Source organism: Streptomyces sp. CRN 30 (genome assembly GCF_034105845.1).
In genome coordinates this window covers 1-54596 of record NZ_JAVRHI010000477.1, presented here as the reverse complement: position 1 = coordinate 54596, position 54596 = coordinate 1, and the positions used below count along the sequence as shown (strand labels likewise).

Genomic DNA, 54596 nt, shown 5'->3' with positions numbered 1-54596 from the left:
CCCGCGCGATGTCGCGCGGGCCGCCCCCATGTGTGCCGTCATACGCTGAGCGCCGCCCGGACCGTTCCCTCGGCCGCCGTGCCGCCCTCCCCCGTCGAGGTCACCCGGCCGGCCTCCAGGACGTGGTAGTGGCCGGCCGCGCGCATCGCGAAGCCGACGTGCTGTTCCACGAGGAGCACGGAGAGCCCGCCGCGCCGGGTCAGGGCGAGGATCGTCTCCTCGATCTCGGCGACGACGGACGGCTGGATGCCTTCGGTCGGCTCGTCGAGGAGGAGCAGCCGGGGGCGGGTGATCAGGGCGCGCGCGAGCGCCAGTTGCTGGCGCTGGCCGCCCGAGAGCAGTCCCGCACGGCGCCCGGACAGTTCACGCAGGACCGGGAAGAGGTCGAGTGCCTCGGCGGTGGCGGCGGCGCCGTCCCGGCGGCCGTCGGCGACGAGGCGGAGGTTCTCGGCGGTGGTGAGGTGCGGGAAGGACTGCTGGCCCTGCGGTACGTAGGCCATGCCGCGGGCGACCCGCTGGTGCGGGGCGAGCCGGGTGATGTCCTCGCCGTCCAGGACGACGGTCCCGGCGGTGGGCCGGATCAGGCCCATCGCGGTGCGCAGCAGGGTGCTCTTGCCCGCGCCGTTGTGGCCGAGGACGGCCGCGACGCCGTCGCGGGGCACGGTGACGGTGACGCCGTGCAGCACGGTGGTGCGGTCGTAGCCGGCCCGTACGCCGTTGATCTTCAGCACGGGTCTCACGCCTCCTCGGGGACGGGAACGGCGGCGGCCGGTTCCGCCGCACGTCCGAGATAGACCTCCTGGACCCGCGGGTCGGCCTGTACCTCGGCGACCGTGCCCTCGCTGAGGACCCGGCCGGCGTGCAGGACGGTGACGCTGCGGGCGTAGGACCGCATGAAGTCCATGTCGTGCTCGATGACGACGACGGTGCGCTCCTCGCCGACCCGGCGGAGCAGTTCGCCGGTGGCCTCGCGCTCCTCGTGGCTCATGCCCGCGACCGGTTCGTCGAGCAGCAGCAGCCGTACGTCCTGGACGAGCAGCATGCCGATCTCCAGCCACTGTTTCTGGCCGTGGGCGAGGGTGCCCGCCTGGCGGTCGGCGAGCGCGGTGAGGCCGGTGGTGGCGAGGGCCCGGGTCACCTCCTCGGGTGTGTGCTTGCGGCGGCGCAGCAGGGTGAGGGGGCCGCGGCCGGCGCCCGCCGCGATGTCCAGGTTCTGCAGGACGGTGAGTTCCTCGAAGACGGTGGCCGTCTGGAAGGTCCGGCCGATGCCGAGGCGGGCGATGCGGTGGACGGGCCTGCCGAGGATCTCCCGGTCGCCGAAGCGGACCGATCCGGTGGCTCGGGCCAGGCCGGTGACGGCGTCGACGAGGGTGGTCTTGCCGGCGCCGTTGGGTCCGATGAGGAAGCGCAGGTCGCCGGGGCGGACGTCGAGGTCGACGCCGTCGACGGCGGTGAAGGAGTCGAAGGCGACCCGCAGGCCGCGGATGGTCAGTGCCTCGCCGCTCATGCTGTTGCCTCCCGGGTGTCACGGCGTCTGCGGATCAGGGCGGGTACGGAGGCGAGGCCCCCGGGCAGGAAGCCGACCGCGACGACGAAGAGCAGGCCCTGGAAGTAGGTCCAGGCGGCGGGCACGGCGTCGGAGAGGCTGCTCTGCGTCCAGGCGACGGCGATCGCGCCGAGCACCGCGCCCACCAGGGAGGCACGGCCGCCGACGGCCGCGCCGATGACGAAGCCGATGGACGGCACGATGCCGATGAGGGCCGGTGAGATGATGCCGACGGCGGGGACGAACAGCGCTCCGGCGAGGCCCGCGGTGCCGGCGGCGAGGACGTAGGCGACGAGTTTGACGGTGGCGGGGTCGTAGCCGAGGAAGCGGACGCGTTCCTCGGAGTCCCGTACGGCGACGAGGAGTTCGCCGTAGCGGCTGACGAAGAGCTGCCGGGCGGCGGCCATGACCACCAGCAGGGCGGCGGCGATGACGAAGTACACGGTGCGCTGGTTGACCGGGTCGCGCAGGTCGTAGCCGAAGAAGCCCTGGATGTCGGTGAGGCCGTTGGTGCCGCCGGTGGTGGCCTGCTGGCCGACGAGCCAGATGGCCAGGGCGGCGGCCAGGGCCTGGCTGAGGATGGCGAAGTAGGCGCCCTTGACCCGGCGGCGGAAGACGAAGAAGCCGAGGAGGGCGGCGACGGCCATCGGCAGCAGGACGGTCATGGCGAGCGCGAACACCGGGCTGGTGAACGGCTGCCACCACCAGGGCAGCGTGTCGGAGGTGCCGTAGAGCCGCATGAAGTCGGGGAGGGTCTCGCCGGTGGCGGCGGCGTCGGCGAGTTTGAGGTGCATGGCCATGGCGTAGCCGCCGAGGCCGAAGAAGACGCCCTGGCCGAGGACGAGGAGTCCGCCGCGGCCCCAGGCGAGGCTGACGCCGACGGCCACGATGGCGTAACACAGGTATTTGGCGAGGAGGTTGAGCCGGAAGTCGGTCAGGGCGAGCGGGGCGGCGCCGAACAGCAGGACGGCGCCGAGGAGGAACGCGCCGGGGACGCGGAACCGGCGGGATCGTGGGAGCGGTGTCGCGGAAGTCGTCATGCCAGGCTCCGGGTGCGCAGGGTGTACAGGCCCTGGGGCCGCCATTGCAGGAAGGCGACGATCGCCACGAGGACGATCACCTTGGCGACGCTGACGGTGGTCGAGTACTCCAGCACGGACTGGAGGACGCCGAGGACGAAGGCGGTGATGAGGCTGCCCCTGAGCCGGGCGATCCCGCCGACGACGACCACCAGGAAGGCGTCGACGATGTAGTTGGTGCCGGTGGTGGGGCCGATCGGGCCGACGAGGGTGAGGGCGACGCCGGCCACGCCCGCGAGTCCGGAGCCGATGAAGAAGGTGGTCCGGTCGACGCGGCCGGTGGCGATGCCGGACACCTCGGCGAGGTCGCGGTTCTGCACGACCGCGCGGATGCGGCGGCCCAGCGGGGTGAGCCGCAGGGTCAGGGTGAGCGCGGCGACGCAGAGCAGCGCGAGGCCGAGGATGAACAGCCGGCTGTTGGCGAGGGTGACCCCGCCCACCGAGAGGTGCCCGGTGAGCAGGTCGGGGGCGCGGGTCTGCACGTTGGGGGCGCCGAAGACGTCCCGGGCGAGCTGCTGGAGCATGAGGGAGACACCCCAGGTGACGAGGAGGGTGTCCAGCGGGCGGGTGTACAGGCGCCGGATCAGCAGCCACTCCAGCAGGGCGCCGAGGGCGCCGGCGACGAGGAAGGCCACGGGCAGGGCGAGGAGCAGCGGGAGTCCGGCGCCGCCGAGGGCCTGCTGGAGGACGTACGTGGTGTAGGCGCCGGTCATGATGAACTCGCCGTGCGCCATGTTGATGACGCCCATCTGCCCGAAGGTGAGGGTCAGTCCGAGGGCGATGAGGAGGAGGACGGCGCCGATGCTGATGCCGGTGAAGGTCTGGTTGAGGATGACCGTCATGGGGTGCGCTCCCCTTCAGGAGAGCCCGGAGGCCCAGTCGTAGCCCTTCAGGTACGGGTCGGGTTCGATGGGCCTGCCCGAGTTCCACACCTCGGTGATGAGGCCGTCGGCGCCGACCTTGCCGATGCGGGCGGTCTTGGCGACGTGCTGGGTGGCGCCGTCGACGGTGACGGTGCCCTCGGGGGCGTCGTAGGTGATGCCGTCGGCCGCCTTCTTGACGTCGGCGACGTCGAAGGAGCCGGCCTTCTCCACCATCTCCTTCCAGAGATGGACGGAGAGGTAGGCGGCCTCCATCGGGTCGCTGGTCGGCTTGTCCTCGCCGTAGGCGGCGCGGTACGCCTTCACGAAGGCGGTGTTCTCGGCGCCGGGCGTGGTCTGGTAGTAGTTCCACGCCGTGAGCTGGCCCTCCAGGTACTGCGTCCCGATGCTCTTCACCTCCTCCTCGGCGATGGAGACGGAGAGTACGGGCATGCTCTTCGCGGTCATCCCGGAGGACTTGTACTCCTTGAAGAAGGCCACGTTGCTGTCGCCGTTGAGGGTGTTGAAGACCGCGTCGGCGCCGGAGTCCTTGACCTTGTTGACGATGGTGCTGAACTCGGTGGAGCCCAGCGGCGCGTAGTCCTCGCCCATCACCTTCATGCCGGCCGCCTCGGCGTACGCCTTGATCACCTTGTTGGCGGTGCGCGGGAAGACGTAGTCGCTGCCGACCAGGTAGAGCCGGGTCAGGCCCTGCTTCCTCAGGTAGTCGAGGGCGGGCACGATCTGCTGGTTGGTGGTGGCACCGACGTAGAAGATGTACGGGGACTGTTCCAGGCCCTCGTACTGGACCGGGTAGAACAGCAGTGACCTGTACCGCTCGAAGACCGGCTTGACCGCCTTGCGGCTGGCGGAGGTCCAGCAGCCGAAGGTGGCGGCGACCTTGTCGTCGGTGATGAGCGCCTCGGCCTTCTCGGCGAAGGTCGGCCAGTCGGAGGCGCCGTCCTGGCTGACGGCCTGGAGTTTCTTGCCGAGGACGCCGCCGGCGGCGTTGATCTCCTCGACGGCGAGCAGCAGCGCGTTGTGGACGGTGACCTCGCTGATGGCCATGGTGCCCGACAGGGAGTTCAGCAGGCCCACCTTGACGGTGGAGCCCGAGGTGTCCGCCTTGGCGCCGGCGGCGGACGCGGTGCCGTCCTCGCCGGTCTTGGCGCCGCAGGCGCTGAGGGCGGCGGACGCGCCGAGGGCGGACGCGGTGGCCAACAGGCCGCGTCTGGAGATGCGGGAACCGGACATGCACAACCTCCCGGGCTGGTCTCTGGAGAGCGTGCACAGCCTGCGAGGGAAGTGTTTCGACCGCGTTTCCCGGCAATTGAAGAACAGTTTCCGTTGAAAGTATCGAGGTCAGCCAACCTGCCGCCTCACCACGGGGGTTGACCAACAGTCACCTGCCGAATGCACCCAAAGATACTTTCCCCGGAAAGGGTCTGGAACGTACCCGTTGATTGTCATGCCCGTCCCCCCGCCCCTAGGATCCGCCCGCGGAGGTGACGTATGCGCCCGGGATCGACCCTGCGGACCCTGGATTCCCCGGACCCCCTCGTGGTGGCGCTGGTCATCCCGTTGCAGGGGCCCGCGGGCATCTTCGGCCCGGCGTGCGAACTCGCCGCCCGGCTGGCCGCCGAGGAGATCAACGCGGCGGGCGGCATCCTCGGCCGCGAGGTGCGGCTCTTCGTCGTCGACGGCGGCGCTCCCCCGCGGCAGGTGGTGGACACCGTGGAGACGCTGGTGGCGCTGGGCGCGGTCGGCGCGGTGGTGGGCTGGCACATCTCCGCGGTGCGGCGCGCGCTGGCGCCGCGCATCGCCCACCGGGTGCCGTACGTGTACACCGCGCAGTACGAGGGCGGCGAGAACACCCCCGGGGTGTTCCTCACCGGTGAGCGCGACCCGCAGCAGCTGCTGCCCGCGATGCGGCTGCTCGCGGCGGCCGAGGGGGTACGGCGGTGGTGTGTCGTCGGCAACGACTACGTGTGGCCGCGGGTGACCGCCCGGCGGGCGAGGTGGCTCGCCCGGCGGTGCCGCGGCCGGGTGGTCGACGAGGTGTTCGTGCCGCTGGACACCGAGGAGTTCGGCCCGGTGGTGCGCCGGGTGGAGGCGAGCGGCGCGGACGCGGTGCTGATGCTGCTGGTCGGTGACGACGCGGTGCGGTTCAACCGGGCGTTCGCCGGGGCGGGGCTGCACGCGCGCTGTCTGCGGCTGAGCACGCACATGGACGAGAACATGCTCTTCGCCACCGGTGCCGAGGCCACCGAGGGGCTCTGGGCGACGGCCGGTTACTTCGACTCGCTGACGACGGCGGAGAACCTGTCCTTCGGGCTGCGCTACGCCCGCCGGTTCGGCGGCGAGGCACCGCTGCCGGGCAGCCTCGGCGAGTCGTGCTTCGAGGGCCTGTCGCTGCTGGCCGCGCTCGCCGCGCACCACGGGACGCTGGCGGTGGCTACCGGCGGCCGGGCCGACGGCGTCCGCTACGAGGGGCCGCGCGGTGCTCTGCGGCTGCGCGGCAACCATCTGGAGCAGCGGCTCTACCTGGCGCGGGCGGACGCGCTCGACTTCGAGATCGTCTCCCGGCTCTGAGCGTCGCCGTCCGGGTCGAGGTGGTCCGCCAGCCGGGCCAGTGACGCGGCCAGTTCGCCGGTCCACTCCTGTCCGTCGAGGAGTTGGGCCTGCCCCTCCTCGACCAGCGCGGCGACGCGCTGGTGGGTGGCGCGGCCGCGCGGGGAGAGGTAGGCGAGGATCCGGCGGCCGTCCCCCGGGTCCTTGCGGCGGTGGACCAGGTTGGCCGACACCATGCGGTCGACGAGCTTGCTCAGGCTGGGCGCGGGCATCAGGGCGTGTTCGGCGACGTCGGACATGGTGTGCCCGCGGCCGTCCGCGAGCAGGGACATCACCCGCCACTCCTCGACCGTGCACCCCTGCGCCGCGAGTACCTCGGCGAGCCATCTGGTCAGGAGCCGTTCGGCGCTGCTGAGCAGCCTCGGCAGGTCCCTCGGCAACCCCTTCGCCACGCCGGCCCCTCCCCCTTCGCACCCGCCGTGCACCGGACACACGTCGTACGGGACTGGCGTCGACAGTACCCGGAGCGGGCGGGGGTGCCCAGGTGCCCGGGTCCTCACCTCGGCCCGCGGGGCGGCGCGGGCGCCGAGAACACCGCCACCGCGCCGACCGCCGCGACCACCGCGAAGAGCGCGAAGCTCCAGCCGATGCCGGCGTCCGAGCCGAGCAGCAGGCCGCCGATGGACGGGCCGAGGATGCCGCCGAGCCGGCCGACGCCGAGCGACCAGCCGATGCCGGTGGCGCGGACGGCCGCCGGGTAGGAGCGGGTGACATGGGCGTTGAGCAGGTTCATCGTGCCGATCGCCCCGAACCCGCTGACGGCGACGAGGACGTAGGTCAGGGCGACGGGCCCGCGCACGCTCAGCAGGGCCACGCAGAGCGCGCCCAGCACGAAGGAGCCGACGACCACGTACTTCGATCCGACGGCGTCGGCGAGCCGGCCGGCCGGCAGCGAGCCCGCGATCGAGCCGAGATTGAACACCAGCAGGAAGGAGAGGGCCGAGCCGAGCGGGTAACCGGCCTCGCGCATCAGCTCCGGGAGCCAGGTGTTCATCCCGTAGACCAGGAGCAGCGCGGCGAACGCGGCGGTCCAGAAGAGCAGGGTGCGACGGGTCAGGCCGCCGGTGAACAGGGCCCTCGCACCGGCGTGTCCGATGGGCTCGGGGGCCGCGGGCGCGGGGGCCGCGGGCACGGGCCGGCCGAGCCGCGCGGCCAGGGCACGGGCCTCGTCGAGCCGGCCGCGGGCCACCAGGTGTTCGACGGACTCGGGGAGGTAGCGCAGGGCGAGCGGCACGACGAGGACGAGCGGGGCGGCGCCGATGAGGTACATCACGCGCCAGCCCGTGTCCTCCACCAGCCGGATGGCGAGCGCCGCGGCGAGGATGCCGCCGACGGCGTAACCGGACTGCATCGTCATGTAGGTGAGGTTGCGCCGGCGCGCGGGGGCGTACTCGATGGTCAGCGCGGTCGCGGCGGGCAGGACGGCGCCCAGTCCGAGGCCGGTGAGGAAACGCAGCGCCATGAAGGTGCCGGGGTCCTGGGCGGCGGCGCAGGCGGCGGTGAGCAGGGAGAAGGCGGTGAGTCCGCCGATCAGGGTACGGCGGCGGCCGAGCCGGCCGGCGAGCGAACCGGCGAGCAGCGAGCCCAGCAGCATGCCGACGAGCGCGCTGGAGGCGAGTCTTCCGGCCTCGGCCGGGCCGATCCCCCACTCGTCCATGAGCGCGGAGACGGTGGTGCCGTACACCCCGAGGTCGTAGCCGTCGAACGCGACCGCGGCCCCGCACAGACCGATGACGAGCGGTGTACGCAGTCGGCGTGCGACCAGCATGCTGGTTCTTCCCCTTCCGGGCGGGTGGGTACGGACATGCCGGAGGGGCGGCTCAGGGCCGCCGCTCCGATCAGGTGAAGTAAGGCTAACCTAAGTTACTGGCGGGACAGGGTGAGGGCGAGGGAATGTCACAACGAGGTGACCTCCGGCGGCTCAGGGCCGGGCTGGAGAGCGAGTGGTCGCGGCTGGTGCCGCGGCTGAACGACGCCGGGTCCGTGCGGAGCGGCGCGGCGACGCCGGAGGACACGTCGGCGAAACCGGATGACACTTCGGCGGGAAGTGTCATCGTGCCGCCGGATGACAGTTCGGGTGGAAGTGTCATCGCGCTGGCGGACGATACTTCCGGGGAAAGTGTCACCACCCTGCGGGACGACACTTCGGCGACGGGTGCGACCCCGACACCGGGCGGCTCGCCGGCACCGGGTCGCTCGGGGACGGCGGGTCGCTGGCCGGCATCGGGTCACTGGCCGGCATCGGGTCACTCGTCGGCATCGGGTGACGCGGCGGGAGTGGGTGACGCGGCGGCATCGGGTGACGCGGCGGGAGTGGGTGATCCGGCGGCAGCGGGCGGCGTCCCGGCGCCCGCCGGATCTCTCACGCTCCGGCGTGAAGTGGTGCGCTCCTGGGCGCGTTCCCTCGGCAGCGTGGACCCCGCACGGGACAGCGCACCGGTCACCGACGGCGGTGCGGTGGACGGCCGTTGGAGGCGGTCACCGCTGCGCCGCCCGGTCCAGGACCTCGGCGACGAGCTGCGCGCCATCGCCGAGGACGCCGGGTTCGTCACGGCCGTCACCGACGAGTCCGGGACCATCCTGTGGACGTGCGGCGGCCGGACCATGCGGCGCCGGGCGGAGCGCGTCAACTTCGCGCCCGGCGGACGCTGGGACGAGCGGGCCATGGGGACCAACGCCCTCTCCCTCGCGCTGCGCACCGGCCGCCCGTGTTCCGTCTTCTCGGCCGAACACCTGGTGTCGGCGCTGCACGGCTGGGTCTGCTACTGCGCCCCCGTGCGCGCCCCGGACGGACGCGTCCTCGGCGTACTGGACATGTCCACCACCTGGGACCGGTGCAACCCCCTGGCCATGTCCACGGTGCGCTCGCTGGCGTCGGCCGTCGAGGCCCGCATCCGCGCGGAATTGCCGCTCCCGGCGCCGGGCGCGGGCCCGGTCCACGTCAACTGCCTCGGCACGGAGCACGCCGCGCTCGACGGCCGCACCCTCGTCCTGCGCCCCCGCCAGCTGGAGATCCTCACCCTGCTCGCCCTGGAACCGGGCGGTTTCCCGGCGGGACGGCTGCGCGAGGCGCTCTACGGCGCCCGGCCCGTCAACGCCTCCACGCTCAAGGCCGAGGTCTCCCACCTGCGGCGGGCGCTCGGCGGCGGGATCGCCGCCCGCCGCTACGCGCTGACCGTGCCCGTCGTCTGCGACGCCGCCGAGGTGCTGCGGGCCCTGTCCGACGGCGACACGGAGAGGGCCCTCGGGCTGTACGGCGGCCCGCTGCTCCCCCGTTCCACCGCGCCCGGCATCGAGGAGTGGCGCACCCACCTGGAAGCGGCCGTCCGCGAGGCGGTGCTGTCCGGCGTCCGGCCCGAACACGCCCTGCGCTACGGCGAACACGCCCCCTACGACACCGAGGTGCACCGGCACGCCCTGGCGCTGCTCCCCCGGGACGACCCGCGCCGGGCACTCGCGGCCGGACGGCTCACCACGGCCCTGCGGGACTGACCGCCCGGCGCCGCGGCGACGACGCCAACCTTGCGCCAACCCCGGCGGCCCACAGTGGACGGTGGCGCGACGGCCCCGGCCCCCGCGCCCGCCCGCACCATCGAGCCGCACCATCGAGTCGCACCATCGAGCCGCACCATCGAGCCGCACTTTCGAGGAGAGCCGCCATGGCGTACGCGCACCCCGGGACAGAGGGCAGCATCGTCGAGTTCGCCCGCCGCTACGACAACTTCATCGGCGGGGACTGGGTCGCCCCGGTGGAGGGGCGCTACTTCGACAACCCCTCGCCGGTCGACGGCAAGGTCTTCTGCGAGGTCGCCCGTTCCTCCGCCGCCGACATCGACCTCGCGCTGGACGCCGCGCACGCCGCGGCCGACCGCTGGGGCCGCACCTCCGTGGCCGAGCGGGCGGGCCTCCTCAACCGGATCGCCGACCGCGTCGAGGAGAACCTGGAGCGGATCGCGGTCGCCGAGACCTGGGAGAACGGCAAGCCGGTCCGGGAGACCCTGGGCGTCGACATCCCCCTCGCCGTCGACCACTTCCGCTACTTCGCGGGCGTGGTGCGCGCGCAGGAGGGCTCGGTCGGGGAGATCGACGGGGACACCGTCGCGTACCACTTCCGCGAGCCGCTCGGTGTGGTCGGCCAGATCATTCCGTGGAACTTCCCGGTCCTGATGGCCGCGTGGAAGCTCGCGCCGGCCCTCGCGGCGGGCAACTGCGTCGTCCTCAAGCCGGCCGAGCAGACCCCGGCGAGCCTCCTGAAGGTGGTCGAGCTGATCGCCGACCTGCTGCCGCCGGGCGTGCTCAACGTGGTCAACGGCTTCGGTGTCGAGGCGGGCAAGCCGCTGGCGTCCAGTCCGCGCATCGCGAAGATCGCGTTCACCGGTGAGACCACCACCGGCCGGCTGATCATGGAGTACGCGTCCCGGAACATCACCCCGGTCACCCTCGAACTGGGCGGCAAGAGCCCGAACATCTTCCTGCCGGACGTCCTGGACGCCGACGACGCCTACCTCGACAAGGCCGTCGAGGGTTTCGTGATGTTCGCGGTCAACCAGGGCGAGGTGTGCACCTGCCCGTCCCGGGCGCTCGTCGCGTCCTCGATCTACGACGAGTTCATGTCCCGCGCCCTGGAGCGCACCCGGGCGATCAAGGGCGGTGACCCGCTCGACCCGGAGACGATGATCGGCGCCCAGGCGAGCGACGACCAGTTCGAGAAGATCCTGTCCTACATCGAGATCGGCAAGAAGGAGGGGGCCGAACTCCTCACCGGCGGCACGCGCCGCCCCGTGGACGGCCTCGACGACGGCTACTACATCGAGCCGACCGTCTTCAAGGGCACCAACGACATGCGGGTCTTCCAGGAGGAGATCTTCGGCCCGGTCGTGTCGGTCGCGACGTTCGACTCTCCGGAGGAGGCCGTGAAACTCGCCAACGACACACCGTACGGCCTCGGCGCGGGCGTGTGGACCCGCAACGGCAACCTCGCCTACCGCCTCGGCCGCGAGATCAAGGCCGGCCGCGTGTGGACCAACTGCTACCACGCGTACCCGGCCGGCGCGGCGTTCGGCGGCTACAAGAACAGCGGCATCGGCCGGGAGAACCACGCGATGATGCTGGACCACTACCAGCAGACCAAGAACCTCCTCGTGAGCTACTCGGAGCAGAAGCTCGGTCTGTTCTAGGGCCGAGTGCCCCGGGCGTCGGTCCTGGACCGGGCCCGGGGCACCGTGACGGTGCGGACGCCGGTCAGAACGGGAGGCGGCCACGCGCCCGCCGGCCGGCGGAACCGCTGCGGCCGACCGCGCGCGAGCTGGAGCTGAAGGGCTTGCTCAGCAGCCGGCCCAGCGGTCCGGGCGCCTTGGACCCGGCCCTGGAACCGGCTCCCAGACCGCGCTGGGCGCCGTTCTGAGGGTGCCGGGACAGTCGCGGCAGCAGGAAGGCCAGGACGGCCAGGGCGACACAGGCGGCGATGACGACGGCGATGACCATGACGGACTCCTGGGGCGTTCTCCGACGGATTCGGTTTCCTGCCGATCCGGTTGCCCGCTCGCCGGACGGACACGCCGCTCGATCGGCCGTCGAGGGGGACGAGTCGGCGGTCCGTCCGGCTTCTCGGGTCGGACAACGGGCCGTCGGCGGCGTCCGGCAGCGACCGGCGGTGACGGAAGTGTCCAGGTGCGGGGCTGGACAAGGGCGCCTGTTCGCCCACTGTTCCGTGCCCCGTCGCTCCCCCGCACGCGCACCGCTCCGCATGCGAGTTGGGATGTGCCCCATGACGCACAGACACATCAGGCGCACCGGGCGGACACGCGTTCTCCTGAGCGCCGCGGCCGCGCTCACCGTGGTCACCACGGGCGGGACCGCGCAGACGGCGCAGGCGTCCGCGCCCGGCCGCACCTCCGCCACCCACGCCGTCGACTTCTCCACGTGGGAGAGCCGGACGGTCGCACCGGGCGTACGGGTGCTCAGCGCCTCGCTCGTCGACCCCGCCGCCGAACCGGTCTGGACGGTCACCGTCCAGGCCCCGGCCACCGGGCGTCTCAGCGGCGCGGCGACGTGGGCGGCGGTGGGGTCACGGTCCTGGGCCGGCACCACCCGGGAGGAGCTGCGCGCCAGTGGCTTCGAGCCGCGCGCGGAGACGGTGCGCTGGCCCGGTTACGCCGACACCCCGCGGGGTGTCATGGGCGTGCGGGTCAGGATCGGTTCGTACGCGACGCAGGCGGAGGCCCGGAGCACCGCCGAGGCGGTGACGGCCGCGGGCTTCCACCCGGCCGTCGACTGGACGGGCTACGACGCGCAGCAGCCCGCCGACCGGCAGAACCTGAACGTCGCGGTCATCGACCCGCGCACCTTCGAGGGCACCGTCGAGGGCACGCACGGCGGTGACGTCACCGACCGGGAGACCACGTCGTCGGTCGCCGCGGGACTCGGCTCGCTGGTCGGCGTCAACGCCGGGTTCTTCGTCACCTCCGACGCCGACGGCTACCAGGGCACGCAGGCGGGCATCGGCGCCTACGACGGTGAACTGCAGTCGATGGCCGCCGGATCGCGGGCAGCGCTGATCATGCGGGACGGCGGCCGTCACGTACGGGTGGCGGATCTGACGACGACCGTCACCGTACGCGCGGGCCGCTCCCGCTACGCGGCCCAGGGCATCAACCGCAGGCCCGGTGTCATCCGCAACTGCGGACGGCCCGGAGCGGCGCCCAGCGCGCGGCCCTGGCAGGACGTCACGTGCCACGCGGCGGACGATCTGGTGGTGTTCACCGACCGGTTCGGCGCGGCGCTCCCCACCGGCTCCGGCTCGCAGGCCGTACTGGACGGGACCGGGCGGGTGGTGTCGGTGGGCGAGCGCGGCGGCACGGTCCCCGCGGGCTCCGCGGTGCTCCAGGGCATCGGTACCGCCGACGCCTGGCTGACCGCCCACGCCCGCGCCGGACAGCGGATGGACGTGTCCGAGGACATCCGCGACACGGACGGCCGGCGCGTGCGGCTCAGCCGCGACGACAGCATCGTCAGCGCCGCCCCCACCCTCGTACGCGACGGCCGGATCGCCATCGACGCGGCGGCCGAGGGCGTCGTCGACCCCGCCGACCTGTCCTACGGCTATGCCTGGGCCAACACCCGCCAGCCCCGCACCATGGCGGGCGTCGACGCCAGGGGCCGGATCGTCCTGGCCACGGTCGACGGGCGCCGGTCCGGCGGCAGCGAGGGCTTTACCCTCCAGGAAGCCGCCGCCTTCATGCGCTCGCTCGGCGTCGTCGACGCCGTCAACCTCGACGGGGGCGGGTCGACCGCCATGGCCGTGGACGGCGCTCTGGTCAACAGGCCCTCGGACGGCGCGGGCGAGCGCGCGGTCGGCGACACCGTGCAGGTACTGCCCGACCGGGCCCGCTGACGCGGTCCGTTCATTCATTTCAATGACTTCGATTGAAATCGTTCAATTCACGCACGAGCGAAATCAGACCCGCGAATCACCAGCTCAAGGGCGTATTGAGCGATAGATTACGGGAATTCCCGCGCATCATTGACGCATCACCTGAGGCTGGAGCAGCACCGAGCAGCTCACTCACCTGCTAAACGTCGACCCCTCCACCGTGCGCCGCCGACGCACCGCCCGCCCGCCGCAGTGGCCGCCCTTCATACGTCTCTCCGCACGTGTCGTCCTCTACGGCGACCGCAGGTAGGGGGAGGGCCGGTCGGGGCGGTGTTCGATGTCCACCTCACCATGGTCCGCGCCCCCAAGACCCTGCCCACCGTCCCCGCCGGTCCCCGCCGCGCCCGCTAGACCCCCTGGTCCCCAAACGGTCCCCAAGCCATACGGCAGAGGGCCCGTCGGATTGCTCCGACGGGCCCTCTGACCTGCGACCGTCTCCAGTCGGGACGACAGGATTTGAACCTGCGACCCCTTGACCCCCAGTCAAGTGCGCTACCAAGCTGCGCCACGTCCCGGTTGCCGTGTCACCGGGTGGGACCGGTGAACGTGCAGGTCAAGCCTACCGCATCGGGAGAGTGGGGGGTCGTCGGCCGTCCCCCGGGGTGTGCGGCCGGCGACGTTCGGGGGTGGGGTCACACGGCGTCGGGCGGTGTGACGCCGAAGCGGGCCGCGGCCTCCGTCAGGTCGCGCCACACCTTCGGGGCCACCGGCACGCCGTGCTCGCCGCGTTCCGCCGCGACGGCGGCGCTGCGCTCGCCGGGGTAGTGCACGCCGGTGGCGTCGTCGGCGGCGGGGAGGGACTTCAGGGTGGTGAGGGTGGTGTCCACGGCGGCGGTGAACTCCGCCGCCGTGGTGCCGAAGGCCGTCGGGTCGACGGCGATCAGCAGGGCGTTCTGGCGGTGCTTGCGGCCGGCCGGGTCGTCCGAGTGGAAGGACGAGAAGATCGGCGCGCCGACCAGGACGCTGGTGAGGAGTTCGAAGGCGAGGGACATGCCCGAGCCCTTTGCGCCGCCCAGCGGGAGGGGCATGACCGCCAGCGCCGGGTCGGTGGTGGGGGTGCCGTCCTCCGTCGCGGCGGCGTTCTCCGGGAGCGGGGTGCCGTTCACCTTCGCCTGGCGGATCTTGCCCAGGGCGATGGTCGCCGTCGCCATGTCGAGGAGGAGCGGGGCGTGGTCCGCGGCCGGGACCGCGATGGCCAGGGGGCTGGTCGCGACGGCCGCTCCCTTCACTCCGGTGTAGCCCATGTTGGGCATTCCGGCGACGAACCCGAGGCCCACCAGGCCCTGTTCGGCGATCTTCGAGACGTAGTAGCCGATGGCGCCGGTGTGCACGGTGCGGCGTACGCCCACGGAGGCGATGCCGAAGGCGCGGGCCCGTTCGACGGCCTCCTCGGCGGCTGCGGTCAGGGCGACCGGGCCGGGGGCGCGGTCGGCGTCGATGACGGCGGCGGCCGGGGTGGTCGACTCGACCCTGAGGTCGGCCTTCGCGTTGGCGACGCCCTTGGCGAGCAGGTCGAGGTAGGCGGGGACACGGGCCGTGCCGTGGGAGTCGACGCCACGCTGTGCCGCCCACACGAACACGTCGGCGGTGGTCGCGGCGTGCTCGGGGCTCAGGCCCCCCTTCTCCAGGAGGGCGGCGGCGAAGGCGCGCAGGGCGTCGGCGGGGACGCGGACCTTGCCCGGCTTCGGAGCCGGGGTCGGGGTCGGGGTCGGGGTGTCGGTCATGGGACGTGGGTCTCCTGGATTTCCTGGGTCAGCGGGTGACCAGAACGTCGACGACGGCGGTGGTGCCCTCCGCCACGGCCTTCAGCGCGCGCTCCAGGGCGGGCGCGAGGGCGTCGGTGGTGTCGACGGTCTCGGTGTGCAGGCCGAAGGGCTCGGCGAAGGCCGCGAGCCGGGGCAGGCGGCGCAGGTCGGTGCCGAGCCACTCGCCGGTGCCGGCCGCCGCGCCGTCGGGGTAGAAGCGCCGGTGGTTGAGGTTCATCGACTTGTAGACACGGTTGTTGAAGATCACGATCAGCACCGGCAGGTCGTAGGCCGCCGACGCGTCGTACGACGGGATCACCGGGTTGTAGGTGAAGGCGCCGTCGCCGACGGTGAGGACCACCGGACGGTCCCGCGCGGCGAGTTTGACGCCGAGCGCGACCGCGATGCCCTGGCCGAGGCCGCCCTGCACGTAGAAGTAGGAGTCGGGGGCGTCGGTCAGCAGGTGGCGTTTGACGGTCCTGCTGTGCGTGATGGTCTCGTCGACCACGATGCCGTCCCGGTCGGCCAGCAGACCGCGCAGGGTGGCGGCCACGTGGACCGGGTCGACGCCCTCGGGACGCTTCTCCGCGGCTGCTTTCGTCTCCGTGGCGGCCTTCGTCTCCGCCGCCGCGATCGCCCGCTCCTGGGCCGCGTGCCGTGCCTCCTGCGCGGCGCGCCGCGCGGTGACGGCCGCCCCGTCGAGGTCCTTGGCCCGCTTGGCGAGCTGGCGCAGGGTGTTGGTGACGTTCCCCTCCAGGTACACGTCGGCGAAGAGCACCTGGTAGGCGATGTGCGGGCGCTGCGGGACCTGGTCGATGACGACGATCCTGGCCTTGGCGGGCCTGCGGCTCGGCGGGTAGAACGGGGCCCGGCAGTTGACCAGGAGGATGAGGTCGGCCTCGTCCATCCACGGGCCGATGTCGCTGCCGGCGTGGAGCGGGTGGGTGCGCGGGAAGTTCGCGCACACCGCCGAGTCCGGTTCGACGACGGGGATGTCCCACGCCTCGGCGAAGGCGAGGAGGGACTCGAAGCCGCCTGCCTCGCGGCCCGCCGTCTCCGTGACGATTACGGGGTTGTGCGCCTCGCGGATCAGCTGGGCGACCGGGTCGACCTCCTCGGGTGAGGAGTGGGTCGAGCCGGGTGGCACGACGGGCTTCGCCTCGCGGCCGTCCCACTCCTCAAGGAGGATCTCCAGGGGGATGTTGAGGTAGGCGGGGCCCGCCGGGGCCCGCCACGCCAGCTCCGCCGCCCGCGTGATCATGGTGGGCAGGGTGGAGATGTGGGCGGCCTCGTTGGCCCACTTGGTGAACGGCTGGGCCACGTGGTGGGGACCGCCGACCACCGACAGGTTGCGGTACCACTGGCCGCCGGGGTCCTGCCCCTGGCCGTCGCCGTACGTGGTCGACTCGGAGGAGGCGACCACCATGGGGACGCCGGCCAGCAGGGCGCCGTGCACGGCCATGGAGCCCTGGAGCAGGCCGGGGGCGGCGTGCAGGAGCACCCCCTGGGGGCGGCGTTCGACCAGGCCGTAGCCCGTGGCCATGCCGACCGCCACCGTCTCGTGGGTGAGGTCCAGGTACTGGGGTGCCGGCTCGCCGTCGCGGTGGCGGCGGGCCAGGGACTCCCACACCGGGGCCCACTCGGACCCGGACGAGCAGAAGAGGTACGCGGCGCCGACGGCGTCGAGGGCGGAGACGACGGCGTCACCGCCGTCGGCGCCCGGCTTGTTCTCGGGGGTGTCCGTCATCTCGGTCGTGTTCCTCAGCCCTCGTACGGCCAGTTCAGGACCTCGGAGATACCGCGGCCCATGATCCACTCAAGCTCCTCGGGTGTGAAGTCCCAGTGCTTGGTGAACTGCTCGATGGTGTCGGTGTACGTGATGCCGTGGCCGAGGAGGCGGGTGATGTCGGTGCCGTAGAAGCAGCGCCGCGGCCCCATCCTGTCGACCATCTCGCGGACGTACTTCTGGATGTTGTTGTTGGGGAAGGGCTGCGTGGAGTAGCCGGGCAGCGCCGAGACCTTCACGTAGATGTTGGGGTGGGCGGCGAGGTCGGCGGTCTCCGACACCCAGTAGCCGATGGCGTCGTCGACGCAGCGGGCCATGATGCCCATGTGGTCGATGATGATCTTCAGCTCGGGGTGCTTGGCGGCGATCTCGCCGAGTTCGCGCTTCCAGATCGGCGCGTGGACCATGGTGGGGACGCGCAGTTCCTCGGCGACCGGCCAGTACCAGTCGTTGGTGCCGTCGATCATCCAGTTGCGGTCCTGCGGGCGGTGGAAGGTGAGCCGGGTGCCCTTGATGTGCGGGTTCTGCGCGAAGTCCTTCAGCATGGCCGTGCCCTCGGCCTCGTTGTCCTGCGGGACGCGGGCCATGATGCCGAAGCGGTCCGGGTGCGCCTCGCACGCCTCCAGTGCGTAGTCGATGCGGTTGCCCTCCCAGGACGGCGGGAGGATCAGCGCCCGGTTGACGCCGGCCTCGTCCATCAGCTCCAGGGCCTCCTCGTAGGAGAAGGGCTCCTCGCGGTGGCCGTTGAGGCGGATGCGCTCGCGGGCGCCCGGGACCCAGGGGCGGTCCGGGGTCTCTTCCTTCCAGATGTGGATCTGGGTGTCGACGACGAACATGTCGGGGGCTCGCTCTCTGCTGGGATTCGGTGGTGCGGAAGGAACGCTAGGCGGGTGCGGGGGCCTTGCCGAGAGCCCGGGGCGCAAGCTGTTGTTGCACGGAAGCGCGCAGTACAGACGGCGTGCCGAGGGTGGGTCAGGCGCCGTCGTAGACGGTGTCCGCGAGGTGTTCGGCGATCGCCATGGAGGCGGTGGCGGCGGGTGAGGGCGCGTTGCGCACGGCGGTGACGCGGCCCGCGCGGTGGACGCGGAAGTCGTCGACGAGGGTGCCGTCGCGGTCCAGTGCCTGCGCGCGGACGCCGGCGCCGCCGCGGACCACGTCGGCCGCGCCGACACCGGGTACGTAGAGTCCCGCGTCCCGCATGAAGGCGGCCCTGGACAGGGCGGAGCGGTACTCCTTGACGCCGGTGCGCCAGTGCTGGGCCGCCATCCTCCAGGAGCCGGGGTAGGCGGCGAGGCCGAGGAGGTCCCGGGGGGAGATCCTCCCGAGGGTGTAGCCCTCCCGGGCCAGGGCCAGGACGGCGTTGGGGCCGACCTCCACCGTGCCGTCGACGCGCGGGGTGAAGTGCACGCCGAGGAACGGGTAGCGGGGGTCGGGCACCGGGTAGACCAGGCCGCGTACGAGGTGGGTGCGGTCGGGCTTGAGCAGCATGTACTCGCCGCGGAAGGGGACGATACGGGGTTCCCGCCGGTCCCGGGCGAGCCGGGCGACGGAGTCGGACTGGAGCCCGGCGCAGAGGACGAGACGGTGGACCGCGACGCGTTCCCGCCCGGAGGCCACCTCGACGGCTCCGGGCACCTCGGTGACGCCGGTGACGGGGAAACCGAGCCGCACCTCGCCGCCGGAGCCGGTGATGTCCTTGGCGAACTCCCGGGCGATCGCCGGGTAGTCGGTGATGGCGGTGCGCGGGGAGTGCAGCGCGGCGAGGCCGCCGGCGTGCGGTTCCAGCTCCCTGATCTCCTCCCGGGACACCTGGCGCAGGTCGGGTACGTGGTTGTTCCTGGCCCGCTCGTAGAGGTCCGCCATGCGGCCCAGTTCGTCCCGGCGGACGGCCATGACCAGCTTGCCGGTCTCCCGGTAGGGCACGCCGCGGTCCTGGCAGTACTCGCGGAGCAGGGCCACCCCCCGTACGGTCAGCGCCGCCTTGAGGCTGCCCGGGGCGTAGTAGATGCCGGCGTGGACGACACCGGAGTTGTGGCCGGTCTGGTGGAGCGCGACCTGCCGCTCCTTCTCGAAGACCACGACACGGGTGCCGGGGCGGCGGAGCGCGATCTCACGTCCGAGGGCCAGGCCCACGATGCCGGCGCCGACGATGCCGACCGTCTCGTCAGCCACGTCCGACCTCCTTCTCACCGCTCACGCGGCTCATGCGCCGAAGTGGACGGCGACGGTCTTGACCCGGGTGGAGAAGCGCAGGACCTCGTCGCCCTGCTCCTTGTAGCCGGTTCCGGAGGCGTGGAAGCCGCCGAAGGGGAGGTGCACGTCCCAGCCGGGGGTGGGGTGGTTGACGGCGACCTGGCCGCACTCGGCCTCGTCGGCGAAGCGGTAGGCGGCGCCGATGTCGCGGGTGAAGACGGCGGCGGCCAGCCCGTAGACGGAGTCGTTGACCGCGGCGACGGCCTCCTCGAAGCCGGGGACGGCGCGGACGGCGAGGACGGGGCCGAACACCTCGTCGCGCCAGACGGCCATGTCGGGGGTGACGTCGCCGAGCACGGTGGGCCGGACCCAGCAGCCGTGGGCGCGGTCGCCGGCGGTGTCGGCGGCGCCGCCGGTGAGAACCCTCGCGCCCTCCTTCACCGCCCGGTCCAGGTCGGCGAGGACGCCGTCGCGCTGCCGGGGTCCGGCGAGCGGGCCGAGGGTGGTGGCGGGGTCGCCGCCGGGGCCGACGACCAGCTTCTCGACCTCGGTGACCAGCAGCCGTGTGAACTTCTCGCGCACCGGCTCCTCGACGATCACCCGGCTGGTGGCGGTGCAGCGCTGCCCGGCCTGGCCGAAGGCGGCGGCGACGACGGTGCGGGCGGCGGCGGGCAGGTCGGCGTCGCGCAGGACGACGGAGGCGTTCTTGCCGCCGAGTTCGCCCTGGAAGCGGACGTTGCGGGCGGCGATGCGGCGGCGGACGGTGTCGCCGACCTCGTTGGAGCCGGTGAAGGTGATGCCGGTGATCCGCGGGTCGTCGAGGAGCGCCGCCTCGATCTCCCGGGTGCGGCCGGTGACCACGTTGAGCACACCGGCGGGCAGGCCCGCGTCGTGCAGGGCGCGGGCGAAGTGCAGTCCGGCCAGCGGGGTGTCGGTGGCGGGCTTGAACACGGCGGCGTTGCCGGTGGCGAGCAGCGGGGCGAGCTTGCGGGCCGGGGTGATCAGCGGGTCGTTCCAGGGGCTGATGACCAGGATGACGCCGATGGGTTCGCGCTGGGTGTGGGTACGGGTGTCCGGGCGGGCGTCGTGCAGGAGGGTGCCGTAGCCCTGGCGGGCGAGGGAGGCGTAGTAGTCGAGGAAGTCGGCGGCCTTGCCGGCCTCGCCGCGGGCCTCGGTGAGCGTCTTGCCGTTCTCGGCGGTGACGTCGGCGGCGATGGTGTCGAGGCGTTCGCGGAGCAGCCGGGCGGCGTCGGTCAGGACGCGGGCCCGCTCGAACGGGCTGGTGCGCTTCCAGAGGGCGAAACCCCGCTCGGCGTGGTCGTAGGCCCGGGTGACGTCCTCGGCGGTGAGGGCCGGGACGCGGGCCACGGGGGTGCGGACGTCGGCCGGGTCGTGGACGTCGATCCACTCGCCGGTCGTCACCCACTCTCCGCCCAGGAGCGTTTCCAGGTCGCGCATCAGATCACTTCCTTCGTCGACCGCGGCGCGGGTGACCGCGGTCCCAGCGGGCCGGCCCTGCGGGGGGCCGGATGTGACAACACACCATCGCGGGCACCGCCCACCAGCCCCGCGCCGGAAGGCATTGGTTGCGCCGCGCGCAGCTCGCACGGGGCCGGTTCCGTGCTGGAATCGCCCGGCCGGACGGTGTGTCCGGGAGCCGGGAAGACACCGAGGAGAGACAGACCATGGCCTACGCAGTCGTCGCCCACTACCGCTGCGCGCCGGGGGACGCGGAGACCGTCCGCGCGGCGCTGCTCCAGGCACGGGAGGCGACCCGCGCCGAGCCCGCGAACCTCGCGTACGACGTGCACGCGGTGGCGGACGAACCCGGCGGCTTCCTGCTGTACGAGCGGTACGCGGACGCCGCGGGGTTCGAGGCGCACAAGGCGGCCCCGCACTTCGAGAAGTGGGTCGTGCGGACCGTGTGGCCGCTGCTGACGGACCGGTCGGTGACGTTCGCCGAGGTGCTGTGAGGAACGGCGGGAGGGGCCGGGAAGCGTGAGCTTCCCGGCCCCTTTCCGCCGCCGTCTAGAACTCGTTGCCCCAGCAGTACCGGGCGATCGTCTCGACGAGGACGAGCTTCCTGCGCTGGTCCTCGGCGGTGAGCAGCGGGCGGGTGGCGACGTCCGCGAAGCCGCGGGACGGTGCCACCGCCATGTCCTCGATGTCCTTGAGTTCGGCCGCCGCGTCGATCCGGGCCATCACCGTGTCGATGTCCTCCGGCTCCGGCACGGCGGCGTCGACCACGCCGAGGCACAGGTCGCGTTCCTCGGGCAGCGCGCGGACCAGGTCGAGTTCGGCGCCGGTGCCCTGGTGGAACGGGAGCACCCAGCGGTCGGCGAGGACGGTGCCGTAGAGGCGTTCCAGGCGGGCCGTGTCGATGTCGGCGGGGGCCGTCCAGCCGGGGCAGACGCCGATGCGGACGCCCTCGGGGCGCTCGTCCGGGCGGACCGCCGCGGCCTCGACGGCGAGGGCGTCGTCGTAGGAGAGCGGGCCGTTCTCGGGCCAGTCGAGGAGGAGGGGGTTGTTCAGCTGGATCAGGCGGATGCCGCGCGAGACCAGCTGGGCGATCTCCGTGCGGAGGATCTCGGCGAGGGCCTCGCCGAGTTCGCGGGCGGAGGAGGGGCCGAGGCCCGCCTCGTAGGTGGTGGCGGCGAGGTACGCCGGGGAGGGCAGCGACACCTTCGGCGCGATCACCGTGAGAGCGGCGAGGGTGGCCGCCCGGTCGGCGACGAGCGGGCCGTCGGCCTTCGGGAGGGACTCGGCGACCCAGCGGACCAGGCCGTCGGGGTCCGTGTCACCGGTGCGGCGGAAGCCCGTGGTGCCGTCGAGGACGGCGCCGCGGAAGTCCTCGCGGGGGTAGTCGCCGTCGGTGACGACGGTGGAGCGCAGGGAGCGCTGGAGGACCACCGCGTCCTTGACCGCCTGTTCGACGCCGGTGGCGGCGAGGTCGGGGGGCCGGACCAGGCTGCCGTGGTGGTCGATGCGGTAGTTGAACGTGTCGGCCATGGTCAGCGGTCCTTCCCGGCGGGGGTGCCCGCGACGCCCCAGGCGGCGAACTCCAGTTCGTAGCCGAGGGAGGCGAGTACCTCGTCGGCGATGTGCTGGTCCTCGTCGGCGGTGCCGCCGGCGATGCCGAGGCCGCCGATGACCTCACCGTCCTTCTTGATGGTGACGCTTCCGTCGGCGGCCATGATGGGCATGGCGGCGCCGGGCAGCTGGGAGAGCTGGGAGAAGAAGACGGGCTGGCTCTCCTGCCACTTCTTCAGCATCCTCCCCGGGCGCTGCATCACGGCGGCGGTGTACGCCTTGGCGCGGGCGATGTCGGGGGTGAGCGGGCGGGCGCCGTCGGGGCGGCGGATGGCGACGACGAAGCCGCCGGCGTCGACGACGGCGACGCTGACCGCCTTGCCGACGGCCTGTGCGCGCTTGTGCGCGGCGGCGATGATCTCCTCGGCTGCGTCGAGGCTGATGGTGCTCATACGGCTTCCTCCGGAGCGGGACGGGCGGTGAGGGTGCGGCGCAGCCGGGCGACGGCGGCGTTGTACGGCTCGGGTGTCTCCCAGTACATGGAGTGCGGGGCGCCGGGGACGATCTCCAGGTGGGAGCCGGGCAGCAGTTCGTGGGCGCGGGTGACGGTCTGCACGCCGAGCACCGCGTCCTTCTCGCCGGCGAGGAAGGCGACCTCGACGCCGGACGCCCGGATCTCGTCCAGGGTCGGGCCGTCGGTGTCGAGGTTGCGCAGGTCCTGCATACGGGCCACGTTGAAGGTGCCCATCTGCTGGAACAGGAAGGTGAGGTCGGGCCGGCCGGTCTGGAACGCCTTGGTGAGCAGCCGGTCGATGACCGGGAGTTTCACGGCCTCGGCGCGGTCGGCGGCGGCCAGTTCGCGCAGTTCGGGGTGGTCGATGCCGCCGAGGGAGTGGCCGAGGACGACGGAGGAGACCCGGTCGGGGCGCATCAGTCCGGCGCGCAGGGCGGCGACGGAGCCGATGGACTGGCCGACGAGCATGACGTCGGTGAGGTCCTCGGCCTCCAGGACGGCCACGACGTCGCCGGGGAAGTCCTGGCCGTCGAACTCGGGCATGGAGGAGTCGGACCTGCCGAAGCCGCGGAGGTCGACGGTGACGACGGTGAACTCCTCGCGCAGGGCGGCCACCTGCTGCCACCAGGCGGCGTGGTGGCCGCCGCTGCCGTGCACGAAGAGGATCGCCGGGCCGCTGCCGTGGCGCTCGTAGTAGAGGGAGGTGCCGTCGGAGTCGGCGTAGGGCATGAGTGGGTACTCCTGTGCGGCTGCGGTCAGTTGGGGCGCTTGGCGTGGTACACGAGCTCGATCATGGTGTGGTCGGGGTCGTGGATGTAGCAGAACTTCGACTGGTTCTCGGGGCGCTGGACGGGCCGGGTGTGCCGGATGCCCAGTTCCTTGAGATGGGCGAGGAACTCGTCCCAGTCGTCGACCTCGACGGCGAAGTGGTAGGGCGCCATGCGCTCCATCTCCTCGACCGGGGTGAAGTGCAGGTCGAAGGTGCCGCGGGTCATCAGCACCACGCGGGTGTTGGACTTGGGCATGATCCGCTTCATGCCGAAGACCTTGGCGTACCACTCGGCGGTGCGGTCGGGGTCGGTGGTGGGGAAGTTGACGTGGTGGATGTAGCGGGGTGCTGCGCTCATGACTCGTTCCCTTCCAGGTGTACGGGGTTGGTGAGCGTGCCGATGCCGCTGATCTCGATCTCGACGGTGTCGCCGGGTTCGAGCCGGCAGACGGACTCGGCGCCCATCCAGAGCACGTCACCGGGGTGCATGGTGATGTGCTCGGTGATCGCGACGATGTGGTCGAAGGGGTCGAAGACCATGTCGCCGGTCGGGAAGGACGCCCGCTCGGCGCCGTTGACCCGGAGCGTGGTCGTCTGGGCGAGGGCGTCGACGTCGGTCTCGATCCACGGACCCATGGGTTTGAAGGTGTCGCTGTTCTTGCTGCGCCAGAAGGTGCGGTCCTGGTGCTGCCAGGTGCGGGCGCTGACGTCGTTGCCGATCGTCCAGCCGAAGACCGCGGCGCGCGCCTCGTCGCGGGTGGCGTGGCGCAGGGTGCGGCCGATGACGGCGACGAGTTCGGGTTCGGCCTCGAAGCGGCCGGTGACCGCGCGCGGCTTGACGATCGGGGTGCGGTGGCCGGTGAGGGCGTTGTTGGCGCGGTATCCGGCCTCGGGGCGTTCGGGGGTGGCGGCTCCCGCGTGGGCGATGTGCCTGGGGTAGTTCATGCCGACGGCGTAGAAGACGGGCGGGACGACGGGTGGCAGCCACCGCGCGTGCGCCAGGGGGACGGTGCCGATGACGTCGGGGGCGGTGTGTTCCAGGGGTGAGCCGGAGAGCAGTTCGACGTCCCGCTCCCCCACCCGGCCCCACACCGCCCGGCCGCCGGCCGAGACGCGCGCGTACCTCATGGCACCAGCAGGTGGGAGACGCGCTTGGTGACCAGGTAGGCGTCCAGGGCCTCGGGTCCGCCCTCGCGGCCGTAGCCGCTGTCCTTGACACCGCCGGAGGGTGCCTCGTGGACGGAGCCGCCGCAGTGGTTGAGGGAGAGGATGCCGGCCTGGAGGGAGTCGGCGAGCCTCTCGGCGGTGGCGGCGGAGTCGGTGAAGCCGTAGGCGGCCAGTCCGTAGGGCAGGGAGTTGGCGATCGCGAGTGCCTCGTCGAGGTCGCGGAAGGGAACGACCGGCGCGAGCGGCCCGAAGGGTTCCTCGCTCATCAGCTCCGCCTCCTCGGGTACGTCGGTGAGGACGGTCGGGGCGAAGAAGTACCCGGGGCGGTCGAGGCGTTCGCCGCCGGTACGGATCTTGGCGCCGCGTGCGACGGCGTCGGCGGTCAGCCGCCGCACGGCCTCGACGCGGCGTTCGTTGGCGAGCGGGCCCATGCGGGTGCCCGCGTCGAGTCCGTTGCCGACGGTGACCGCTTCGGCGGCCTCGACGAAGGCGGCGGTGAACTCCTCGGCGACCGACTCGTGGACGAGGAAGCGGCTGGGCGAGGTGCAGACCTGCCCGGCGTTGGCCCACTTGGCTCCGGCCGCCCGGCGGGCCGCCCGCACGGGGTCGGCGTCCGCGCAGACGATGACGGGGGCGTGGCCGCCGAGTTCCATCAGGGAGGGCTTCATGACCTGCCCGGCCCGGCCGGCCAGGAGCTTGCCGACGGGGACGGAGCCGGTGAAGGCGACCAGGCGGGTCACCGGGGAGGAGATGAGGTGCTCGGAGACCTCGGCGGGCTCGCCGAAGACCAGGTTGAGGACGCCGGGCGGGAGGCCCGCGTCGGCGTAGCAGCGGACCAGTTCCATGGCGGTGGCCGGGGTCTCCTCGGACGCCTTGATGACGATCGAGCAGCCCGCGGCGAGCGCCGAGGAGATTTTGCGGTTGGGTCCGCCGACGGGGAAGTTCCAGGGCGTGAACGCGGCGACGGGGCCGAGGGGTTCGCGGCGCACCGTCAGTACGGTGCCGGGTGCGGAGGGGATGACGCGGCCGTAGGCGCGGCGGGCGTCGTCGGCGTGCCAGCGCAGGGTGTCGGCGGTGCGGCGGGCCTCGCCGGTGGACTCGGCGAGCGGCTTGCCCTGCTCCAGGGTGGCGATACGGCCGATGGCGTCGGCGCGCTCGGCGATCAGGTCGGCGGCGGCGTGCAGGACGCGGGTGCGTTCGGCGACGGGGGTGGCGCGCCACACCTCGAAGCCGGTGGCGGCGGCGTCGAGGGCGCGGTCCAGGTCGGCGGGGGTGGCCAGCGGTACGTCGCCGATCACCTCTTCGGTGGCGGGGTCGACGACCGGGGCGGTGCGGCCGGTCTCGCCCTGGCACCAGGCGCCCGCGACGTACATGCGGACGGCGGGGTAGCCGTGGTCGGTGGTCATGGGTGGGTGCCCTCTCGAAGGGGTTCAGGACGCGGGGGCGTCCTGGTCGCGGTTGGTGCGCAGGGCCCAGATGTGGTGGGGCGGGGTGGTGGTGTGCACGCGGGTGCCGTAGGTGTCGTCGACCCGGTCCATGTCGGCGGCGTACTCGACACGTCCGCCGCAGGGGGCGTGCAGGAACCGGAAGACGTTGGAGCCGACAGTGTGGCGGCCGAGCCGGCGGGCCTCCCGCCAGCCCCGTTCGATCATGTGGTTGCCGCCCTCGACGACGTCGTCGAAGCCGGGGACCTCGTAGGCGACGTGGTTCACGGAGACGCGGTCGGGGCGGTGGCAGAGCAGCATGGTGTGCTGGTCGTCGTCGCCGGGGGCCTGCATGAAGACGCCCATGGGTTCGACGACGTCGGTGGGGCGGAAGCCGAGGAGGCCGGTGTAGAAGGCGACGGCCTCGTCCTTGCCGTCCTTGGCGATGTTCAGCGCGACGTGGCACATGCGCAGGGGGTGGACCCGGGTGATCGGGGTCAGTGCCTCGTTCCAGCGGTGCACGCTGCCGGAGGTGTTGGCGCGGCGGGGTACGACGGTCGTCTCCTTGGGCCGGGCGAGGGTGAGTCCCACGCCGAAGCCGCTGAGGTCGGTGGTGCGGTGGACGCCGTCGGCGCTCGCGCGCACCGGGTGGTCGCGGGCGACGGCGGTCACCAGGCGGTCCAGTTCCTCCTCGGTGTCGACGCCCCAGACGACCTCCCGCAGGGTGGGGCCGTCCTCCACCGGGGGCGGCAGCGTCCCGGAGGGTTCGGTGTCGAGGTGGAGGGTCTGTCCGGTGAGCGTCTCGAACACGGCGTGCTCGTCGGTGCGCTCCACCAGGAACAGCCCGAAGTCCTCGAAGAACCGGACGCAGGTGCCGAGATCGTCGATGCTGTAGGTGACCGACTCGATGCGCTGGATTCCCATGGCTTCCTCGTTTCCGTCTCGCCTGGTGAGCGTAGGTATGCGGGCGCGGGCGCCTCAATGGCCCGAGGGCCGCCGGGTGCGCAACCCTTTCTTGCGCCGGCGGCTCAGTCCCCGGTTCCGACGGCCCCGACAGCTCCGCCGGCCCCGATGGCGGGGATCGGGTTCTGCGAGAACCACTCGGCCAGGAAGTCCAGGAAGACGCTGACCTTGCGCGGGGTGTCCTGGCCGGGGCCGTAGATCGCGTAGAGCGGTCGGTCGGGCACCGCCAGCTCGGGCAGCAGCACTTGCAGGGCGCCGGCGGCGATGTCGTCGTGGACCGGGCGCTGGGGCAGCAGGGCGATGCCCCGGCCGTGCACGGCGGCCTTCTGCAGGGCGATGTAGGAGTTGGACGAGAAGGCGATGTTGCGGATCTTGTGCAGGGTGCTGGCATGGCCGTGGCCGATCCGCCAGACCGGGTCGTTGACGTGCACGAGGCAGTCGTGGTGGGCGAGGTCGTTGGGGTGCGCGAGCGACCCGTGCCGCTCGATGTACGCCTCGGACGCGCACAGCACGAAGGGCAGCGAGGAGATCTTCTTCAGCCGGACGCTGGAGTCGCGCAGGTCCCGGGTGTGGAAGGCGACGTCGAAGCCGCTGTCCAGGAAGTCGTACGTACGGTCCGACATCCCGCCCAGCTCGAACCGTATGTGGATCTTGGGGTGGGCGGCGGAGAAGGCGGCGATGGCGTCGCCGAGGTCCAGACTGCCGATCCACTTGGGGCAGATGACGCTGAGGGTGCCTTCGGCGCGGTCGTGGAGCCGGGCGATGCCCGCGTCCTCGGCCTCGATCTCGTCCAGGATGCGGGCGGCGAACTCCGCGTAGCGCTGGCCCGGTTCGGTCAGGCTGACCGAGCGGGCGGTGCGGTTCACCAGCCGGACCCCCACCTGGCGTTCCAGTTCGGCCACGTGGCGGGAGACCAGGGAACCCGACGATCCGAGTTTCTTGGCGGCCCCGCTGAAACTGCCGACCTGGGCGACGGTCACGAAGCTGTGCATGAGGAGCAGACGGTCCATGTTTTCCTCCGAAGGCGCACCCCGCCCGCCGGCGTCGCGGTGCGGGGTGCAAAGGCCCGTCGCGGGCGCCGGCCCGCCCCCGGTGGTGGCTCCACGGGGGCAGGCCGGACGTACGGCGGGACGTGCGCGGCTCAGAAACGGCTCGAATACGGATGAGACTCGAATACGGATGAGAGGGGCGCCGGTTCCCGGTGGGGGCCTACTTCGGGCAGTACTGCGGAGCCTCGCTCACGTTGTCCTTCGTGACCAAGACAAGAGGAATGTCGGAGATCTTGTCAACACCTTGTCGCTCATCGAGCAGTCCGACGGTGCTCTTCACGGCGGTCTGTCCGATCGTCATCGCCGAGTTGGCGACGGTGGCGGAGAGGCGGCCGTCCTCGACGGCGGCGATGCCGTCCTCGGTGCCGTTGACGGACACGATCTTGACGTCCTTCGCGCCGGCGGCGTCGAACGCCTTGCGCACCGCGAAGGCCATCTCCTCGTTGGCGACGAACGCGTAGTCCAGGTCGGAGTGGGCCTGGATCATGTTCTCGGCGACGTCCTGCGCCTTCGCCGGGTTGAACATGCCGGGCTGCTCGGCGACGACCTTCACGTTCTTCGGCAGGGCGTCCTTGAAGCCGCCCACCAGCAGGTCGGAGGCGGCACCGGGGGCACCGGCCACGATGCCCACCGACGCGGCCTTCCCCGCGGCGTCCTTCTCGATCCACCCGGCGTCCAGGGCGCCGACCTTCTTCAGGTCGACCACCGCGGCGCCGAGGACGTCGGCCATGTCGTCGGTGGCCACGGAGGTGAGGTAGATGGGAATGCCCGCGTTCTTCGCTTTGGCTATGTCCCCTTCGAGGGCGTCGACGTTGACCGTCTGGACGATGAGGGCGTCCACGTTCCGGGAGATCATGTCCTCGATGTTGGACAGCTCGGTCCCGGCGTCCTGCTTGGAGTTGGCCGAGTACACCTCGGCGTCCTGGGTTTCGGCCTCCTGCTCGACGGCCTTGAGCAGACAGGAGTGGAAGTGGGTGTTGGAGCCGTTGACGAATCCGAGGGTGACGGAGCCGCCGGCGGCGCCCGCGCCGTCGTCCTCGGAACCGCATCCGGCGAGCACCAGGGCGGCGGCGCCGGCGAGCGAGACCGCGACGGTGCGGCGTGACCGGTGGGTGGGCTTCATGGTGGGTGGGGCCTTTCCTGCGTCGTCGGAGAGAAGGTGCGTGCCGGGCGGCGGGGCGCCGCGGAGGTCCGTCGGAAGCGCCCTAGTGCCCGGGTGAGGACTTGCGCTGGAACTCGTTGATGACGGCGGCGATCAGCAGCACGCCGCCGGTGACGACGAGTTGGTAGTTGCTGTCGACCTGGAGCAGGTTGAGCGCGTTGCCGACGAAGCCCAGCAGGACGACACCGAAGACGGTGCCGACGACGGTGCCGTGGCCGCCGGCGAGCGAGGTGCCGCCGATGACCACCGCGGCGACGGCGGTGAGCTGGGTCTGGAGTCCGGCGGTGTTGGGCGCCGCGGCACCGAGCCGGGAGAGCAGCATCAGCCCGGCGAGTCCGGCGAGCACCCCGGCGAGCGCGTACAGGGCGAGTTTGCGGGCATTGACGTTGATGCCGCTGAGCCGGGCCACGTGTTCGTTGCCGCCCATGGCGAAGGCGTCGCGGCCGAAGGTGGTGAAGCGCATGGTGACACCGGTGAGCGCCAGCACCAGGACGGCGACGACCGTCAGGTAGGGCACACCGAGCACCTCGTCGTTGCCGAGGGCGGACATCTTGTCGCCGATGGTGACGCTCATGCCGTCCAGGACCAGCAGGGCGACACCGTCGAGGAGCATCGCCGAGGCGAGGGTGGCGACGAACGGCGCGACCCGGGTGTAGGTGACGACGAGGCCGTTGACGAGGCCGATCAGGGTGGCGAGGGCGAGGCAGACGACCACCACGGCGGGGGTGGACCAGCCGCCGTCGAGGAGTTGCGCGCCGGCGCACAGGGTGACGGCGGCGTTGGAGCCCATGGAGAAGTCCATGCCGCCGGAGGTCATCAGCAGGGTCAGGCCGGCGGCGATGACGGCGTTGACACTGACCTGGCGCAACACGTTGAGCAGGTTCTGCGAGGAGGTGAACGCGTCGGCCTGTGTGGCGGTGAACACGCACACCAGGAGCAGTACGAGGATCAGCCCGCCGTGCGGGACGTGCAGCAGCCTCCGGGCGCCGGGGCGGGAGGCCGCGCCGCGTCCGGCCGGGCCACCGGAGTGGACGTCCGGGGAGGCGGAGGGGGTCTTGAGGCTCACTGCGATTGACCTCCGAGTGCGGTCGCGACGAGTTCGTCGCGGGTGATGGCGTCGATGTGGTGCTCGGCGACGGTGCGTCCGGCGCTCACGACGACGACCCGGTCGGCCAGGCGCATGACCTCCTCGGCGGAGGAGGAGGCGAGCAGGACGGCCACACCGCGGGCGGCGAGGCCGTCGAGGAGGGTGTGGATGTCGGCCATGGCGGCGACGTCCACCCCGTTGGTGGGGTCCTCCAGGAAGCAGGCGACGGGCTCGGTCTCCAGCCACTTGCCGAGCAGCACCTTCTGCTGGTTGCCGCCGGAGAGGGAGCCGACCGGCGGGTTGCCGCTGAGGGCGACGACGCCGTAGGTGGTGCGGACGGGGGCGGCGCGGCGGGCGAGGTGTGCGGCGCGGTGCAGCCGGCGGCGGGCGAAGCGGTCGCCGGCCAGCATCAGGTTCTCGTCGACGGTCATGGACTGGACCAGGCCGAGGGAGCGGCGGTCGCCGGTGACGCAGCGCAGGCCGCTGGCGAGGGAGGCGCGGACCCGGCCGAAGGGCACGGCGCGGCCGTCGACGTGGACCTCTCCGGCGTCGGGCCGCTGCCGTCCGGAGAGCAGGTCGAAGAGGCGGGACTGGGCGTCACCGGCCGGGCCGAGGACGGCGACGATCTCGCCCTTGCGCACCTCGACGGTGAAGTCGCGGATGGCACGGCCGTGGGTGAGGCCGCGGACGACGAGTCCGTGGTCGTCCGCGGCCGCGGGGCGGGCGGGCCGGGTGGAGACGACGTCGCGGCCGACCATGCCGCGGACCAGCGCGGCGTGGTCCAGCTCGGCGGCCGGGGCGCTGCGGACGAGGGCGCCGTCGCGGAGCACGGTGACCCGGTCGGCGACCGACATGACCTCGTCGATGTAGTGGGAGATGTAGACGACGGCGACGCCCTCGTCCCGCAGCCGCCGCACCAGGGCGCGGACCTGCCCGGCGTCCTTGGCGCTGAGGCAGGCGGTCGGCTCGTCGAGGATCAGCACCCGGCCGCCGCGGCGTACCTCCCGGGCGACCTCGACCATGGTCTGCTCGGCGACGGTGAGGGTGCCCGCGATCCGGTCGACGTCGATGTCGATGCCGAGGCCGGTGAGCGCCTCGTGGGCGCGGGCGCGGACCGCCTTCCAGCGCACGGCGCCGGCCCGGGTGGGCAGGTCCCCGAGGAGGACGTTCTCGGCGACGGTGAGGCCCATGGCGAGTTCGCGGCGCTGCGGTACGCAGGAGATGCCCAGCCTGCGGGCCTTGCGCACGGTGAGGGAGGCGTGCTGTTCCCCGGCCACCTCGACGGTGCCGGAGTCGGGCTGGTGGACGCCGCTGAGCACCTGGACGAGGGTGGACTTCCCGGCGCCGTTCATGCCCATCAGGGCGTGGATCTCACCGGCGTACAGGTCGAGGTCGACACCCTTGAGGGCGGCGGCCCCGCCGAAGCTCTTGGTGACGTCCCGTACCCGCACCACGGGCGGCCGGGCCGGGGTCACCTCGGTACCCGGCTCCGTCGCCGGGTCCTTGAGGGAGCCCGGGGCCACGGCCGGCCGGTGTCGGGGGCTCACGGCCGGGACCGGTCGGCGTCGGGGGTGACCCGGCCGTAGCCGCGGACGTCCGGGAACGGGGGTTCCCTGTCGGCCTGGAGGTCCACCTGGAAGGTGTTGAGACACATGCCGAGCATGGTGAAGTTGCCGAGGGCGCCGATGGTGTCGACCAGACCCTTGTTGCCGAAGTGGCGCTGGGCGGCGGCGAAGGTGTCGTCGGAGACGAAGTGGTCCTCCAGGATCTCCCGGCAGAACCGGTAGAACGCCTGGTCGGCCTCGTTGTCGAAGTGGGCCTCGCGCTTCTCCGCGACGGCCTTGACGGCCTCCTCGGGAATACCGGCCTCGATCGCCTGGTGGACGTGGGCGTTCCAGGAGTACTGGGCGTCCCAGTTGCGGGCCGCCATCAGCAGGGTGAGTTCACGCAGGTGCTCGGGCAGGCTGCAGTCGAAGCGGGCGAACGCGCCCAGGGACTCGGCCCGTTCGCACATCTCCGGGCTGTGCAGCCAGACCCGGAAGGGGCCGCGGACCGCGCCGCGACGGCCGGCGATCCGCGCGGCCAGCTCCTGCTGCCGCTGGTCCATGTCCTCTTCGGTGAGTACGGGGAGCCTCATCTGGCCGATACCTGCCTTTTCTTTCCGGCGCGTTGCCGCAATGGGTCGAACGCCCTGCGGTGACGAGTGACGGTACAGCCGGGCCGAAGAAGCACACCCCTCCCGGAGCGCAACGTAAACCTGCACGCGGGAGGGCACCGGCGGGCGGCGTCGCGACCTAACGTCGGTCGACGCGACACCCTGACCCGAGAGGAACCCCCACGATGACCACGATCGTCAAGGCCGCGTCCGTCCCCCTGCTCGACCGGGGCGGTGCCGTGGTGACGACCCCCCTGATCACCACACCGTCGGCCGGCGGGGAGAACCTCATCACCAGCGGCATGAGTGTGTACCCGGTCGGCTCCGGGGCGCCCACGCACTCACACAACTGCGACGAGCACGTGACCGTCCTCGACGGAGAGGCGGAGGTGTGGGTGGACGGCGAGGTGACGAAGCTGGAGCGGTACGACACCACGTACATCCCTTCCCCCGTGCCCCACCTGTTCCGCAACGTGGGCACCACTCCCCTGCGCATCCTGTGGGTGTACTCGTCGGGACACGTCACCCGGACGTTCACGGAGACGGGTGTGACGGTGGAGCACCTGTCGGCCGAGGATCAGATGGGCAAGGACTGAGACGAGGGCCGGGAGACCGCCGTCCCTGTGACGGATCACATGCCGAGACACGCTTGCGTCCACCCCCTGACCAGGCGTTGTCTCGCACAGTGAGAACAGAACGACCCGCACAGCCAGAACCGACCGCCGACCGGGCCACCGGTGACCGTTCCGCCCGGCGCGCCGTCACCGTCTTCCCCGTCCTCGTCCTCGCCGCCGGCGCCCTCGGGCTGCTCCTGCCGGGCGGCTTCGACGGCTGGAGCGAGGGCGTGCCCTACCTGCTCGGTGTCGTGATGTTCTGCATGGGCGTCACCATGACCCCCGAGGACTTCCGCGGGGTCGCCAAGCGGCCGTGGGCGGTGGCGCTCGGTCTGGTCGCGCACTACGTCATCATGCCGGGGCTCGGCTGGGCCATCGCCCACCTCCTGCACCTCTCCCCGCAGCTCGCCGCCGGTGTGATCCTCGTCGGCTGCGCCCCGAGCGGTACGGCCTCCAACGTGGTGACCTACCTGGCGCGCGGCGACGTCGCCCTGTCCGTCTCCGTGGCCACCGTCTCCACGGTCCTGGCCCCGCTGATCACGCCGCCGCTGACGCTGCTGCTGGCCGGTGAGTACCTGCCGGTGGACGCCGGTTCGATGGTCACCGACATCCTGAAGACGGTGCTGCTGCCGGTCGTCGCGGGTCTCGTCGTGCGGCTCGTGGCGGGCCGGTGGGTGCAGCGGGCGCTGCCGGTGCTGCCGTGGCTGTCCGCGCTGACCATCGCCGTGATCGTGACGGTGGTGGTGGCGGGCAGCGCCGCCGCCATCAAGTCGGCCGCGCTGCTGGTGTTCGTCGCCGTCGTCCTCCACAACGGTCTGGGCCTCGCGCTCGGCTACGGCGCGGGCCGCCTCGGCCGGCTCGGCGAGGGCGGCAGCCGCGCGATGGCCTTCGAGGTGGGCATGCAGAACTCGGGCCTCGCGGCGTCCCTGGCCACCGCCCACTTCAGCCCCCTGGCCGCGCTGCCGGCGGCGGTCTTCTCGGTGTGGCACAACATCTCGGGCGCGCTCGCGGCGGCGTGGCTGTCGCGCCGGGGGCACGGAGACACGTCGGACTGAGCCGCGGCTCGTCCTCGCCGTCGCCCCGGTCCGCGCGCGTGCGGGCCGGGGCGATGCCGTACGCTGCCGTCCCCCGGCCACGAGAGGGAACCATGCCGATCACCGTCCCCCGGCCCGGCCGGTGAGCCCCCGCCGGCGGATCGCCGCCGTCTGGGCGGCCCTGTGTCTGGCCGGGCTCGCGACCACCGCCGTGCTGAGCGGCGATCCGTACGCGGACGGCCCGGAGTTCCCGGCCGAGGGGCCGACGGCGTCGCCGTCGGGGCCGCACGTCGACTGCGAGGACATCGCCGACGCCTTCGCCGAGGAGCGCGCCCAGTCGGCCGCGACGGCGGCACCCGCCGCCTCCCCGGCGTCACCGGTCCCGCCGTCCGCCTCGGCCTTCGCGTACGACGGGGGCTCACAGGTCACCGAATTCACGGTCCGCGCACTGCCCGAGGAGTGCCGGAGCGTCCTGGCGGAGCGGGGCCTGACGACACCCTGACCACGCCGGCCCCGCGTCCGCGCGGTGGCCGGCGTCCCGGTCGGGGTCGGAGCGCTCAGTGGGCGCCCACCAGTTTCCGGTCGGCGGTGTCCGTCGTCGTGCGCCTGCCGGTGCGGGCCGCCGCGATGCCGATGAAGACCATGGACGACACTCCGGCGAGCGCGAAGGCGGTGAAGCCCCAGTCGCCCTTGTCCGCGGCGAGCAGCTGGCCGCCGAGCCAGGGGCCGAAGACCGCGCCGAAGCGGCCCATGCCGGAGGTCCAGCCGACGGCCGTGGCGCGGTGGTCGGGGGCGGAGCCGATGGAGACCGTCGCGTAGATCATCGTCTGGGCGCTGTTGAGGAAGACGCCGGTGAGGAAGACGACCAGGAAGGTCAGCGCGAGCGGCATGTGGACGCTGAGCAGGAAGACACCGGCGGCGGTCAGCGCGAACCAGACCGCGGAGATGCGCGGGGCTCCGAACCGGTCGGAGGCGCGGCCGGCGACCAGCATGCCGACGATGCCGCCGAGGTTGAACAGGACCACGAAGGTCAGCGCGGAGCCCAGTTCGTAGCCCTCGCCGCGCATCAGGGTGGGCAGCCAGGTGGCGACGCCGTAGACGAGGAGCAGGCCGCCGAAGGAGGCCAGCCAGTACAGCAGCGTCTGGACCCACTCGCGGCCCTGGAAGAGGGCGGCGAGGTTGCCCCAGCGGGCGGTGGCGGGGCGGGCCGCGGGGGCGGCGGGCGGCTCGACGCCGAAGCGGGCGGCGAGGGCGCCGGCCTCGTCGCGGCGGCCCTGGGCGACGAGGAAGCTCAGGGACTCGGGCAGCCACTTGACCAGCACGGGGACGAAGAGCAGCGGGACCACGCAGACCCAGAAGGCGGCGCGCCAGCCGAGGGGTTCGACGATCCACAGGGCCACGTAGGCGGAGAGGATGCCGCCCGCGTGGTGGGCGGTCATCAGCAGGCCGATGGTGAGGGCGGCCCGGCCGCGGGGGGCGTAGTCGGAGACCATGCTGATGGCGGTGGGCAGCAGCCCGCCGAGGCCGACACCGGCCAGGGTCCGGCCGAGGCCGAAGACGCCGACGCTGCCGGCTGTCGCGCAGAGCCCGGAGGCCAGGGAGAAGAGGGTGACGCAGGCGATCATCAGCTTCTTGCGGCCGATCCGGTCCGCGACCGTACCCGCGGTCAGGGCGCCGACGAGCATGCCGAACGTGGCGTAACTGCCCAGGTCACCCGCCTGGCCGGAGGTGATGCCGAGTGCCTTCTCCGCCAGCATGTGGGGCAGCACGGAGCCGTAGATGAACATGTCGAGGCCGTCGAAGAGCACGGCGACCCAGCACAGGACGACGACCAGCAGCGCCAGTCTGCTGCCCCGGAAGGACGGGGCGGGGGAGGAGGACATCGTTGTTTTCCTCTCGACCAAATAAGGAGTGCGCTGAACCTAAGCAACCGTTCAGGCTGTCGTCAACAGTTTTGTCAACAATCTCAGGGACATAACAGGGGGCGGCCCGCGCGCGTGCGCGGACCGCCCCCCTCGGCGGGTCGTCCGGTCTCAGGCGACCGGCGGAGTCCCGTGGGTGTGGAAGGACTCGATGGTCTTCAGACCCCAGGCCTGCCCCTTCTTCCGCTCGTCCTCGGTCCAGGTGATCAGCGGCCAGTCGGGGGCCAGCACCAGACGGGTGAGCGGGTTGCACAGCTCGATCCGGTTGCCGCCCGGCTCGTAGACGTACAGGAAGAACGTCTGCTGGATCGCGTGCTTGTGCGGGCCGGTCTCGATGAACACACCGCTGTCGATGGCGAGATCGGCGGCGCGCAGGATGTCCTCGCGGGTGTCGGTCGCGAAGGCGATGTGGTGCAGCCGCCCCTCGGAGCCGGTCCAGTCCTCGGTGTACACCACGTCGTACGACTTGTCGGTGAAGGTCAGCCAACGGGCCGCGATCTTCCCGGTGTCGAGCCGTATCTGCTCGGTGGGCCGGGCGCCCAGGAGGTGTTCCTGGAACTCGGCGTTGGCGAGCACGTCGGAGGCGAGGAAGTTGATGTGGTCCAGGCGGCGGACGCCGACCCCGCGGCCGGGCTTGGCCTGCGGCTGGTTCTTCAGCGCGGGCCTCAGCTCGTCGGGAGCCTCGTAGTACTCGCTCTCCCAGTACAGGGCGTGCTCGTGGCCGTCGGGGTCGGTGGTGACGTACAGCCTGCCGAGGCCGGGCTCGTCCTCGACCCACTTCCCGCCGCGGCCGGCCTCCTCCAGTGCCTTCACCCGCCGCTGGAGGGCGTCCTCGCCCGAGGCGCGCAGCGCGAGGCGGCCGAGGCCGGGTGTCGCGCGGGCGGTGAGCACCAGGCTGTGGTGCTCGTAGTCGTCGAAGGTGCGCAGGTAGACCGTGTCACCGTCCTGGCCGTTGACCGTCAGCCCGAGGTAGTCGGTGAAGAAGCCGACGCTGGCGTCGAGGTCGGGCGTGAACAGCTGCGTGTGGCCGATATGGGCGATGTCACCGAGCGGCGGAGTCATCGTTGCCTCCAGGGTGTGGTGCGGGGGCCGGGGCCGTAGCGGCCGGCCGGGGGAACACGGTGCCGTCGAAGATCTTCCGCGCGGTGCGCACGACGGCGGTACGGCGGACCACCGGGGGCGAGCCGTCGGCACCGGGCACGACCGCGGTCTCGACGTCGAGGAAGCCGGTCGGGTGTTCGACGCGGACGCGGTCGCCGGTCTCCGGCAGTTCGGCGATCCCCTCCCCCGCCCCGCCGGGCAGACGGAGCCCCGCGGCCACGCTCGCGGCGCCCAGGACGCCGATGGAGGTGTGGCAGCGGACGGGGATGAACGTACGGGTGGTGACCGCGCCGCCGTCGCGGGGCGGCGCGAGCAGGCTGAGCTTGGGCACGGTGGTGCCCGAGACGTCACCGAGGCCCATCAGCCGCCCTGCCTCCAGCCGGATCTCCTTCAGGCGGTCGGCCAGGGCGGCGTCCGCCTCCAGCTCCGCGGGGTCCTCGTAGCCGGTGACCTTCAGGGCGCCCGCCGGGATCAGCACCACGGGCATGCCGTTGTCGACGCAGGTCACCTCGGTGCCGGCGACGGTGTCGCGGACGTTGCCGGTGGGCAGCAGCGGGGTGCTGCCCTGCGGGAACTCGATGACGACCGCGGCGGCGGTGCCCGGCACACCGGAGATCTCGGCGTCCCCGGTGTAATCGACGCGTCCGCCCGGCGTGGGGAAGGTGGCGACCGCCAGTTCCCCCGTGTTGCGCATCCGGATACGGACGGACGTCTCCGTGCCGTCCGCGGCCACCAGTCCGCGCTCGACGGCGAACGGGCCCACACCGGCGAGGATGTTGCCGCAGTTCTGCCGGTCGGAGACCTCGGGGGTGTCCACGTTGACCTGGAGGAACAGGTAGTCGACATCGGCCTCGGGGTCGTCCGAGGCGGAGACCACGGCGACCTTGCTGGTCAGCGGGTGGGCGCCGCCCAGGCCGTCGATCTGGCGCGGGTCGGGGCTGCCCATGACGCGCAGCAGCAGGTCGTCCCGGGCGACGGCGTCCGAGGGGAGGTCCTCCGCCAGGAAGTACGCGCCCTTGGAGGTGCCGCCGCGCATCAGCGTGCAGCGGACCTCCTCGGGTGCGCTCACGAGCCGTCCCCGCCGCGCGCGTACTCCTCGTACGGCCGATAGCTCACGCCGAGCTGGACCAGCTTCTCGCGCAGGCCGTAGCGGTCCAGGCCGAGCTGGCCCTCCCGGAAGGCGGCGCGGGTGGCGGCCTCCTTGTCCTCCCGGGCCTCGGACGCCTCGGCGACCTGCCCGGCGCGCAGCCGGGGCACGACCACGACGCCGTCGTCGTCGGCGACGATGACGTCACCGGGGTGGATCACCTGGTTGCCGATGACGATGGGCACGTTGACGCTGCCGCCGGTGGCCTTGACCGTGCCCTGTGCGGAGACCGCCGCGGACCAGACCGGAAAGCCCATCTCGCGCAGTTCGGAGGTGTCCCGGACACCCGTGTCGATGACCAGGCCGCGCACCCCGCGCTGCTTCAGCGCGGTGGCGAACAACTCTCCGAACAGGCCGTCGGTGGACGGCGAGGTGGTGGTGACGACCAGGATGTCGCCCTCGCCGCACTGCTCGACGGCGGCGTGGATCATCAGGTTGTCGCCCGGCCAGGACAGCACGGTGACCGCGGTGCCGGCGATCCGGGTGTCCTGCTGGATCGGGCGCAGATGGGTGCCGAGCAGGCCGGCTCGGCCCATCGCCTCGGAGACGGTGGCGACGCCGTACCCGGAGAGGGCCTCGACGTGCTTGGCCTCCGCCTTCGGCGGGTCGGTGACGATGACGCCGCTCATGCCTGCTCCTCGACGGTCTGCGGGTACGGGTACACGGTTCTTCTTCCTCGGGTCAGTCGCGCAGCGCCTCGATCACGCTGGTGAGGTGGGCGCGGACGGCCGCCTCGGCCGCCTGCGGGTCCCTGGCCTCGATCGCCTCGATCATCGCCAGGTGCTCGCTCAGGGACTGCTGGGGCCGCCCCGGGCGCAGTGCCAGCTGGAAGCGGTGGCGGACCAGCTGGCCGTTGAGCCGCTCCAGCAGCTCCTGCGCCGTCAGCTGGCCGGAGACCTCCCGGATCCTGGTGTGCAGCCGGTGGTTGAGGTCCGAGTAGGTCAGCGGTTCGCCGTCGGCCACGGCCTTGCGCATCGCGCCGCCGAGGTCGCGCAACTCGTCGAGCTGCTCGTCGGTGACGGCGACGGCCGCCTTGGCCGCGCAGAGCCCCTCCAGCACCAGCCGGCACTCGGTGATGGCGACCGCTTCCTCCACGGTCACCACCCGCACCCGGGACCCCCGGTTGCGGATGCGCTCGACCAGCCCCTGCGACTCCAGGTCGATCAGCGCGGCCCGGATGCTGGCCCGTGTCACACCGAACTGCTCGGCGAGCTCGTTCTCCACCAGCCGCTGGGCCGGTGCCATCTCGCCGCGCAGGATCGCCTCCCGCAGCTGTCCGAGCGCAAGCTGCTTCGCCTGCTCCCCGGTGCTCGGACCGGCTTCTTTCGGCATGTGCCCTCCCTGAGTGAGTGCCTGTCGAACGTAAAACTAGCCGAACAAGATTGTCAACAATTTTGTTCGCCGAAATGCGGCCGCATCGCGCTGGTCATGGCCGGTCAGCCGCGCGGCGCGGCGGTGGTGCCGCGGATCTCCAGGGACGGGGCCACGAGGTGCAGCGCGCCCGGGTTCCCGGGGGTCCGGAGGCGGTCCAGGAGGCAGCGGGCCGCGCGCCGGCCGACCTCGTGACCGGCGTGGTCGACGGTCGTCAGCCAGAGGTGCCGCAGCCGGGAGATGCTGGTGTCGTCGTACCCGGCCACGGAGAGGTCGTGCGGCACGCGCAGGCCGAGTTCCTCCGCCGCCGACAGGACGCCGACGCAGGCGATGTCGTTCACGGCGAACACGGCGGTGGGCCGGTCCGGCCCGGCGAGCAGCCGTACGGCGGCCCGGTGGCCGCCCTCCTCCGTCATGTCGCTCGGCTCGGTCCGCGCCCGCCCGTCGAGGCCGTGCGCCCGCACCACCGCCTCGAAGCTGCGCCGCCGCAGCTCGCCGACCGCGCCGTACCCCGCGATGTGCGCGAGACGGCGGTGGCCGAGGCCGATGAGGTGCTCGGTCACCAGCCGCGCCCCGCGCTCGTCGTCCCCGGCGACCACGTCCACGCCGGGCGGCACCGCTTCCCGGGCGCCCGCGACGACGACCGGGACGCGCGCGGCGATGTCTTCGAGGGCCGCCGGGTCGGGCAGCGTGCCGACCACGACCAGGCCGTCGGCACCGAGGTCGCGCAGCGGTCCGGCGAGGTCGCCCTGGCCGGAGCGGCGGTTGAGGCGGGCGTCGGAGAGCAGCATCCGCAGGCCGTTGTCGTGCAGCAGGGAGTTCAGGCCGTCCAGGAGGTCCACGAACCAGGGGTTGCGCAGGTCGTTGAGGAGGACGCCCACGGTGCGGGTACGGCGTTCGCTGAGGCTGCGCGCCGCCGCGTTGGGCCGGTAGCCGAGTTCCCGCGCGGCCCGCAGCACCGCCTCCCGCCGCTCGGGCCGTACCCGGTCGGAGCCGCGCAGCACCAGGGAGACCAGCGACTTGGAGACGCCCGCCCGTTCGGCCACGTCTCGGATGGTCGGCTGCTTCATGGCTGGACCGTTCCACCTGGCGTACCGCCTGTCAAAAGCTTGACACCGGCCGCGGGCGGCGCCCAGTGTGGCGTGGACAGGCAGTGGACCGGTCCAACGAGGGGCTCGCATGCACGACGCGCTCGGTGTCGCCGTCATCGGTTTCGGCTGGATGGGGCGGGTGCACACCCAGGCCTACGCCCGCGTCCGCCACCACTATCCGCGGCTCGCCCTGCGTCCGGAGCTGATCGCGGTCGCCGACGAGGTACCGGGCCGGGCCGAGGAGGCCGCCGCGCGGTACGGGTTCGCCGGGGCCGTCCGCGACTGGCGGGAGGTGGCCGCCGATCCCCGGGTGCGGGCCGTGAGCGTCACCGCCCCCAACTTCCTGCACCGCGAGATCGGCGTCGCGCTCGCCGAGGCGGGCAAGCACCTCTGGATCGAGAAGCCGGTCGGGCTGACCGCCGGGGACGCCCGCGCGGTGGCCGCCGCCGTCGCGCGCTCCGGCGTCCAGGGCGCGGTCGGCTTCAACTACCGCAACGCGCCCGCCGTCGAGGCGGCCCGCGACCTGATCGCCGCCGGGGAGGTGGGCACCGTCACCCATGTCCGCGTCCGGCTCCTCAGCGACTACGCGGCCCACCCCGAGTCTGCCCTGACCTGGCGCTACGAGCGCGAGCGCGGCGGCAGCGGCGTCCTCGGCGATCTGGCCTCGCACGGCGTGGACCTGGCCCGCTTCCTCTGCGGGGACATCGCGTCCGTCACCGCCGACACGGCCGTCTTCGTGCCCGAGCGGGCCCGTCCGGCCGCCGCCACCGCGGGTCACGCCCGCGCGGCGGGCGGGGACCTCGGCCCGGTGGAGAACGAGGACTACGTCGGCTGCCTGCTGCGCTTCGCCTCCGGCGCCCGCGGCGTACTGGAGGCGTGCCGGGTCTCGGTCGGCGAGCAGAACGCCTACGGCTTCGAGGTGCACGGCACGAGGGGCGCCGTCTTCTGGGACTTCCGCCGGATGAACGAGCTGGGCGTCAGCCGCGGCACCGCCTACCAGGACCAGCCGGTCTCCACGGTGTACGTCGGTCCGGGCGACGGCGAGTTCGCCGCGTTCCAGCCGGGCGCGGCCAACGCCATGGGCTACGACGATCTGAAGGTGGTCGAGGCGTACCGCTTCCTGCGCTCGGTCGCGGAGTCCACGCCGTACGGGGCGACGCTCCCGGACGCGGTGCACAGCGCCGCCGCCCTGGACGCGATGGCCCGCTCGGCGGCGAGCGGCGGCTGGGAGACGGTCTCCCCGTAAGGGTCACGGCGACACAGATCGATCCCCAGGAGCGGGGAGCAGTGGCCAGAAACGGAACAGAACAGGGACCAGGGAACAGGAACAAGGAGCAGGGGAACGCATGCGCATCGGCATTCTCGGACTCGGCCGGATCGGCGCCTTCCACGCCGCGACCCTCGGCGCGCTGGACGCCGTCCGGTCCCTCGTCGTCTTCGACCCGGACCCGGCCGCCGCCGAGTCGGCGGCCGTCCTGTTCGGCGCGAAGACCGCGGACTCCCCCGAGGCCGTGCTCGCCGCCGGGGTGGACGGCCTCGTCGTCGCGGCGGCCACCGACGTCCATCCGGAGCTGATCCTCGCCGGGGCCGCCGCGGGCGTCCCCGTCTTCTGCGAGAAGCCCGTCGCCCGGACCATGGCGGAGGCTCTGCGAGTGGCGGAGGCCCTGGCGGGCCACGACGTGCCGGTGCAGATCGGCTTCAACCGGCGCTTCGACGCCGGGTTCGCCGCCGCGCGGGCCGCGGTGCGCTCCGGCGAACTGGGCGCCCTGCACACCGTACGGTCGACCACCCTGGACCCGGCGCCGCCGCCCGCCGCGTACGTGGCCGCCTCCGGCGGGATCTTCCGGGACTGCGCGGTGCACGACTTCGACGCGGTCCGCTGGGTGACGGGCCGCGAGGTGCGCGAGGTGTACGCCGCCGGCGGCAACCGGGGTGCCGGGTACATCCGCGCGGCGGGCGACGCGGACACCACGGGGGCCGTCCTCACGCTGGACGACGGCACCCTGGCCGTGATCTCCAACAGCCGGCACAACGGCCGCGGCCACGACGTCCGCATGGAGCTGCACGGCTTCGCGGACTCGCTCGCGGTCGGCCTGGACGACCGGCTGCCGCTGCGCTCGGCGGAGCCCGGCGCGACCTTCCCCGCCGGGACCCCGCACGACTTCTTCATGGACCGCTTCGCCGCCGCCTACCGGGCCGAGCTGACCGCCTTCACGGAGGTCGTCGCGGGCACCCGCCCCTCCCCGTGCACGGTCGCGGACGCGCTGGAGGCGGGCTGGATCGCGGAGGCGTGCGCGCTGTCCCTGGCGGAGCACCGGCCGGTCACCGTGGCGGAGGTACGGCGGCCCTGCTGAGAGGGGCCATTCACGCCCCGCACGACCGCAGGAACCGCCGTGTGCGCACCGCGATCGGCAGCGGGGCGTCCGGCGCGCACGGGTACATGTCCTGCTCGACGATGGCGAAGAGGTCGACGCCGAGCCGCTGGGCGGCGGCCAGGACCGGTTCCAGTTCGGGGACGCCGGTGGGCGGTTCGCACATCACCCCGCGCCGCACGGCCGGTCCGAACGGCAGCCCTTCGGCCCGGACCCCGGCGAGGATCTCCGGGTCGACCTGCTTGAGGTGCAGGTAGCCGATGCGCTCGCCGTAGGTCTCGATGAGCTTGACGCTGTCGCCGCCGCAGTAGGCGTAGTGCCCGGTGTCGAGACACAGGCCGACCAGACCGGCGTCGGTGGCGTCGAGGAAGCGCTCGACGTGCTGCTCGGTGTCGAGGTGGGTGTCGGCGTGCGGGTGGACGACGATGTCGAGGCCGTAGGTGTCCCTCACCTCACGGCCGAGACGCTCCATGCCGGTGGTGAGGTGGGTCCACTGCTCGGCGGTCAGCTCCGGTGGTTCCAGGATCTCGGCGGTCTTGTCGTCGCGCCAGAAGGAGGGGATGACGACGAGGTGGCGCGCGCCCATGTCCCGGGTGAGCGCGGCGACCCGGCCGACCTGCTCCCGGGTGGCGTCCCACTCGGACGGTCCCCGGTGCAGGCCGCAGAAGATGGTGCCCGCGGAGACCTTGAGGCCGCGCCGGTCCACCTCGTCGGTGAGCCGGGCCGGGTCGGTCGGCAGATAGCCGTAGGGGCCGAGTTCGATCCAGGAGTAGCCGGCCTCGGCGACCTCGTCCAGGAACCGTTCCCAGGGCACCTGGCGGGGGTCGTCGGGGAACCAGACGCCCCAGGAGTCGGGGGCGGAGCCGACCCGGATGCGGTCGAGGGCTGGGGGCATGTCAGGGCTTCCCTTCGGGCGGGCCGGGGGTGGGGGCGGCCGGTTCGCGCGGCCTCGGAACCGTCTCCACGTCGACCCCGCCGACCTGGGCCAGCTCCTCCTTGAGGGTGGCGAGTTCGGTGCCGCCGGCCATGTGGTCGGTCAGTTCCTGGAGGGTGATGTCGCCGCGGGCGGCGCTGAGTTCGAGGGTGCCGAGGCGCAGGACGGTGAAGTGGTCGCCGACCATGAAGGCGTGGTGGGGGTTGTGGGTGATGAAGACGACTCCGAGGCCGCGCTCCCGGGCGGCGGCGATGTACTTCAGCACCACGCCGGACTGTTTGACGCCGAGCGCGGCGGTGGGTTCGTCGAGGATGAGGACGCGGGCGCCGAAGTGGACGGCGCGGGCGATGGCGACGCACTGGCGCTGGCCGCCGGAGAGGGTGCCGATGGGCTGTTCCAGGTCGTCCAGGACGATGCCCATGGCCCGCAGTTCCTCGTCCGCGGTCCGTTTCATCGCGTCGATGTCGAGGCGGCGCAGCGGCCAGGGGCCCTTGGTCCGTTCGGAGCCGAGGAAGAAGTTCCGCCACACCGGCATCAGCGGGACGGTGGCGAGGTCCTGGTAGACGGCGGCGATACCGCGGTCGAGGGCCTCGCGCGGGGTGGTGAAGCGCACCGGTTCACCGTCGACGAGGAACTCGCCCTCGGTGTGCCGGTGCAGCCCGGAGATTATCTTGATGAGGGTGGACTTGCCGGCGCCGTTGTCGCCGAGCACACAGCTCACCCGGCCGGGGCGGACGGCCAGGTCGACGCCGTGCAGGGCGCGGACGGTGCCGTAGGACTTGCCGGCGCCGCGCAGTTCGACAAGGGCCGGGTCGCCGGGAGCGGACGCGGCGAGGGCGGGTTCGGTCATGTGGCTCACCTCCGGGTCGCCGCGCGGCGGACCCACAGATTGATCAGGACGGCGCCGAGGAGCATCACGCCGAGGAACGCCTTGAACCAGTCGGGGTTCCAGCCCGCGTAGACGATGCCCTGGTTCACCATGCCGAACATGAAGGCGCCGAAGACGGGGCCGATCGCGGAGCCGGCGCCGCCGGTCAGCAGGCAGCCGCCGATGACGGCGGCGGCGATGTAGATCAGCTCCTGGCCGACGCCCTCGCCGGACTGCACGGTGTTGAAGGAGAACAGCTGGTGCATGCCGACGAACCAGGCGCCGAGGCCGACCAGCATGAACAGGGAGATCTTGGTGAAGGTGACGGGCACGCCGACCGCGCGGGCGCTGTCCTGGTCGCCGCCGACGGCGAAGACCCAGTTGCCGTACTTGGTGCGCAGCAGCACCCAGGTGGCGATGGCGGCGAAGACCAGCCACCACACCACCGTGATCTTCACCTGGACGCCGCCGACGTCGAAGGAGGAGGCGAAGAGCGCCTCGGCCTGGCCGAAGCCGTCCATGTCGCTGATGTCGTCGGTGGCGACGTTGCCGGTGACGAGTTTGGTGACGGCGAGGTTGACGCCCTGGAGGATGAGGAAGGTGCCGAGGGTGACGAGGAAGCTGGGCAGTCCGGTCCGCACCAGCATCCAGCCGTTGAACGCGCCGACGGCGAGCGAGAGGACCAGGGCGACGACGACGCCGGTCCAGACGTTGACGGTGAGCTGGTAGCTGAGCATGCTCGCGGTGAGCGCCGAGGAGACGACGGCGACACCGGACGACAGGTCGAACTCGCCGCCGATCATCAGCAGGGCGACCGGCAGCGCCATGATGCCGATGGTCGAGGACTGGTAGAGGACGGTCGCCATGGAGCCGCCCTGGCGGACGGTCGGGGCGGCGATCAGGAAGAAGACGAGGACGGCGACGGCGCCGAGGAACACCCCGACCTCGGGGCGGGCCAGCACCCGCAGCGCCAGTGGACGCTGCCGGGTCCGGCCGTCGGCCGGGGAGGGGCCGGCGGCCGGCGGCGGGGCCACCGCCGGCGCGTTCCGCGGTGCGGTGCCCATCAGCGGGTGCCCTTCGCGGCGAACTCCGAGATCCGCTCGACGTTGGACTCGTCGACGAAGGCGGGGCCGGTCAGCACCGGTTCCTCACCGCCGCCGCTGTAGTTGCCGTTGTTCTTGTAGAGCCACAGGCCGTCGACGGCCAGGTAGCCCTGGAGGTAGGGCTGCTGGTCCACGGCGAACTCGATGTCACCCTTCTGGATGGCGCCGGTCAGCTCCTTGTTGAGGTCGAAGGTGGCGACCTTCGCCTTGCCGCCGGCCTCGCCGGCCGACTTGACCGCGGCCATCGCGAAGGGCGCGCCGAGCGTGACGACGTGGTCGATCGCGGCGTCCTGCTTCAGCTTGGCGGTGATCGTGGACTGCACGGACGGCATGTCGGTGCCGTTGACGTACAGATTCTCGACCGAGCCCTCGAAGGTCTTCTTCACGCCGTCGCAGCGCTGGGTGAGGCCGACGTTGCCCTGTTCGTGCAGGACGCAGACGGCCCGCTTGGCGCCGACCTCGTTGAGCTTCTTGCCGAACGCCTCGCCCGCGACGCCCTCGTCCTGCCCGAAGAACTCCGTCAGCCCCATCTGCTTCCAGTCGCTGAGCCCGGAGTTGAGCCCGACGACGGGTATCCCGGCCTGGCGCGCCTTGGCCACCACGCTTCTGAGGGCGTCCGGCTTGGCGAGGGTGACCGCGATGCCGTCGACCTTCTGGTCGATGGCGTTCTGCACCAGGCTGGCCTGGTTCCCGGCGTTGGGGTCGTTGGAGTAGACGAGCTTGATGTTGTCCTTGGCGGCGGCGGCCTCGGCGCCCTTGCGGACGATGTCCCAGAAGGTGTCCCCGGCGGCCTGGTGGGTGACGAGGGCGACCGTCATCCGAGGGGTGTTCGCCCGGCCGGCGGAGGCTCCGGACGCGCCCTCCTCGTCGGCCTCCTTGCCGCCGGAGCCGCTGGAGCAGCCGGCCAGGGCCAGGGCCGCCGCCGCGGCGAGTGCCACGGCGGGGACGAAACCGCCACGGGAGACTGAACCGCTGCGGGAGACTGAACCGCCGCGGGAGCGGACACGAGTGGAGCGGGCATGAACGGAGCGGTCCATCTTTCCTGCACCTCACTGTGCGACGGGAAGCCGTGCGCCGAAGGGTGACGGCCTTGCGCTGGCACCGGATACAAGTGCGTCGCCCGCCCGCTGTCAATACTTTGTCAAGACATCATTTCACGCACAGGTCCGAATGTCCGTACAAAATATTGACAGGTCGGTGTCCGGGTCCTACACCTGGGAGGCGGCAGGCCCCGTCCGAAGTCGATCTCTACCCCCTGCGGACGGACATACCCCCGAAGGAGCTCCGCCGTGCCCCTTTCCCCCGCCGACCTCACCGCGGTCAGAGCGCGGCGCCCCGAGGCGATCGCCGAGGCGGCCGCGTGCCGCGAGCGCCGCCCCCTGCTCGGGGCCACCGGCCGGCTGATGATCGTGGCCGCCGACCATCCGGCGCGCGGCGCCCTCGGGGTCGGCGGCCGTCCGCTGGCCATGGCCGACCGGGCGGACCTGCTGCGGCGGCTGTGCACGGCGCTGGGCCGGCCGGGCGTGGACGGCGTGCTCGCCACCGCCGACGTCCTGGAGGACCTGCTGCTGCTCGGCGCGCTGGACGGCAAGGTCGCGATGGGGTCGATGAACCGCGGCGGACTCGCGGGCGCCGCCTTCGAGATGGACGACCGCTTCACCGGGTACCGCGCCGAGGACCTGGACCGGCACCGGCTGGACGCGGGGAAGCTGCTGCTGCGCATCGACCCCGAGGACGCGGGGTCGCTGGACACCCTGGAGTCCGCCGCCCGCGCCGTGGACGCCATGGCCGCGCGCCGGCTGCCGGTGTTCGTGGAGCCGTTCCTGTGCCGCCGCGAGCAGGGCCGCCTGCGCACCGACCTCTCCGCCGAGGGCGTCACCCGCTCGATCGCCATCGCCTCGGGGCTCGGCGGCACCTCCGCCTACACCTGGCTGAAACTCCCCGTCACCCACGACCCGGACGACATGGCCGAGGTCCTGCGGACCTCCACCCTGCCGGTCGTGCTGCTCGGCGGCGATGTGGGGAACGATCAGGACGCGGCCTACGAACGCTGGCGCAAGGCCCTGCGCCTGCCCACCGTCCAGGGCCTGGTCGTGGGCCGTTCGCTGCTCTACCCCGCCGAGGGCAGCGTGGAGCGGGCGGTGGACACGGCCGTCGGCCTGTTGTGAGTTCAGGAGGCTTTCCGATGACCGACCACCTGTCGACGTACCACCTGTCCGCGGGCGAGGCGGGCGACGGCCCGTACGCGGTCGACCGCCCCTACACGGTCGACGTGACCCCCGAGACCGCCGGCTGGGGCTACTCCGGCCTGCGCGTGCTCCCGCTGCCCCCGGGCGGCTCGCACTCCTTCGACACCGGCGGGAGCGAGTGGATCGTGCTGCCGCTCTCCGGCGGCTGCACGGTCGCCGCCGACGGCGAGGTCTTCGAACTCGACGGCCGCACGGACGTGTTCAGCGGGGTCAGCGACTTCGCGTACGTGCCGCGCGACGCCCACGTGCGCGTGTCGTCGGCCGGCGGCGGCCGGTTCGCGCTCGCCGGCGCCCGCTGCGCGCGCCGGCTGCCCGCCCGCTACGGACCGGCCTCGTCCGTCCCGGTGGAGCTGCGCGGTACGGGGAACTGCTCGCGGCAGGTCAACAACTTCGGTGCCGCCGGCGTCTTCCCGTGCGACAAGCTGATCGCCGTCGAGGTGATCACCCCGGGCGGCAACTGGTCGTCCTTCCCGCCGCACAAGCACGACGAGCACCGCCCCGGCGCGGAGGCGGAGCTGGAGGAGATCTACTACTTCGAGTTCGCCGCCCACGACGGCGTGCCCGGCCTCGGCTACCAGCGGGTCTCCCCGTCGGGGCACGGCCGCGGCACGGACGTGCTGGCCGAGGTGCGCGACGGCGACGTGGTGCTCATCCCGGACGGCTGGCACGGCCCGTCGATGGCCGTGCCGGGCCACCACATGTACTACCTCAACGTCATGGCGGGCCCGGCGGACGAACGCGCCTGGCTGATCAGCGACCACCCCGGCCACGCCTGGGTCCGCGCCACCTGGCCCGAGCAGCCGGTCGACGCCCGGCTCCCCCTGTACTCCGCCCCCGAAGCCCCCGAAGCCCCCGAAGCCCCCGGGAGGACCGTATGAGCGTCCGCGTCCGCCTCACCACCGCCCAGGCCCTGGTGCGGTTCCTCGCCGCCCAGTACACGGAGCGCGACGGCGTACGGCACCGGCTGATCGCCTCCACCTGGGGCATCTTCGGCCACGGCAACGTCGCCGGGCTCGGCCAGGCGCTCGTCGAGCACGGCGACGTGATGCCGTACCACCAGGGCCGCAGCGAACAGGCCATGGTGCACGCGGCGGTCGGTTACGCCCGTCAGCTCGACCGGCTCTCCGCGCAGGCCGTGACGGCGTCGATCGGCCCCGGCGCCACCAACCTGGTCACCGGCGCCGCCCTCGCCACCGTCAACCGCCTCCCGGTGCTGCTCCTGCCCGGCGACTACTTCGCCGCCCACCCCGCCGACCCGCTGCTCCAGCAGCTCGAACACCCGGCGGCGGGCGACGTGTCGGTCAACGACACCCTGCGCCCGGTCTCCCGGTACTTCGACCGGATCACCCGCCCCGAGGCACTGATCCCGGCCGCGCTGCACGCGATGCGCGTCCTCGCGGACCCCGCGGAGACCGGCGCCGTCACCCTGGCCCTCCCCCAGGACGTCCAGGCCGAGGCCGCCGACTGGCCCGAGGAGTTCTTCGCCGACCGGGTCTGGCGGGTGCGGCGGCCCGCGCCCGACCCGCTGGAACTGGCCGACGCCGTACGGGCCGTCCGCGCCGCCGCCCGGCCGCTGATCGTCGCCGGCGGCGGCGTCCACCACAGCCGCGCCGAGGACGCCCTGCGCGCCCTGGCCGACGCCACCGGCATCCCCGTCGCCGCCACCCAGGCGGGCAAGGGCGCGCTGCGCCACGACCACCCCGCCGACGTCGGCGGCATCGGCCACACCGGCACCGCGGTCGCCGACGCCCTCGCCCGCACCGCCGACCTGGTGATCGGCGTCGGCACCCGGTACAGCGACTTCACCACCGCCTCCGGCACCCTGTTCCAGCACCCGCAGGTGCGCTTCCTCAACGTCAACATCACCGCCTTCGACGCGCACAAGCTCGCCGCCCGCACCCTGGTGTGCGACGCGCGGACGGGCCTGGAGGCGCTCACCGGGGCACTGGCCGGCCACCGCGTGGACGACGCCTACGCCGCCGAGTACCGGGCCGGCAAGGAACGCTGGGAGCGGGCCGTCGAGGCCGCCCTGCACGCCCCGGACGACAAGGCGGTCCCGACCCAGACGCAGGTGATCGGCGCGCTGGACGCGGTGGTGGACGACACGGACGTGGTCATCAACGCGGCCGGCTCGCTCCCCGGTGACCTGCACAAGCTCTGGCGGGCCCGCTCCCCGCGCCAGTACCACCTGGAGTACGGCTACTCCTGCATGGGCTACGAGATCCCGGCCGCCCTCGGCGTGCAGCAGGCCGCGCCCGGCACCCCGGTGTGGGCGCTGGTCGGCGACGGCACCTACCTCATGAACCCCACGGAGATCGTCACCGCCGTCCAGGAGAACCTCCCCGTCAAGCTGGTCCTCCTCCAGAACCACGGTTACGCCTCGATCGGCGGCCTCTCCGAGTCGGTGGGCGCCGAGCGGTTCGGCACCGCCTACCGCCACCGGGCCCCCGACGGCACCTTCACCGGCGACCCGCTCCCCGTCGACCTCGCGGCCAACGCGGCCAGCCTCGGCATGGACGTACTGCGCCCCCGGACCGTCGGCGAGCTGCGCGAGGCACTGGCCGAGGCGCGCGCCTGCTCCCGGCCGACCTGCGTGTACGTCGAGACCGACCCGGCGCCCACCGCGCCCCCGGCCGAGGCGTGGTGGGACGTGCCGGTGGCCGAGGTCTCCGCCCGCCCGGCGGCGAAGGACGCCCGTACCGCCTACGAGCGGGAGGCAGCCGCACGCCGCCGCCACCTCGCCCCCTGACCGGACGGCGCTCAGTGCGCGGCGTCCAGCCGGGCCCGCTGGTCCGCCGTAAGCTCCAGGTCGACGGCGGCGAGGTTCTCCTCCAGCTGCGCCAGGGACGAGGCCCCGGCCAGCGGTAGGACGGGCAGCTCCGCGCCGATCTGCCAGGCCAGCACCACCTGGTTGGCGGTGGCGCCGGTCTCCTTCGCCACCTCGTGCAGCACCGCCAGCCGGGCTGGGGTGCCGGGGTGGTCGTAGTCGTCGGGGAGCGGCTTGTCCGCGCGGACGTACGCGCCGGTCAGCAGCGGCGAGTAGGCGACCAGGATCAGTCCCGGTTCGGCCCTGAGAAGGCCGAGGAGTTCGGCGCCCGCGTGGCCGAGGCTGCCGTCCGGGAAGAGGTCACTGGGCACGTCGGAGCGGGGCCGCAGATAGCTGTGCTGGTACTGGAGCACCTCGTAGCCGGGCAGCCCGGCCCCGGCGGCCAGCGCGCGGGCCCGCTCCACCCGCCACATCGCCTGGTTGCTGACGCCGAGGAGCCCCACCGTGCCCTCGGCGACCAGCTCGCCGAACGCCTCGACGGTCTCGCGCTGCTCCACGGTCGCGTCGTCGATGTGCGCGTACAGCAGATCCAGCTTCTCCACGCCCAGCCGTTCGCGGCTGGCCTCGGTGGCGGACCGGATCGCCTTCGCCGACAGGCCCTCGGGGTTGTCGATGTAACTCGTACCGGGCGCGAGGGGGCGGGCGCCGAGTTTGGTGGCGATGACGATCTCGTCGCCGACGCCGCGCGAGCGCCGCCACCGGCCGAGGAGTTCCTCGCTCTGGCCGCCCACCCCGCCGTCGTACCAGAAGGCGTAGTTGTCGGACGTGTCGATGAAGTTCCCGCCGGCCTCGACGAAGCGGTCGAGCACGGCGAAGGCGGTCTCCTCGTCGGTCCACGTCCCGAACAGCATGGCGCCGAGCGCGATGACGCTCACCTCGCGGCGCGTCGCCGGGTCGGTCCCTATGGTGCGGTACTTCATGACGGTCCCCTCCCGCGCGCCCCTCGGTGAGGCGCACGGCAGGGAGTCTTCTTGCTGAAGCGCACACGAAGTCAAGCGCCGAGGTGTCAGCCGGCCGGGAAGGACACCTTCGCGAGTTCCTCGGAGACGCTCCAGACGCGCCGGGCCTCGTCGGTGGAGCGCAGGCGGGAGTACAGCTTCTGCTCGGCGGGCGGGCCGCCGAGGTGGCCGGGGCCGCTGGGACCGTAGAGACCGCCGGGCTTCGCGTCCGGGGAGGTGGCCGCGTGGAGGGCGGGCAGCTGGGCGGTGCGGACCGTGCCGAGGAGGATGCCGCGCGCGGACAGCGCGCGGATGAGCCGCACGCCCAGGGTGTCCTTGTCGCGTCCGATCTCGGGCCGGGCCGCGAGGAGGTTGGTGGGGGCGACGCCGGGGTGGGAGATGTTGCTGGTGATGCCCCAGCCGCCCGCTTCGCTGCGGCGGTCGAGTTCGAGGCCGAAGAGGCCGAGGGCGATCTTCGACTGGCTGTAGGCGCGCCGGCCGTTGTAGGACCGCTCCCAGTTGAGGTCGTCCCAGTTGATGGCGTTCCGGTCGGCGGCCACGCTGACCTGCGAGGTGACGCGGGCGCGGCCGGCCCGCAGCAGCGGCAGCAGGTGGGACACCAGGGCGAAGTGCCCGAGGTGGTTGGTGCCGAACTGCAGCTCGAAGCCGTCGGCGGTGGTCTGCCGGTCGGGCGGGGTCATGACGCCGGCGTTGTTGATGAGCAGGTGCAGCGGCCGGTCCTCCGCCAGGAGGGTCTCGCCGAGGGCGGTGACGGAGGAGAGCGAGGAGAGGTCGAGCGACCGCAGCGACACCTGTGCGGCGGGGACGGCCGCACGGATCGTCGCCAGGGCCGCCTCGCCCTTGCGGGGGTTGCGGACCGGCAGGAGGACCTCGGCACCGGCGGCGGCGAGGCGCGTGGCGATGCCGAGGCCCATCCCGTCGCTGGCCCCGGTGACGACGGCACGCTTTCCGTGCAAGTCGGAAAGGGTGATGTCGAAGTCTCGGCGTGGCATGCGGATTCACTTCCTGGGGTGGGACGGCACGGCGCGGGCGAAGTTGATGCCAGGCGGTATCAGAAATGTATTTCTGGTGCCGGGGTGTGTCAACATGGGCTCATGAGCACCCCGCCCCTGATCCGCCCCTACCGGGGAACGCCGGCCGAGGACCGTGTCGCCCGGCGGCGCGCCGCCCTGCTCGAAGCGGCCCTGCGCGTCTTCGAGGCGGAGGGCTGGAACGGGGTGAGCGCGCGCCGGGTCTGCGAGGAGGCCGGACTGACCCGGCGCTACTTCTACGAGAGCTTCGAGGACGTGGACGCCCTGCTGGGCGCGCTGCTCGGCGAGATAACCGGCGAGGTGCGGGCGGCCGTACGGGCGGTGGTGGCCGACTCCGACGCACCCCTGGCGGAACTGACACGCCGGGCGGTGTCGACGGGCCTGGAGGTGCTCCTGTCCACCCCCGTCAAGGGACGTTTCGTGGCGGGCGCCCGGGGCGCGGGCGGCGCGGTGGCCGCGCAGCAGGCGGCGGGCATGGACGACCTCGCCTCGACGGTCGAGGCCACCTTCGCCGCGCGCGGCGGCGAGACCCCGCCCGTCGGTACGCGGCAGGCCCGCGTCGCGGCGATCGGAGCGGTCGGCGCGGTCCTGCGCATCGTCGACAGCTGGCTGAACGGCGAGATCGACGCGACCCGCGAGGAGGCGGTGGCGTGGAGCACGGGGGCGGCGCTGGCGGTACTGGGGGCGGTGGCGGCACCACTGCCGTGATCCGACCCGCCGACACCGCCCGGCCGACGGGCCGGCCGGCCTCCGGGAGACACGCCGAAGGGCCCGTCAGACCCCCTGGTCCTTAAACGGTCCCCAGGACATACGGCAGAGGGCCCGTCGGATTGCTCCGACGGGCCCTCTGACCTGCGACCGTCTCCGGTCGGGACGACAGGATTTGAACCTGCGACCCCTTGACCCCCAGTCAAGTGCGCTACCAAGCTGCGCCACGTCCCGGTGCGGTCGTGCACGGTGTCCGTGCGGTCACGCGGTGAGTACCTTACCGCACGCACCGGGGTGCGCCGAAAACGGCCTCGCGCGGGACAATCGGTGGCATGGACAGCACATCCCCGGACCGGCCGGCGGACGCACGGGACCGTGACAGCGAGGGGCGGGCGCGCAACGCCCGGCCGCGGGACGGGCTCGGCAGGCCCCTGCCGTACGGCAGCGGCGGCGTGGCCCGGCAGCCCGAGGGCGTGGTGCGGGCGCCCGCGGAGACCGTCGCCGAGGCGCAGCGGCTGCTGGACGAGGGCAAGCCGTTCCACGCGCACGAGGTGTTCGAGGACGCCTGGAAGTCGGGCCCGGCGGCGGACCGGGAGCTGTGGCGCGGGCTGGCCCAGCTCGCGGTGGGGCTGACGCACGCCGCCCGGGGCAACGTCACGGGCGGGCCGCGGCT

General features: G+C 72.6%; 52 protein-coding genes and 2 tRNA genes. 15 read left to right on the top strand and 39 right to left on the bottom strand.

The window, feature by feature from the left end; genetic code table 11:
* Positions 1-38 precede the first annotated feature (38 nt).
* Genes urtE through urtA form a run of 5 tightly spaced genes read right to left on the bottom strand, consistent with a single transcriptional unit; the run spans position 39 to position 4739 of the window.
* Complete coding sequence (gene urtE, locus UW392_RS54015) at positions 39-731, bottom strand: urea ABC transporter ATP-binding subunit UrtE (RefSeq protein WP_320782823.1); 693 nt, start codon at positions 729-731, stop codon at positions 39-41.
* Positions 732-736: 5 nt separating this feature from the next.
* Positions 737-1507: an urea ABC transporter ATP-binding protein UrtD gene (urtD, locus tag UW392_RS54010; protein ID WP_320782821.1), complete on the bottom strand. Its 771-nt coding sequence runs from the start codon at positions 1505-1507 to the stop codon at positions 737-739.
* Positions 1504-2586 carry an urea ABC transporter permease subunit UrtC gene (gene urtC, locus UW392_RS54005; protein ID WP_320782820.1) on the bottom strand — a complete coding sequence of 361 codons (1083 nt, stop codon included), beginning with the start codon at positions 2584-2586 and terminating at the stop codon, positions 1504-1506. Before urtC ends, urtD begins: the two co-directional genes overlap by 4 nt.
* Positions 2583-3467 (bottom strand): urea ABC transporter permease subunit UrtB, encoded by an 885-nt coding sequence (gene urtB, locus UW392_RS54000; protein WP_320782819.1) that lies wholly within the window; start codon positions 3465-3467, stop codon positions 2583-2585. Before urtB ends, urtC begins: the two co-directional genes overlap by 4 nt.
* A gap of 15 nt (positions 3468-3482) precedes the next feature.
* Complete coding sequence (urtA, locus tag UW392_RS53995; protein WP_320782818.1) at positions 3483-4739, bottom strand: urea ABC transporter substrate-binding protein; 1257 nt, start codon at positions 4737-4739, stop codon at positions 3483-3485.
* Between the two features lie 258 nt (positions 4740-4997).
* On the opposite strand from urtA, the gene UW392_RS53990 reads away from it, so the two are divergent.
* Positions 4998-6077 carry a substrate-binding domain-containing protein gene (locus UW392_RS53990; RefSeq protein ID WP_320782817.1) on the top strand — a complete coding sequence of 360 codons (1080 nt, stop codon included), beginning with the start codon at positions 4998-5000 and terminating at the stop codon, positions 6075-6077.
* On the opposite strand, the gene UW392_RS53985 is transcribed toward UW392_RS53990, so the two are convergent.
* Positions 6026-6508 carry a MarR family winged helix-turn-helix transcriptional regulator gene (locus tag UW392_RS53985; protein ID WP_320782816.1) on the bottom strand — a complete coding sequence of 161 codons (483 nt, stop codon included), beginning with the start codon at positions 6506-6508 and terminating at the stop codon, positions 6026-6028. The two genes, UW392_RS53990 and UW392_RS53985, sit on opposite strands and share 52 nt — an antisense overlap.
* Positions 6509-6612: 104 nt before the next feature.
* Positions 6613-7884 carry an aromatic acid/H+ symport family MFS transporter gene (locus tag UW392_RS53980; RefSeq protein WP_320782815.1) on the bottom strand — a complete coding sequence of 424 codons (1272 nt, stop codon included), beginning with the start codon at positions 7882-7884 and terminating at the stop codon, positions 6613-6615.
* Between the two features lie 644 nt (positions 7885-8528).
* Between UW392_RS53980 and UW392_RS53975 the strand changes: the two genes are divergently transcribed.
* Together UW392_RS53975 and UW392_RS53970 are read left to right on the top strand one after the other, a co-directional pair.
* Positions 8529-9608 (top strand): GAF domain-containing protein, encoded by a 1080-nt coding sequence (locus UW392_RS53975; protein ID WP_320782814.1) that lies wholly within the window; start codon positions 8529-8531, stop codon positions 9606-9608.
* 167 nt (positions 9609-9775) lie between these two features.
* The gene (locus UW392_RS53970; RefSeq protein WP_320782813.1) at positions 9776-11293 is read left to right on the top strand and encodes an aldehyde dehydrogenase family protein; all 1518 of its coding nucleotides are present in this window, start codon (positions 9776-9778) and stop codon (positions 11291-11293) included.
* A 64-nt stretch (positions 11294-11357) separates the two neighbouring features.
* Here UW392_RS53970 and UW392_RS53965 read toward each other — a convergent pair whose 3' ends face one another.
* On the bottom strand, positions 11358-11600 hold the full coding sequence (locus tag UW392_RS53965; protein WP_320782812.1) for a DUF6411 family protein: 243 nt from the start codon (positions 11598-11600) through the stop codon (positions 11358-11360).
* A gap of 283 nt (positions 11601-11883) precedes the next feature.
* On the opposite strand from UW392_RS53965, the gene UW392_RS53960 reads away from it, so the two are divergent.
* Complete coding sequence (locus UW392_RS53960; protein WP_320782811.1) at positions 11884-13509, top strand: phosphodiester glycosidase family protein; 1626 nt, start codon at positions 11884-11886, stop codon at positions 13507-13509.
* Positions 13510-13989: 480 nt separating this feature from the next.
* Here UW392_RS53960 and UW392_RS53955 read toward each other — a convergent pair.
* The 6 genes from UW392_RS53955 to UW392_RS53930 form a co-directional block, all read right to left on the bottom strand.
* A tRNA-Pro gene (locus UW392_RS53955) sits at positions 13990-14063 on the bottom strand.
* Positions 14064-14180: 117 nt separating this feature from the next.
* Entirely contained in the window at positions 14181-15272 is a 1092-nt protein-coding gene (locus UW392_RS53950) for an Ldh family oxidoreductase (RefSeq protein WP_320782810.1), read from the bottom strand.
* Positions 15273-15300: 28 nt separating this feature from the next.
* On the bottom strand, positions 15301-17040 hold the full coding sequence (locus UW392_RS53945; protein WP_320782809.1) for a thiamine pyrophosphate-dependent enzyme: 1740 nt from the start codon (positions 17038-17040) through the stop codon (positions 15301-15303).
* Between the two features lie 14 nt (positions 17041-17054).
* On the bottom strand, positions 17055-17915 hold the full coding sequence (locus UW392_RS53940) for an amidohydrolase family protein (RefSeq protein ID WP_320782808.1): 861 nt from the start codon (positions 17913-17915) through the stop codon (positions 17055-17057).
* A 136-nt stretch (positions 17916-18051) separates the two neighbouring features.
* Complete coding sequence (lhgO, locus tag UW392_RS53935; protein ID WP_320782807.1) at positions 18052-19251, bottom strand: L-2-hydroxyglutarate oxidase; 1200 nt, start codon at positions 19249-19251, stop codon at positions 18052-18054.
* A gap of 30 nt (positions 19252-19281) precedes the next feature.
* Positions 19282-20730, bottom strand: a complete 1449-nt coding sequence (locus UW392_RS53930; RefSeq protein WP_320782806.1) for an aldehyde dehydrogenase family protein — start codon at positions 20728-20730, stop codon at positions 19282-19284.
* Positions 20731-20957: 227 nt separating this feature from the next.
* On the opposite strand from UW392_RS53930, the gene UW392_RS53925 reads away from it, so the two are divergent.
* A complete protein-coding gene (locus tag UW392_RS53925) occupies positions 20958-21245 on the top strand; it encodes a putative quinol monooxygenase (protein ID WP_320782805.1) in 288 nt (95 codons plus the stop codon).
* A gap of 55 nt (positions 21246-21300) precedes the next feature.
* Here the strand turns inward: UW392_RS53925 and UW392_RS53920 are convergent, their stop codons facing one another.
* From UW392_RS53920 to UW392_RS53865, 12 genes are all read right to left on the bottom strand, one after another.
* Positions 21301-22281, bottom strand: coding sequence for a methionine synthase II (cobalamin-independent)-like protein (locus UW392_RS53920; RefSeq protein WP_320782804.1), 981 nt, complete (start codon positions 22279-22281; stop codon positions 21301-21303).
* A 2-nt stretch (positions 22282-22283) separates the two neighbouring features.
* On the bottom strand, positions 22284-22754 hold the full coding sequence (locus UW392_RS53915; RefSeq protein WP_320782803.1) for a GlcG/HbpS family heme-binding protein: 471 nt from the start codon (positions 22752-22754) through the stop codon (positions 22284-22286).
* On the bottom strand, positions 22751-23545 hold the full coding sequence (locus UW392_RS53910) for an alpha/beta hydrolase (RefSeq protein ID WP_320782802.1): 795 nt from the start codon (positions 23543-23545) through the stop codon (positions 22751-22753). Before UW392_RS53910 ends, UW392_RS53915 begins: the two co-directional genes overlap by 4 nt.
* 26 nt (positions 23546-23571) lie before the next feature.
* Entirely contained in the window at positions 23572-23943 is a 372-nt protein-coding gene (locus UW392_RS53905) for a VOC family protein (RefSeq protein WP_320782801.1), read from the bottom strand.
* Positions 23940-24713, bottom strand: a complete 774-nt coding sequence (locus tag UW392_RS53900; RefSeq protein ID WP_320782800.1) for a fumarylacetoacetate hydrolase family protein — start codon at positions 24711-24713, stop codon at positions 23940-23942. The genes UW392_RS53905 and UW392_RS53900 overlap by 4 nt, the downstream gene beginning before the upstream one ends.
* A complete protein-coding gene (locus tag UW392_RS53895) occupies positions 24710-26158 on the bottom strand; it encodes an NAD-dependent succinate-semialdehyde dehydrogenase (protein ID WP_320782799.1) in 1449 nt (482 codons plus the stop codon). The genes UW392_RS53900 and UW392_RS53895 overlap by 4 nt, the downstream gene beginning before the upstream one ends.
* 24 nt (positions 26159-26182) lie before the next feature.
* Positions 26183-27100: a VOC family protein gene (locus UW392_RS53890; protein ID WP_320782798.1), complete on the bottom strand. Its 918-nt coding sequence runs from the start codon at positions 27098-27100 to the stop codon at positions 26183-26185.
* Positions 27101-27204: 104 nt separating this feature from the next.
* Positions 27205-28149, bottom strand: a complete 945-nt coding sequence (locus UW392_RS53885) for a LysR family transcriptional regulator (protein ID WP_320782797.1) — start codon at positions 28147-28149, stop codon at positions 27205-27207.
* Between the two features lie 199 nt (positions 28150-28348).
* Entirely contained in the window at positions 28349-29311 is a 963-nt protein-coding gene (locus UW392_RS53880; protein WP_320782796.1) for a sugar ABC transporter substrate-binding protein, read from the bottom strand.
* Positions 29312-29393: 82 nt separating this feature from the next.
* Positions 29394-30416 (bottom strand): ABC transporter permease, encoded by a 1023-nt coding sequence (locus tag UW392_RS53875; protein WP_320782795.1) that lies wholly within the window; start codon positions 30414-30416, stop codon positions 29394-29396.
* The gene (locus UW392_RS53870) at positions 30413-31984 is read right to left on the bottom strand and encodes a sugar ABC transporter ATP-binding protein (RefSeq protein WP_320782794.1); all 1572 of its coding nucleotides are present in this window, start codon (positions 31982-31984) and stop codon (positions 30413-30415) included. The genes UW392_RS53875 and UW392_RS53870 overlap by 4 nt, the downstream gene beginning before the upstream one ends.
* A complete protein-coding gene (locus UW392_RS53865; RefSeq protein ID WP_320782822.1) occupies positions 31981-32544 on the bottom strand; it encodes a carboxymuconolactone decarboxylase family protein in 564 nt (187 codons plus the stop codon). Before UW392_RS53865 ends, UW392_RS53870 begins: the two co-directional genes overlap by 4 nt.
* Positions 32545-32777: 233 nt before the next feature.
* Here UW392_RS53865 and UW392_RS53860 point away from each other — a divergent pair, with 233 nt between their 5' ends.
* The 3 genes from UW392_RS53860 (at position 32778) to UW392_RS53850 (ending at position 34742) form a co-directional block, all read left to right on the top strand.
* Positions 32778-33188, top strand: coding sequence for a cupin domain-containing protein (locus tag UW392_RS53860; protein WP_320782793.1), 411 nt, complete (start codon positions 32778-32780; stop codon positions 33186-33188).
* A gap of 89 nt (positions 33189-33277) precedes the next feature.
* A complete protein-coding gene (locus UW392_RS53855; RefSeq protein ID WP_320782792.1) occupies positions 33278-34261 on the top strand; it encodes a bile acid:sodium symporter family protein in 984 nt (327 codons plus the stop codon).
* A 121-nt stretch (positions 34262-34382) separates the two neighbouring features.
* Positions 34383-34742 (top strand): hypothetical protein, encoded by a 360-nt coding sequence (locus UW392_RS53850; RefSeq protein ID WP_320782791.1) that lies wholly within the window; start codon positions 34383-34385, stop codon positions 34740-34742.
* Positions 34743-34797: 55 nt separating this feature from the next.
* On the opposite strand, the gene UW392_RS53845 is transcribed toward UW392_RS53850, so the two are convergent.
* From UW392_RS53845 to UW392_RS53820, 6 genes are all read right to left on the bottom strand, one after another.
* Complete coding sequence (locus UW392_RS53845) at positions 34798-36123, bottom strand: aromatic acid/H+ symport family MFS transporter (RefSeq protein WP_320782790.1); 1326 nt, start codon at positions 36121-36123, stop codon at positions 34798-34800.
* A 150-nt stretch (positions 36124-36273) separates the two neighbouring features.
* Complete coding sequence (locus UW392_RS53840; protein WP_320782789.1) at positions 36274-37224, bottom strand: catechol 2,3-dioxygenase; 951 nt, start codon at positions 37222-37224, stop codon at positions 36274-36276.
* Positions 37205-38332, bottom strand: coding sequence for a 4-oxalomesaconate tautomerase (locus tag UW392_RS53835; protein WP_320782788.1), 1128 nt, complete (start codon positions 38330-38332; stop codon positions 37205-37207). The genes UW392_RS53840 and UW392_RS53835 overlap by 20 nt, the downstream gene beginning before the upstream one ends.
* A complete protein-coding gene (locus UW392_RS53830) occupies positions 38329-39039 on the bottom strand; it encodes a 4-carboxy-4-hydroxy-2-oxoadipate aldolase/oxaloacetate decarboxylase (protein ID WP_320782787.1) in 711 nt (236 codons plus the stop codon). Before UW392_RS53830 ends, UW392_RS53835 begins: the two co-directional genes overlap by 4 nt.
* 52 nt (positions 39040-39091) lie before the next feature.
* Positions 39092-39742, bottom strand: a complete 651-nt coding sequence (locus UW392_RS53825) for a GntR family transcriptional regulator (protein WP_320782786.1) — start codon at positions 39740-39742, stop codon at positions 39092-39094.
* A gap of 104 nt (positions 39743-39846) precedes the next feature.
* Complete coding sequence (locus UW392_RS53820) at positions 39847-40851, bottom strand: LacI family DNA-binding transcriptional regulator (protein WP_320782785.1); 1005 nt, start codon at positions 40849-40851, stop codon at positions 39847-39849.
* A gap of 109 nt (positions 40852-40960) precedes the next feature.
* Here UW392_RS53820 and UW392_RS53815 point away from each other — a divergent pair, with 109 nt between their 5' ends.
* Positions 40961-42118, top strand: a complete 1158-nt coding sequence (locus UW392_RS53815; protein ID WP_320782784.1) for a Gfo/Idh/MocA family oxidoreductase — start codon at positions 40961-40963, stop codon at positions 42116-42118.
* A 100-nt stretch (positions 42119-42218) separates the two neighbouring features.
* Entirely contained in the window at positions 42219-43226 is a 1008-nt protein-coding gene (locus UW392_RS53810) for a Gfo/Idh/MocA family oxidoreductase (protein WP_320782783.1), read from the top strand.
* Between the two features lie 10 nt (positions 43227-43236).
* Here UW392_RS53810 and UW392_RS53805 read toward each other — a convergent pair whose 3' ends face one another.
* Genes UW392_RS53805 through UW392_RS53790 form a run of 4 tightly spaced genes read right to left on the bottom strand, consistent with a single transcriptional unit; the run spans position 43237 to position 47186 of the window.
* Positions 43237-44139: a sugar phosphate isomerase/epimerase gene (locus UW392_RS53805; RefSeq protein WP_320782782.1), complete on the bottom strand. Its 903-nt coding sequence runs from the start codon at positions 44137-44139 to the stop codon at positions 43237-43239.
* A 1-nt stretch (position 44140) separates the two neighbouring features.
* Positions 44141-45028 (bottom strand): ATP-binding cassette domain-containing protein, encoded by an 888-nt coding sequence (locus UW392_RS53800; protein ID WP_320782781.1) that lies wholly within the window; start codon positions 45026-45028, stop codon positions 44141-44143.
* Between the two features lie 5 nt (positions 45029-45033).
* Entirely contained in the window at positions 45034-46110 is a 1077-nt protein-coding gene (locus UW392_RS53795) for an ABC transporter permease (RefSeq protein ID WP_320782780.1), read from the bottom strand.
* Entirely contained in the window at positions 46110-47186 is a 1077-nt protein-coding gene (locus UW392_RS53790; RefSeq protein ID WP_320782779.1) for a sugar ABC transporter substrate-binding protein, read from the bottom strand. Before UW392_RS53790 ends, UW392_RS53795 begins: the two co-directional genes overlap by 1 nt.
* Positions 47187-47438: 252 nt before the next feature.
* Here UW392_RS53790 and UW392_RS53785 point away from each other — a divergent pair, with 252 nt between their 5' ends.
* Genes UW392_RS53785 through iolD form a run of 3 tightly spaced genes read left to right on the top strand, consistent with a single transcriptional unit; the run spans position 47439 to position 51147 of the window.
* Positions 47439-48317: a deoxyribose-phosphate aldolase gene (locus UW392_RS53785; protein WP_320782778.1), complete on the top strand. Its 879-nt coding sequence runs from the start codon at positions 47439-47441 to the stop codon at positions 48315-48317.
* Between the two features lie 17 nt (positions 48318-48334).
* Complete coding sequence (gene iolB / locus UW392_RS53780) at positions 48335-49276, top strand: 5-deoxy-glucuronate isomerase (protein WP_320782777.1); 942 nt, start codon at positions 48335-48337, stop codon at positions 49274-49276.
* A complete protein-coding gene (iolD, locus tag UW392_RS53775) occupies positions 49273-51147 on the top strand; it encodes a 3D-(3,5/4)-trihydroxycyclohexane-1,2-dione acylhydrolase (decyclizing) (RefSeq protein WP_320782776.1) in 1875 nt (624 codons plus the stop codon). The genes iolB and iolD overlap by 4 nt, the downstream gene beginning before the upstream one ends.
* Before the next feature lie 11 nt (positions 51148-51158).
* Here iolD and UW392_RS53770 read toward each other — a convergent pair whose 3' ends face one another.
* Complete coding sequence (locus UW392_RS53770) at positions 51159-52145, bottom strand: aldo/keto reductase (RefSeq protein WP_320782775.1); 987 nt, start codon at positions 52143-52145, stop codon at positions 51159-51161.
* An 86-nt stretch (positions 52146-52231) separates the two neighbouring features.
* Positions 52232-53176, bottom strand: a complete 945-nt coding sequence (locus UW392_RS53765; protein WP_320782774.1) for an SDR family oxidoreductase — start codon at positions 53174-53176, stop codon at positions 52232-52234.
* A 102-nt stretch (positions 53177-53278) separates the two neighbouring features.
* Here UW392_RS53765 and UW392_RS53760 point away from each other — a divergent pair, with 102 nt between their 5' ends.
* Entirely contained in the window at positions 53279-53923 is a 645-nt protein-coding gene (locus UW392_RS53760; protein WP_320782773.1) for a TetR/AcrR family transcriptional regulator, read from the top strand.
* Positions 53924-54083: 160 nt separating this feature from the next.
* Here UW392_RS53760 and UW392_RS53755 read toward each other — a convergent pair.
* A tRNA-Pro gene (locus tag UW392_RS53755) sits at positions 54084-54157 on the bottom strand.
* 98 nt (positions 54158-54255) lie between these two features.
* Between UW392_RS53755 and UW392_RS53750 the strand changes: the two genes are divergently transcribed.
* The coding region (locus tag UW392_RS53750; protein ID WP_320782772.1) for a DUF309 domain-containing protein at positions 54256-54596 on the top strand (341 nt) is incomplete at its 3' end.

Excerpts from the sequence above, each read along its gene's own strand:
- urtD (WP_320782821.1), bottom strand. The coding sequence starts at position 1,507 with ATGAGCGGCGAGGCACTGACCATCCGCGGCCTGCGGGTCGCCTTCGAC.
- urtC (WP_320782820.1), bottom strand. The coding sequence starts at position 2,586 with ATGACGACTTCCGCGACACCGCTCCCACGATCCCGCCGGTTCCGCGTC.
- urtB (WP_320782819.1), bottom strand. The coding sequence starts at position 3,467 with ATGACGGTCATCCTCAACCAGACCTTCACCGGCATCAGCATCGGCGCC.
- urtA (WP_320782818.1), bottom strand. The coding sequence starts at position 4,739 with ATGTCCGGTTCCCGCATCTCCAGACGCGGCCTGTTGGCCACCGCGTCC.
- UW392_RS53990 (WP_320782817.1), top strand. The coding sequence starts at position 4,998 with ATGCGCCCGGGATCGACCCTGCGGACCCTGGATTCCCCGGACCCCCTC.
- UW392_RS53980 (WP_320782815.1), bottom strand. The coding sequence starts at position 7,884 with ATGCTGGTCGCACGCCGACTGCGTACACCGCTCGTCATCGGTCTGTGC.
- UW392_RS53970 (WP_320782813.1), top strand. The coding sequence starts at position 9,776 with ATGGCGTACGCGCACCCCGGGACAGAGGGCAGCATCGTCGAGTTCGCC.
- UW392_RS53965 (WP_320782812.1), bottom strand. The coding sequence starts at position 11,600 with ATGGTCATCGCCGTCGTCATCGCCGCCTGTGTCGCCCTGGCCGTCCTG.
- UW392_RS53960 (WP_320782811.1), top strand. The coding sequence starts at position 11,884 with ATGACGCACAGACACATCAGGCGCACCGGGCGGACACGCGTTCTCCTG.
- UW392_RS53950 (WP_320782810.1), bottom strand. The coding sequence starts at position 15,272 with ATGACCGACACCCCGACCCCGACCCCGACCCCGGCTCCGAAGCCGGGC.
- UW392_RS53945 (WP_320782809.1), bottom strand. The coding sequence starts at position 17,040 with ATGACGGACACCCCCGAGAACAAGCCGGGCGCCGACGGCGGTGACGCC.
- UW392_RS53940 (WP_320782808.1), bottom strand. The coding sequence starts at position 17,915 with ATGTTCGTCGTCGACACCCAGATCCACATCTGGAAGGAAGAGACCCCG.
- UW392_RS53930 (WP_320782806.1), bottom strand. The coding sequence starts at position 20,730 with ATGCGCGACCTGGAAACGCTCCTGGGCGGAGAGTGGGTGACGACCGGC.
- UW392_RS53925 (WP_320782805.1), top strand. The coding sequence starts at position 20,958 with ATGGCCTACGCAGTCGTCGCCCACTACCGCTGCGCGCCGGGGGACGCG.
- UW392_RS53920 (WP_320782804.1), bottom strand. The coding sequence starts at position 22,281 with ATGGCCGACACGTTCAACTACCGCATCGACCACCACGGCAGCCTGGTC.
- UW392_RS53915 (WP_320782803.1), bottom strand. The coding sequence starts at position 22,754 with ATGAGCACCATCAGCCTCGACGCAGCCGAGGAGATCATCGCCGCCGCG.
- UW392_RS53910 (WP_320782802.1), bottom strand. The coding sequence starts at position 23,545 with ATGCCCTACGCCGACTCCGACGGCACCTCCCTCTACTACGAGCGCCAC.
- UW392_RS53905 (WP_320782801.1), bottom strand. The coding sequence starts at position 23,943 with ATGAGCGCAGCACCCCGCTACATCCACCACGTCAACTTCCCCACCACC.
- UW392_RS53900 (WP_320782800.1), bottom strand. The coding sequence starts at position 24,713 with ATGAGGTACGCGCGCGTCTCGGCCGGCGGCCGGGCGGTGTGGGGCCGG.
- UW392_RS53895 (WP_320782799.1), bottom strand. The coding sequence starts at position 26,158 with ATGACCACCGACCACGGCTACCCCGCCGTCCGCATGTACGTCGCGGGC.
- UW392_RS53890 (WP_320782798.1), bottom strand. The coding sequence starts at position 27,100 with ATGGGAATCCAGCGCATCGAGTCGGTCACCTACAGCATCGACGATCTC.
- UW392_RS53885 (WP_320782797.1), bottom strand. The coding sequence starts at position 28,149 with ATGGACCGTCTGCTCCTCATGCACAGCTTCGTGACCGTCGCCCAGGTC.
- UW392_RS53880 (WP_320782796.1), bottom strand. The coding sequence starts at position 29,311 with ATGAAGCCCACCCACCGGTCACGCCGCACCGTCGCGGTCTCGCTCGCC.
- UW392_RS53865 (WP_320782822.1), bottom strand. The coding sequence starts at position 32,544 with ATGGACCAGCGGCAGCAGGAGCTGGCCGCGCGGATCGCCGGCCGTCGC.
- UW392_RS53860 (WP_320782793.1), top strand. The coding sequence starts at position 32,778 with ATGACCACGATCGTCAAGGCCGCGTCCGTCCCCCTGCTCGACCGGGGC.
- UW392_RS53845 (WP_320782790.1), bottom strand. The coding sequence starts at position 36,123 with ATGTCCTCCTCCCCCGCCCCGTCCTTCCGGGGCAGCAGACTGGCGCTG.
- UW392_RS53840 (WP_320782789.1), bottom strand. The coding sequence starts at position 37,224 with ATGACTCCGCCGCTCGGTGACATCGCCCATATCGGCCACACGCAGCTG.
- UW392_RS53830 (WP_320782787.1), bottom strand. The coding sequence starts at position 39,039 with ATGAGCGGCGTCATCGTCACCGACCCGCCGAAGGCGGAGGCCAAGCAC.
- UW392_RS53825 (WP_320782786.1), bottom strand. The coding sequence starts at position 39,742 with ATGCCGAAAGAAGCCGGTCCGAGCACCGGGGAGCAGGCGAAGCAGCTT.
- UW392_RS53820 (WP_320782785.1), bottom strand. The coding sequence starts at position 40,851 with ATGAAGCAGCCGACCATCCGAGACGTGGCCGAACGGGCGGGCGTCTCC.
- UW392_RS53815 (WP_320782784.1), top strand. The coding sequence starts at position 40,961 with ATGCACGACGCGCTCGGTGTCGCCGTCATCGGTTTCGGCTGGATGGGG.
- UW392_RS53810 (WP_320782783.1), top strand. The coding sequence starts at position 42,219 with ATGCGCATCGGCATTCTCGGACTCGGCCGGATCGGCGCCTTCCACGCC.
- UW392_RS53805 (WP_320782782.1), bottom strand. The coding sequence starts at position 44,139 with ATGCCCCCAGCCCTCGACCGCATCCGGGTCGGCTCCGCCCCCGACTCC.
- UW392_RS53800 (WP_320782781.1), bottom strand. The coding sequence starts at position 45,028 with ATGACCGAACCCGCCCTCGCCGCGTCCGCTCCCGGCGACCCGGCCCTT.
- UW392_RS53795 (WP_320782780.1), bottom strand. The coding sequence starts at position 46,110 with ATGGGCACCGCACCGCGGAACGCGCCGGCGGTGGCCCCGCCGCCGGCC.
- UW392_RS53790 (WP_320782779.1), bottom strand. The coding sequence starts at position 47,186 with ATGGACCGCTCCGTTCATGCCCGCTCCACTCGTGTCCGCTCCCGCGGC.
- iolB (WP_320782777.1), top strand. The coding sequence starts at position 48,335 with ATGACCGACCACCTGTCGACGTACCACCTGTCCGCGGGCGAGGCGGGC.
- iolD (WP_320782776.1), top strand. The coding sequence starts at position 49,273 with ATGAGCGTCCGCGTCCGCCTCACCACCGCCCAGGCCCTGGTGCGGTTC.
- UW392_RS53770 (WP_320782775.1), bottom strand. The coding sequence starts at position 52,145 with ATGAAGTACCGCACCATAGGGACCGACCCGGCGACGCGCCGCGAGGTG.
- UW392_RS53765 (WP_320782774.1), bottom strand. The coding sequence starts at position 53,176 with ATGCCACGCCGAGACTTCGACATCACCCTTTCCGACTTGCACGGAAAG.
- UW392_RS53760 (WP_320782773.1), top strand. The coding sequence starts at position 53,279 with ATGAGCACCCCGCCCCTGATCCGCCCCTACCGGGGAACGCCGGCCGAG.